The sequence below is a fragment of the Streptomyces sp. NPDC087422 genome, assembly GCF_044744145.1.
Taxonomy (GTDB): domain Bacteria; phylum Actinomycetota; class Actinomycetes; order Streptomycetales; family Streptomycetaceae; genus Actinacidiphila.
In genome coordinates, this window is sequence record NZ_JBIUXT010000006.1 from 346,030 (window position 1) to 403,700 (window position 57,671).

Sequence of the window (57,671 nt, forward strand, 5' to 3'; positions counted from 1 at the left end):
GCGGCGGCCGGGCTCGACGACGATCCCGTCGCCGTCGTCGCCATGACCTGCCGCTTCCCGGGCGGCGCCGATTCGCCCGAGCAGTTGTGGGACCTGGTGGCGTCGGGCACCGACGCGATCTCCGGGTTCCCCACCGACCGGGGCTGGGACCTCGCGGACCTGTACGACCCGGATCCGGCCAGGTCGGGCAAGAGCTACGCCCAGCAGGGCGGTTTCGTGCGCGGCGCGACGGACTTCGACGCCGAGCTGTTCGGCATCTCGCCGCGCGAGGCGCTGGCCATGGACCCGCAGCAGCGGCTCGTACTCGAGGCGGCCTGGGAGGCCGTGGAACGCGCCGGGATCGACGTGGCCACGCTGCGCGGCAGCCGTACCGGTGTGTTCATCGGCGCGGTCGGCACCGGCTACGGCCAGGACCCCGACCTTCAGCAGCGCGTCGAGGGGTACTCGGTCACCGGGAACGTGCTGAGCGTCATCTCCGGCCGCGTCTCGTACGTCCTCGGCCTCGAAGGACCGGCGATGACGGTGGACACGGCCTGCTCGTCGTCGCTGGTCGCCCTGCACCTGGCGGCTCAGGCGCTACGGGCGGGGGAGTGCTCGCTGGCCCTGGTCGGCGGGGTGACGGTGATGCCGAGCCCGTTCGGCTTCGTGGAGTTCAGCCGCCAGCGCGTGCTGTCGCCCGATGGCCGGTGCAGGGCGTTCGCCGCGGACGCCGACGGCACCGGCTTCTCGGAGGGCGTCGGCATGCTGGTGGTCGAGCGGCTGTCGGAGGCCCGCCGCAACGGCCACCGCGTCCTCGCCGTCATGCGCGGCTCCGCCGTCAACCAGGACGGCGCGAGCAACGGCCTCACCGCGCCGAACGGCCCCTCCCAGCAGCGCGTCATCCGCGCTGCTCTCGCCAATGCCGGTCTGACCGGCGACGAGGTCGACGCGGTCGAGGCGCACGGCACCGGCACCAACCTCGGGGACCCGATCGAGGCGCAGGCGCTGCTCGCCACCTACGGCAGGGACCACGCGCGGGACCAGCCGCTGTGGCTGGGCTCCATCAAGTCCAACATCGGCCACACGCAGGCCGCGGCCGGTGTCGCGGGTCTGATCAAGATGGTCATGGCGATGGGCCACGGCACGCTGCCCAGCACTCTGCACGCCGAGGAGCCCTCGCCCGAGGTGGACTGGTCCTCCGGCAGGCTCCGGCTGCTCAACGCGGCGACGCCGTGGCCCGACCGGGGCCGCCCGCGCCGCGCCGCGGTCTCCTCGTTCGGCATCAGCGGAACGAACGCGCACGTGATCCTGGAAGAGCCGCCCGCGGCGCCGGTCGAGGCGGTCGAACTGGCCGATCCTGGCTCCGAGTTCGGCGAGAGGGCCGAACCCGGTACGTCCGACGCGCCCGCCGTACCCGCCGCCCCGGCCCCGGCCGCCGTCGTGGGCGACCCGCCCGGCACCGTCGTCCCCTGGGTGCTCTCCGCCAAGTCCGCGGCGGCGCTGCGCGCGCAGGCCGGACGCCTCGCGGCCTTCGTGGCCGACCGGCCCGACACCACGGACGCCGAGATCGGACACGCGCTGGCGACCACCAGGACCGTCCTGGAACAGCGGGCCGTCGTCCTGGCGGGTGACCGCGCGCAGGCCGCCGCCGCGCTCGGCGGGCTCGCCGGCGGTACGCCGACCGCAGGGGCGGTCACCGGCGCCGCCGACGTACGCGGCAGGGTGGCCTTCGTCTTCCCCGGACAGGGCTCGCAGTGGAAGGGTATGGGCGCCGAACTCCTCGACACCTCAGCGGTGTTCGCCGAGCGGTTCGCCCAGTGCGACGCGGCGCTCCGCGTCCACCTGGACTGGTCGGTCACCGACGTCGTGCGCGGAATGCCCGGCGCGCCCTCGCCGGACCTCATCGAGGTTCTGCAACCCGTGCTGTTCGCCGTCAACGTCTCCCTGGTCGAACTGTGGCGGTCGGTCGGTGTCGAACCCGCCGCCGTCGTCGGCAGCAGCCAAGGCGAGATAGCCGCCGCGCTGGTGGCGGGCGCGCTCACCATGGAAGACGCCGCCGAGATCATCGCGCTGCGCAGCGCACTGTTCGCCGCCGAACTCGTCGGCAACGGCGCGGTCGCCTCGGTGGCGCTGCCCGTCGCCGAGGTCGAGGCGCGAACAGCCGCGTGGGGCGGGCGACTTGACATCGCCGGACGCAACGGCCCGACCGCCGTCACCGTGGCCGGCGACACCGAGGCGCTGACGGAATTCGTCGCGGCCTGCGAGGCCGACGGCGTCCGAGCCCGTGTCGTCGGGTCGACCGTGGCCTCCCACTGCGCCCAGGTCGAGCCGCTGCGCGAGCGGATCATGGAACTGTTCGCGCACATCACACCGCGTCGCGCCACCGTCCCGTTCTACTCGACCGTCACCGGCGGCCTCGTCGACACGACGACCCTCGACAACGCGTACTGGTACCTCAACGCCCGCCGCCCGGTGGACTTCCAGGCCGCGGTGCTGGCCATGGAGAGCGACGGCTTCCGGTTCTTCGTCGAGGCCAGCGCGCACCCGGTGCTCACCACCGCCATGGCCGCGACCTTCGAGGACGCCGAGCGCGACGGCGTCGCGGTCGGCACGCTGCGCCGTGACGAAGGCGGCATGGCGCGCTTCACCACCTCCGTGGCCGAGGGCTTCGTCCGCGGCCTGCCCGGCGTCGACTGGCGGCCCCTGGCCCCCGGTTCGGGCGGTACGCCGCTGGCCCTGCCGACGTACGCCTTCCAGCGCCGCCGCTTCTGGCTGGACGACCTGCGGGACCGAACCGCGCCCACCACCAGCGGCACGGGCGACCTCGCCGACGCCGGATTCTGGGCCGCCGTCGAACGCGGCGACCTGGAGCACCTGGCCGGGGAACTCGAACTCGACTCCGGAGAGGACGAGTTGGCGACGTTCCTGCCCGCGCTGTCGTCCTGGCGCCGCCGCAGCCTGGACCGTACGGCCCTGGACCGGTGGCGTTACGGCATCGCCTGGCGCGCCCTGGACACCGCGAACGCCCGTGCGCCGCGCGGGCGGTGGACGATCCTCAGCTTCCCGGACGAGCCGTGGGCCGCCGCGGCGGGCGACGCGCTCGCCGCCGCGGGCACCACGGTCACCCACATCGAGATCCCCGCCGACCGGACCGACCGGGCGGCCCTCGCCGAACTCCTCCGGACGGTCGAGGCCGACGGCGTGCTGTCTCTCCTCGCCCTCGGGGACTCCGAGACCGGCGGTCAGGGGGCGGACGGGTCCGAGACGGGTGTGCCGAAGGCGGGCGGTTCCGAGACGGTTGGCGCCGCCAATGGCGGTGCCGAGGAGGCTGCCGCGCACGAGGTGCCCGGAGCGTCCGCCGTCGACGGCACCGGCCCTGCGGTATCCGACGCCAGCGCGCCCGGCCACGCCCCCGCTGGCTCCGGGACGACCAGTCATGCCCCCGTCAGCTCCACCGCGCTCCGGGGCCACGACCCGGCACCGGCTGCCGCCGGTCTCTCCCCGGCCGCCCGCGTCACCCTCGCCCTCGCCCAGGCCGCCGCCGACGCCGAACTGACCGGGCGGCTGTGGGCGGCCACCGCGGAGGGCGTCAGGACGGCACCGGGCGACGCGGGGCCCCGCTCCGGCCAGGCCGAGGTCTGGGGCCTGGGCCGGGCCATCGCGCTGGAGCAGCCCCGCCAGTGGGGCGGCCTGGTCGACCTGCCGCCCGTGCCCGACGCGTCCGCCGCCGTCCGGCTCGCCGCCGTCCTCGGCGGACTGCCCGGCCCTGACGGGACCGCCGACCCGGCAGCCGCCGACGCCCTAACCGTGGACCCCGCGTCCGGCGGCTCCGCGTCCGCCGTCGAGGACCAGGTCGCCGTACGGGCCTCCGGAGTCCACGGGCGGCGGCTCATCCGTACGCCTCTCGGGTCCGCGCACTCCGCACGAGCCGCCGCGTGGCGACCCGACGGCACCGTTCTGATCACCGGGGGAACGGGCGGGATCGGCGCGCGCGTCGCCCGCAGACTCGCCGCCGAAGGCGCCCCGCACCTGCTGCTCGCGGGCCGCCGCGGCCCCGACGCGCCCGGCGCGGCCGAACTGCGCGCGGAGTTGGAGGCGGCGGGCGCCGCCGTCACGTTCGCCGCGTGCGACGTCGCCGACCGGTCCGAGGTGGCCGCGCTCCTCGCGGGCGTCCCCGCCGACCGGCCGCTGAGCGCGGTCTTCCACGCGGCCGGCGCCCCGCAGACCTACCTGGCCGCCACCGACACCACCGACGAGGACATCACCCGCATCGCCTCGGCCAAGATCGCCGGAGCCCGCCACCTGGACGACCTCCTCGGCGGCACACCGCTCGACGCCTTCGTGCTCTTCTCCTCCAACGCCGGGGTCTGGGGCAGCGGAGGGCAGGCCGTCTACGCCGCCGCCAACGCCCACCTCGACGCGCTCGCCGAGCGGCGCCGCGCTCTCGGCCGTACCGCGACCTCACTGGCCTGGGGCGCCTGGGACGGCGGCGGCATGATGGAGGCCGAGGGCGCCGCCGCCTACATGGAGAGCCGCGGCGTACTGGCCATGGACCCCGAACGAGCCGCCACCGCACTGCTCCAGGCCGTCGCGCACGACGAGACGTTCGTCGCCGTCGCCGATGTCGACTGGGAACGGTTCGTCCTCGGCTTCACCGCGCTGCGCCCCAGCCCGCTGCTCGCCGAACTCCCCGAGGTACAAGCGGCGTTGCGCACCGAGACCGATCAGGCCGACATTGCTGCCCCGACCACCGCGGGCGCCGAATTCGCCGCCCAGTTGGCGACGCTCTCCGAGCCCGACCAGCTCAAGAACGTCCTCGACCTGGTACGTGACCAAGCAGCCAGCGTCCTTCAGCACGCCGACAACTCCTCGGTACGGGCGGGCCGCACGTTCAAGGATCTCGGCTTCGACTCGCTGACCGCCGTCGAACTGCGCAACCGCCTGTCCACCGCGACCGGCCTGAAGCTGCCCGCGAGCCTGGTGTTCGACCACCCCACGCCCACCGCGCTCGCCCAGCACCTGCGGACCCGCTTCACCACCGGTGCCGCGTCCGCGGCGACCGGTCCCGTGAGCACCGGCGGGACCGGCACCGGATCCGTCCTGGACGAGCTGGACGCCCTCGCGGGCGCGGTCGCCGCTCTGCCCGCCGACGGTGAGGAGACCGCCGAAGTCGTCGGCCGCCTGGAGGAACTGCTGTGGCAGGTACGGCAACGACGCGACGGCCGGGGCGAGATCGAGTCGGCCACCGCGGAGGAGATGTTCGACCTGCTGGACCGCGAACTCGGCAACCCCTGATCCGCCGCACGCGGACGGGACATTCCTGAACCGGAGAGCCTGGAGTCGAAAAGGATGGCAATGGCGGAGAACGAGGCGAAACTGCTCGCGTACCTGAAGCGGGTGACCGGCGACCTGCGCGAGACCCAGCAGCGGCTCCGCGACGCCACCGCCGCCAGGAACGAGCCGATCGCGGTCGTCGGCATGGCCTGCCGCTACCCAGGCGGTGTCGAAACCCCCGACGACCTGTGGCAGTTGGTCGCCGAGGGCGGCGACGCCATCACCCCGTTCCCCAAGGACCGGGGCTGGGACATCGACGACCGCTACGACGAGGACGCCGCGCGGCCCGGCAGCAACTACGTGCGGGGCGGCGGATTCCTCACCGGAGCAACCGAGTTCGACGCGTCGTTCTTCGGCATCTCCCCCCGCGAAGCCCTCGGCATGGACCCGCAGCAACGGCTTCTCCTGCCCTGCACATGGGAACTCTTCGAACGGGCCGGCATCGACCCGCTGTCCGTCAAGGGCAGCCCCACCGGCACGTTCATCGGCTTCAGCTCCGCCGACTACGGCTGGGAACTCCCCGCCATCCCCGAGGAGGTCGAGGGCTACTACGCGACGGGCAACTTCGCCAGCGTGATGTCCGGCCGCGTCGCCTACACCTTCGGGCTCGAAGGCCCGGCGATCAGCGTCGACACGGCCTGCTCGTCGTCGCTGGTCGCCATGCACCTGGCCGCCGGGGCACTGCGCAGCCGCGAATGCTCTCTGGCCGTCGCCGGCGGAGTGACCGTCATGTCCACCGCCATCGGCTACCCCGAGTTCAGCCGCCAGCGCGCCCTGTCCCCTGACGGCCGCTGCCGCGCCTTCGCGGCCTCCGCCGACGGCTTCGGCCCCGCCGAGGGCCTGGGCCTGCTCCTGCTGGAACGGCTGTCGGACGCCCGGCGCAACGGCCACCGCGTCCTGGCCCTGATCCGCGGCTCCGCGGTCAACCAGGACGGTGCGAGCAACGGCCTCACCGCCCCTAACGGCCCCTCCCAGGAACGCGTCATCCGCGCCGCGCTGCGCAGCGCCAGGATCGCCGCCACCGACGTGGACGTGGTCGAGGCGCACGGCACCGGCACCTCCCTGGGCGACCCGATCGAGGCGACCGCCCTGCTCAACACCTACGGCGCGGGACGCGACGGCCAACGGCCGCTGTGGCTCGGCTCGGTGAAGTCCAACATCGGCCACACCTCGGCCGCGGCGGGCGTGGCGGGCGTGATCAAGATGGTGCAGGCCATGCGGCACGGAGTCCTGCCGAGGACCCTGCATGTCGACGAGCCGACACCGCACGTGGACTGGTCCGGCGGCGGGGTGCAACTGCTGACCGAGGAGCGGGAGTGGGTCAGGAGTGACGGACGTGCGCGGCGGGCGGGCGTGTCGGCGTTCGGCATCAGCGGGACGAACGCGCACCTGATCCTGGAGGAGGCCGGTGAGCCGACGGACGACGCGGGCGGCGTCGGCGGTGCGGCCGGCTCGGCGGACGCGCGCGATCCGGGAGACTCGGGCGACCGGGCCGATACGCCGGAGGCCCGGTCGGGACCCGCGAACGGGCCGCTCGGGCCGCTGGGGTCCACTGTTCCGTGGCCGGTGTCCGCGCGGTCCGCCGCCGCACTGCGCGACCAGGCCGAGCGGCTGCTGGAGTACACGTTGGCCGGCCACGGCCCGGCCGCGCCGGAAATCGGCCTCGCCCTGGCGACGACCCGCGCCGCGTGGGAGAACCGCGCGGTCGTGCTGGACCCGGACCACCCCTCGGCCCTCGGCGCCCTCGCCTCAGGCACCCCCACAGGTTCCACCGTCACGGGCCTGGCCACGGTGGACGACACCGACGGCCGACCGGCCGACCACGTGGTCTTCGTCTTTCCTGGTCAGGGGTCGCAGTGGGCGGGGATGGCGATGGAGTTGCTTGCTTCGTCTCCGGTGTTCGGGGCGCGGTTGGCGGAGTGTGACGCGGCGCTGCGTCCTCACGTCGGTTCGTCGGTGGTGGAGGCGATCCGCGAGGGCGTCCTGGATGACGTGGTGGTGGTTCAGGGTGCGTTGTGGGCGGTGATGGTGTCGCTGGCGGCGGTGTGGCGGTCGGTGGGCGTTGAGCCGGGTGCGGTGATCGGTCACAGTCAGGGTGAGATCGCGGCGGCGTGTGTGGCGGGTGCGTTGTCGGTGGAGGATGCGGCGCGCGTAGTGGCTCTGCGGGCGAAGGCGATTCGCGGGACCTTGTCGGGCCGAGGCGGGATGGTGTCGGTCGCGCTGCCCGCGCAGGACGTACGGGAGCTGATCGCGCGCTGGGACGGCCGGATTTCCGTCGCGTCGGTGAACGGTCCTTCGTCCACGGTCGTTTCGGGTGAACCCCTGGCGCTCGCTGAGCTGCTGACGGCGTGTGAGGCCGAGGGCGTACGGGCGCGCCGTATCGATGTGGACTACGCGTCGCACTCGGCACAGGTGGACGCGATACGTGATGAGGTCGTTGAGGCTCTGTCGGGCATCGAGCCGCAGTCGTCGCAGGTGCCGTTCTACTCCACGGTGACCGGCGCCCGTATCGACACGAGCACGCTGGACGCCGACTACTGGGTGACCAACCTCCGTCAGGAAGTCCGCTTCGACGAGACCGTCCGGGCCCTCCTCGCCGACGACTTCACGTACTTCGTGGAGTCCAGCCCGCACCCCGTCCTCGCGGTCGGTCTGGCCGAGACGTTCGAGGACGCGGGCTCCGACGCCGTCGCGCTCGGCACCCTCCGCCGTGACGAAGGCGGCCAGGAACGCTTCCTCACCTCCCTCGCCGAAGGATGGGTACGCGGCCTCCCCGTCGACTGGCGGTCCGTCTTCGCCGGAACCCCCGCCCACCACGTCGACCTGCCCACGTACGCCTTCCAACCGCGCCGCTACTGGCTGGACATCGACCGCTCCGGCCCCGCCGTCCGCACGACGGCGCGGACCGAGGTGCTGGACGACGGTCCCGACGTCGACCCGGACGCGCTGACCGTGCGGCTGGCGGGACTCGACCGCGAGGAGCGGGAGCGCGTACTGCTCGACCTGCTGCGCGTGGAGGTGGCGACGGTGCTGCGGCACGCCACTCCGGACGACGTCGCGGCCGAACGGGCCTTCAAGGAACTGGGCTTCGACTCGCTGACCGCCGTCGAACTGCGCAAGCGGCTGAGCGCGGCGACCGGATTGAAGCTACCGGCGACTGTCGTCTTCTCCTACCCGACGCCGATCAGCCTGGTCCGCTTCCTGCTGGACGAGATGGAAAGTGCGCCGGTCGACGGTGAACACGCCGAGGTCTTGAACGAGTTGGACGGGATCGCCACGCGGCTCGGCGGAATCTCGCCGGACGGCGAGACGCGTGAGCGGATCACCCGGCGTCTGGAGTCGCTGCTCTGGGCGTGGCGCGGAGACGCGGCGACCGGTGCGGAGGCGGGCGCCGACACCGGCGGAATCGCGCTGGACACCGCGTCGGACGACGAGATGTTCGCGCTGATCGACAAACAGTTGGGCACAGGCTGAGCCGCTCCGGTCACCGCTGTCGGACAAACGTCGCAGATCGTCGAAGGAGCGAGGGGAATGGCCACCGGTAACACGGAGGAGAGGCTTCGGGAGTACCTGAAGCGGGTGATGGCCGACTTGGGCGTCACGAAGCAGCGACTGCGGGAGGCCGAGGCCGCCGCCCAGGAGCCGGTCGCGATCGTCGGCATGGCCTGCCGCTACCCGGGCGGTGTGCGATCGCCCGAGGATCTGTGGCGGTTGGTGGACGGCGAGCGTGACGCCATCGGGCCGTTTCCCGACGACCGCGGCTGGGACCTGGCCGGACTCTTCGACCCCGACCCGGAGAGCCGTGGCACCAGTTACGTCACCGAGGGCGGATTCCTCGACGGCGCGGCCGACTTCGACCCCGCGTTCTTCGGCATCACCCCGCGCGAGGCGCTCGGCATGGACCCGCAGCAGCGGCTCATGCTGGAGATCTCCTGGGAGGCGTTCGAGCGTGCGGGCATCGACCCGCGCGCCGTGCGCGAGGAACGGGTCGGCGTCTACACCGGAATCGTCGCCAACGGATACGTGTCGCGGCTGCGGCGCACGCCCGAGCCGGTCGAGGGCTACGTCATCACCGGCACCATGTCGAGCGTCGCCGCCGGGCGGATCGCGTACACGTTCGGTCTCCAAGGGCCCGCGCTCAGCGTCGAGACGGCGTGCTCGTCGTCGCTGGTGGCCCTGCACCTGGCCGTGCAGGCGCTGCGTTCCGGCGACTGCACGATGGCGCTCGCGGGCGGCGTCGCGGTCATGCCGACTCCGGACGCCTTCGTGGAGTTCAGCCGCCAGCGCGGCCTGGCGCCCGACGGCCGGATCAAGGCGTTCGCCGCCGCCGCTGACGGCACCAACTGGGCAGAGGGCGCGGGCGCGTTGCTCGTCGAGCGGCTGTCGGACGCGCGCCGCAAAGGCCACCGTGTACTGGCCGTCGTCCGTGGCACCGCGCTCAACCAGGACGGCGCCAGCAACGGACTGTCCGCCCCCAACAACCTCGCTCAGGAACGGGTGATACGCGACGCGCTCGCCGACGCCCGCCTCAGCGCCGCGGACGTGGACGTGGTCGAGGCGCACGGCACTGGTACGACGCTCGGCGACCCGATCGAGGCGCAAGCGCTGCTCGCGACGTACGGGCGGGAGCGGACCGGCGAACGGCCTTTGTGGCTGGGCTCGGTGAAGTCCAACATCGGGCACTCAGGACCCGCGGCGGGCGTGGCGGGTGTGATCAAGATGGTGCAGGCCATGCGGCACGGAGTCCTGCCGAGGACCCTGCATGTCGACGAGCCGACGCCGCACGTGGAGTGGTCCGGCGGCGGGGTGGAGCTGCTGGCGGAGGCGCGCGAGTGGGTCCGGGGCGAGGGGGGTACGCAGCGGGCGGGCGTGTCGGCCTTCGGGATCAGCGGGACGAACGCGCACGTGATCCTGGAGGAGCCGCAGGCCGCGAGCGAGGACATCGCCGAACCCGGCCCCGCCGAGGGCCCGTTGGGATCGCTCAACGTCGTTCCGTGGCCGGTGTCCGCACGGTCGGCCGCAGGGCTGCGCGGGCAGGCGGACCGGTTGGCCGCCGACCTGGCCGCTACCGCCGCAGCCGCGGACATCGGCCTCTCGCTGGCCACCACCCGCTCCGCGATGGAGCACCGCGCGGTGGTCCTGGCCGCGAACAGCACACAGGCCCTGGACGTACTCGGCGCGCTCGCGGCGGACACGCCCGCCCCCGGCCTGGTGAGCGGAGCGGTTCGCTCCGACGCGGGTCGGGTGGTGTTCGTGTTCCCGGGTCAGGGGTCGCAGTGGGCGGGGATGGCGACTGAGCTTCTGGGGTCGTCTCCGGTGTTCGCGGCGCGGTTGGCGGAGTGTGATGCTGCCCTGATGCCTTACGTGGGGTCGTCGGTGGTGGAGGCGATTCGTAGCGGGGCTCTGGATGATGTGGTGGTCGTTCAGGGTGCGTTGTGGGCGGTGATGGTGTCGCTGGCGGCGGTGTGGCGGTCGGTGGGCGTTGAGCCGGGTGCGGTGATCGGTCACAGTCAGGGTGAGATTGCCGCCGCGTGCGTGGCGGGCGCGCTTTCCGTGGAGGACGCGGCGAAGGTCGTGGCGTTGCGGGCGAAGGCCATTCGGGGGACCTTGTCGGGCCGAGGCGGGATGGTGTCGGTCGCGCTCCCGGCGGATGCGGTACGGGAGCGGATCGCGCGGTGGGACGGTCGTATCTCCGTCGCGTCGGTGAACGGGCCCTCGTCCACGGTCGTTTCGGGCGAGCCGCAGGCGTTGGACGACCTTCTCGCCGCATGCGAGGTCGAGGGCGTACGGGCCCGTCGTATCGATGTGGATTACGCCTCGCACTCGGCACAGGTGGACGCGATCCGTGACGAGGTCGTCCAGGCCCTGTCCGGCATCGAGCCGCAGTCGTCGCAGGTGCCGTTCTACTCGACGGTGACCGGCGGCAGGCTCGACACCACCGCGCTGGACGCCGACTACTGGGTGACCAACCTCCGCCAGGAAGTCCGCTTCGACGAGACCGTCCGGGCCCTACTGGCGGACGGCTTCGGCTACTTCATCGAGTCCAGCCCGCACCCGGTCCTGGCGGTCGGTCTGGCCGAGACCTTCGAGGACGCGGGCTCCGACGCCGTCGCCCTCGGCACCCTCCGCCGTGACGAAGGCGGCCAGGAACGCTTCCTGGCCTCGCTGGCGGAGGGTTGGGTACGCGGTCTCCCCGTCGACTGGCGGTCCGTCTTCGCCGGAACCCCCGCCCACCACGTCGACCTGCCCACCTACGCCTTCCAGCGGCAGCGCTACTGGCTGGAGGACGACGATCCTGAGCGGGCAGCGGCGGGCGGCGCGGCGAACGCCGGGGTGCCCGATGCCGTGGAAGAGGCGTTCTGGGCGGCCGTGGACGGCGGAGACGCCGATACGGTGGCCGGTGAGCTGGGCGTCGTCACCGATCTGCCGCTGCGCGAGGCGCTGCCCGCGCTGTCCACGTGGCGCAGGCGCCGTCGTGAGGCGTCGGCGGTCGACGGCTGGCGGTACCGGATCGGCTGGCGGCCGGTCGTGTCCCCGGCGCGGGTACGGCTCACCGGCCGCTGGCTGCTGGTGCTGCCCCCGGCCGACCGGTGTCCCGCCGAATGGGCCGACCTCGCGGACGCGGCCCTGACCGGCCACGGCGCCCAGGTCGAACGGCTGCACCTCGATACGACCACCACAGCGGGAAGCGCCGACGCCCTCGCCGCGGAGCTGCGGTCCCGCACCGACGGCGACACGACCGAGCGGACCACCCCCCTCACCGGCGTCCTGTCCCTGCTCGCGCTGGACGAGACGCCCGATCCCGAGCGGCCGGCGGTCACGGAGGGCCTGGCCGCCACCGTTTCCCTGGTCCAGGCCCTGGTGGCGGTGGCCGAGGAGTCCGGGACGCATCCGACGCTGTGGTGCGCCACCCGTGGGGCGGTGTCGGTGGCGGCGGGGGACAGGACGGTCTCGGCGGCGCAGGCGCAGATCTGGGGCCTTGGCCGGGTGGTGGCGCTGGAGCACCCATTGCTGTGGGGCGGGCTGCTGGATCTTCCGGCCACGCCGCTCGCGGAGCTGTCCGATGAGGCGACGGTCCGGGTCGGCCGTACCCTCGCCGCCGCCCTCGCCGGGATCGCCGACGAGGACAGTGTGGCGCTGCGCCCGGACCTCGGCGGGCTGCTGGGCCGTCGCCTGCTGCGGGCCCCGGCCGCCGACTCGGCCGCCGTCCGCACATGGCTGCCCGAGGGCACCGTGCTGGTCACGGGCGGTACCGGCGGGATCGGCGCGCACATCGCCCGCTGGCTGGCCGCCGGGGGAGCGCCGCATCTGGTGCTGGTCAGCCGTCGCGGGGCGGACGCGCCGGGCGCCGCCGCCTTGGAGAAGGAGCTGGTGCAGGCCGGCGCACGGGTCACCTTCGCCGCCTGCGATGTCGCGGACCGCGACGCGCTCGCCGCCGTACTCGCCGCGATCCCGGCGGAGGAACCGCTGTCGGCCGTGTTCCACGCCGCGGCCGTTCTGGACGACAGCGTGGTGGCACATCTGACCCGTGATCAGATGGAACGGGTGCTGCGCGTCAAGGCCGGTGCGGCGGTGCATCTGCACGAGCTGACGCGGGACATGAACGTGTCGGCGTTCGTGCTCTGTTCGTCGTTCGGAGCGACCTTCGGCATGCCGGGACTCGGCAACTACGCGCCAGGCAACGCGTTCCTGGACGCGCTGGCCGAGCGCCGCCGCGCCGAGGGACTTCCCGCCACCTCCGTGGCATGGGGTACGTGGGCCGGTACCGGTATGGCCGCGGGGGACGTCGGTGCCCGGGGCCGCCTGGAGGGCATCCACGAGATGGCGCCCGCGCTGGCCGTGACCGCCCTCCAACAGGCGCTCGACCGCGACGAGACCGCCCCGGTGGTCATCGACCTGCGCTGGGAGCGGTTCGCGCCCGTCTTCCACGCCAAGCGCCCGACCGCGCTGTTCACGGAGATCCCCGAGGCGGTCGCCGCACTGCGGTCCGGTGCCGCGGGCGACACGGAAGCCGCGGGGACCGGTGCGGCCACGGCGGGGGAACTGCGGTCCCGGCTGGCGGGCCGCCCGGCGGCGGAACAGGAGCGCGAGCTGGTCGAGTTGGTGCGCGGGCACGCCGCCGCGGTCACCAGCCACGTGACCCTCGACGGCGCCACGGGGGAATCCGTCGACCAGGACCGGCCGTTCCGCGAGCTGGGCTTCGACTCCCTCATGGCGGTCGAACTGCGCAACCGGATCGGTACGGCGACCGGCCTGGCCCTGCCGTCGACGCTCGTCTTCGACCATCCGACGGTCGCGGTCCTCGCCCGCCACCTGCGCGAGGAACTGGGCCTCGGCGGCGAGGACACCGCAGGGACGCCGGGCCTGGCCGAACTCGACCGACTGGAAAGCGCGTTGGCGGCCGGGCTGCCCGAGGGATCGGCCCGCGCGAAATTCGCCAAGCGCCTTGAGCGCCTGCTGTGGAAGGTCGGCGACGACGAGGCCGCGGACGACGAGGCACCCGAAGGCCACGGCGGGAGCGCGACGGACGAGGACGCGCTGGGCGCCGCGAGCAACGAGGAGATCTTCGCCCTGATCGACCGTGAGCTGGGCACGTGATGACCCGCTCGTTCTCTGGAAACCCCGCCCGCAGGTCCCCACGATCCCCGGAGTGCACGCGATGACGAACCAGGCCCCGTCCACCGACGAGAAGAAGCTCCGCGACTACCTCAACAAGGTCATGACCGACCTGAGGCGCACGCAGCGGCGGCTCCGGACGGTCGAGGCGCAGAGCCACGAACCCGTCGCGGTCATCGGCATGGCCTGCCGCTATCCCGGCGGTGTCACCTCCCCCGAGGACCTGTGGGACCTCGTCGCGGGGGAGGGGGACGCGATGACCGGTTTCCCCGGTGACCGCGGCTGGGAGACCGACGACCTGAGGCTGTTCGACCCCGAGGGCGTCGAACTCGCCTGCGAGGGCGGCTTCGTGGACGGCGCGGCCGACTTCGACGCCGAGCTGTTCGGCATCTCGCCGCGCGAGGCGCTGGCCATGGACCCGCAGCAGCGGTTGGTCCTGGAGTCCGCGTACGAGGCGTTCGAGCGGGCCGGTATCGCGCCCGCCGACCTGCGCGGCAGCCGTACCGGCGTGTTCGTCGGCGCGTCCTACACCGGGTACGGCGCCGATGTCGCGCGGATACCCGAGGGCCTTGAGGGCTACACGATGACCGGGTCGGCCAACAGCGTGGTCTCCGGCCGTGTGTCCTACGCCTTCGGCCTGGAGGGCCCGGCGCTGACGGTGGACACCGCGTGCTCGTCGTCGCTGGTCGCCCTGCACCTGGCCGTGCGGTCGCTGCGCGACGGCGAGTCCGAACTCGCCCTGGCCGGGGGCGCGATGGTGATGCCGAGCCCGATGGAGTTCATCGAGTTCAGCCGCCAGCAGATGCTCGCGCCCAACGCCCGGTGCAAGGCGTTCGCCGCCGCCGCGGACGGCACCAGCTTCTCCGAGGGCGCGGGCCTGGTGCTGCTGGAGCGGCTGTCGGACGCCCGGCGCAACGGCCACCGCGTGCTGGCCGTGGTCCGCGGCACCGCGGTCAACCAGGACGGCGCGAGCAACGGCCTGACCGCCCCCAACGGCCCCTCGCAGCGCCGGGTGATCGAGGCCGCGCTCGCTGACGCCCGGCTGACCGGCGACGAGGTGGACGCGGTCGAGGCGCACGGCACCGGTACGACGCTCGGCGACCCGATCGAGGCGCAGGCACTGCTCGCCACCTACGGCAAGGACCGCCCCGCCGGCCGGCCGCTGTGGCTCGGTTCGGTCAAGTCGAACATCGGGCATGCGCAGGCCGCCGCGGGTGTCGCGGGCGTGATCAAGATGGTGCAGGCCATGCGGTACGGACTGCTCCCGCGCACCCTGCACGTGGACGCGCCGACCCCCCAGGTCGACTGGTCCAGCGGTACCGTCGAGCTGCTGACCGAGGCCAGGCAGTGGCCGACCCCCGATGACCGGCCGCGCCGCGCGGGCGTCTCCGCCTTCGGCATCAGCGGCACCAACGCGCATGTCGTCCTGGAAGCCGCCACCGACTTCGCCGAGCCCGACGAGGCCGAATCCGCGCCGCACGAAGGCCCGTTGGGCCCGCTGAACGCCGTCCCGTGGCCCGTGTCGGGCCGGTCCGCCGCCGCCCTGCGCGCACAGGCCCGCCGACTGAGCGGATACGCGGGCGACTCCGACGCCCCGGACTTCGCCTCCATCGGCCGGGCGCTCGCCCTCACCCGCGCCGAGCACGAGCACCGCGCCGTCACCGTCGCCACCGACACCAAGTCGGCGCTCAGCGCGCTCGGTTCGCTGTCGGAGGGCGTCCCGGCGCCGGGTGTGGTGTCCGGTGTGGTGCGTCCGGGTTCCGGCCGGGTGGTCTTCGTCTTTCCCGGTCAGGGGTCGCAGTGGGCAGGGATGGCGATGGAGTTGCTTGCCTCGTCTCCGGTGTTCGCGGAGCGGTTGGCTGAGTGTGACGCGGCCCTGCGACCTCACGTCGGCTCGTCGGTGGTGGAGGCGATCCGTGAGGGCGCTCTGGACGATGTGGTGGTGGTTCAGGGGGCGTTGTGGGCGGTGATGGTGTCGCTGGCCGAGGTGTGGCGTGCTGCCGGTGTCGAGCCGGGCGCGGTCATCGGTCACAGCCAGGGGGAGATTGCCGCCGCGTGCGTCGCGGGCGCGCTTTCCGTGGAGGACGCGGCGAAGGTCGTGGCGCTGCGGGCGAAGGCCATTCGCGGAACCTTGTCCGGCAACGGTGGGATGGTGTCGGTCGCGCTGCCCGCGCAGGACGTACGGGAGCTGATCGCGCGCTGGGACGGCCGGATCGGTGTGGCTTCGGTCAACGGACCTTCGTCCACGGTGGTTTCGGGCGAGCCGGAGACGCTGGACGACGTTCTCGCCGCATGTGAGGCCGGGGGCGTACGGGCGCGTCGTATCGATGTCGACTACGCCTCGCACTCGGCACAGGTGGACGCCATACGCGACGAAGTCGTCCAGGCCCTGTCCGGCATCGAGCCGCAGTCCTCGCAGATCCCGTTCTACTCGACGGTGACCGGCGGCCGTATCGACACGAGCACGCTGGACGCCGAGTACTGGGTGACCAACCTCCGTCAGGAGGTCCGTTTCGACGAGACCGTCGGGGCTCTGCTCTCCGACGGCTTCGGGTACTTCATCGAGTCCAGCCCCCACCCGGTTCTCGCAGTCGGTCTCGCGGAGACCTTCGAGGACGCGGCATCGGACGCCGTCGCCCTGGGCACCCTCCGCCGCGACGAGGGCGGCCAGGAACGCTTCCTGACGTCTCTCGCGGAGGGCTGGGTACGGGGTCTCCCCGTCGACTGGCGGTCCGTCTTCGCCGCAACCCCGGCCCACCCCGTGGACCTGCCGACCTACGCCTTCCAGCACCAGCGCTACTGGCTGGAGGGTGACGCCGCGCGCGCCGGGGACCCGAGCGGGCTCGGGCAGGAGTCCGTCGATCACCCGCTGCTGTCGGCCGCGGTCCGCGTCGCCGACGAGGACCGGATCGTGCTGACGGGCCGCCTCTCGCTGCGCACCCACCCGTGGCTGGCCGACCACAGTCTGCACGACCGTCCCGTGCTGCCCGGCACCGCCTTCGCCGAACTCGCCCTCTACGCGGGCGAGATGGCGGGCTGCGGCCGGATCGAGACGCTGGAGCTGACCGTGCCGCTCGCGCTGCGGGGAAAGGCCGCGGTGCACGTCCAGGTGTCCGTCGGCGCGCCCGACGAGGACGGTGGCCGCCCGCTGGCCGTGCACGCCCGCGCCGAGGACGCCGAGCCGGACGCGCCGTGGGTCAGGCACGCCACCGGCGTCCTCGTACCCGAGGAACCGGACGCGTCCGGCCCGGCCGACGAACCGGAAGGCTCCGTCTGGCCGCCCAGCGGCGCGCAGCCCGTCAGCCTCGCCTATTTCCACCGCCGGATGGCCGACCTGGGCCAGGTGTACGGCCCGGCGTTCGAGGGCCTGCGCAAGCTGTGGCGGGTCGGCCGCGAGTACTACGCCGAGATCCGGCTGCCCGAGGAACACGCCCGCGACGCGGCGCGGTTCTGCCTTCACCCGGCTCTGCTGGACGCGGCACTGCAACCCGCCCTGGTCAACCGGAACCAGAACGCCCAGTGGACGCGGTGGTCCGGCTTCTCGCTGCGCGCCGCCGGGGCGACCGCGCTCCGCGCCCACCTGCGTCCGACCGGCCAGCCCGACGAGTTCACCGCGACGTTCACCGATCCCGACGGCGGCCCGGTCGCCGTCCTGGACGCCGGGCTGCCGCAGCCGGTGACCGCCGACGAGGTGAACCACTCGGCCGCCGGCCGGCCGGACAGCCTCCACCGCGTGGAGTGGGCGCCGGTTCCCGTCTCCGGCCAGAGCGCCGACTGGTTGCTGCTCGGCCCGGTCGACGACCGGCTCACCGAAGCCCTGGAGGAGTCCGGGGCGTACCCGCAGGCGTACGACGATCTCGGCGCGCTCACCGAAGCTCTCGACGCGGGGCTTCCCGCGCCCGAACTCGTCGCCGTCAGCCATGGGGTCGGTCCGCACGAGCGGGATGACGCCTCGGCGGCCCGTGCCGCCACCGTCGACCTCCTCGCCACGGTCCAGAGCTGGCTCGCCGAGGACCGGCTGGCACCGTCCCGGCTGGTCGTCTTCACCCGGCACGCGGTCGCCGCCCGCGCCGAGGACCGGATCGGCGACCTCGTCGGCGCCGCGCTGTGGGGTCTGATCCGTTCGGCGCAGGCCGCGCACCCCGGCCGGTTCGTCCTGGTCGACGTGGACGACGACCCGGGCTCGCTGGCGCTCTTCCCCACCTCCGTACCCGCCGCTGTCGGCTCCGGTGAACCCCAACTCGCCCTGCGCGCGGGCACGGTCATGGTGCCCCGGCTCGCCCGTGCCACGTCGTCGGCGGCAGGCGGCACCCCGTGGCGGCCCGACGGCACCGTCCTGATCACCGGCGGCACCGGGGCCCTCGGCGGCCTGATTGCCCGTCACTTGGTCCAGCGGCACGGCGTACGTCATCTGCTGCTGGTCGGCCGCCGCGGCGAAGAGGCCCCCGGTGCGGCCGAATTGCGGGATGAGTTGACCGGGTCGGGTGCAGCGACCGTCACCGTCGCCGCGTGCGACGCCGCGGACCGCGACGCGCTCGCCGCCCTTCTCGCGGCCGTCCCCGAGGAACACCCGCTGACCGCCGTCCTGCACTGCGCGGGCGTGCTGTCCGACGCCTCGCTGGAACGGCTCACCGCGCAGGACATCGACCGGGTCTTCGCGCCCAAGGCCGCCGCCGCCCTCCATCTGCACGACCTGACGCGCGACGCCGACCTGTCCGCGTTCGTGCTGTTCTCCTCCGCCTCCGGCGTCCTCGGCAGCATCGCCCAGGCCAACTACGCCGCCGCGAACGCCTTCGTCGACGCCCTCGCCCGGCAGCGCCGCGACCTCGGACTGCCGGGCCAGTCACTCGCCTGGGGCCTGTGGGCGCAGAGCAGCGCGATGGGCGCCGACGCCGACGCGGCCAAGGTCGCGCGGGCCGGGGTCCTGCCGCTGTCCGCGCGCCAGGGCACCGACCTGTTCGACGCGGCCGTCACCGATGGCGAGAGCCTGCTCGTCCCCATCCGGCTCGACACCGACGCGCTGCGCGTACGGGCCGCGTCCGGCACGCTCCCCGACCTCCTGCGCGGCCTCGTCCAGGCCGCCGCACCGGCCAGGCGCAAGGTGGAGGCACCGCGCGCGGAGACCGCGGCGGCCGACTGGTCGGCCCGGCTCGCCGGGCTGTCGCAGGCCGAACAACTGCACAGGCTGGAGGAGTTGATTCGCGGCCACGTCGCCTCCGTGCTCGGCCACGGCTCGCCCGAGGCCATCGAGACCGACCGGGCCTTCAAGGAGCTGGGCTTCGACTCCCTGACCGCGCTGGAGCTGCGCAACCGGCTCCAGGCGTCCATCGGTGTCCAGTTGCCCGCCAGCATCGCCTTCGACCACCCGACCATGACCGCCGCGGCCCGCTTCATCCGCGGCCAACTCGCCCCGGGCGAAGCCGCCGAGACCGTCCCGGCCCTCGCCGAACTGGACCGCCTGGAATCGGTGCTGCTGGACCTGCCGGCCGCCGACGACGAGCTGCGGCGGAAGGTCACCGCGCGGCTGCACGCCCTGGCCTCCAAATTGCAGGACGCGCAGGACCCCGGCGCCGCCCGGTCCGCCGGCAACGCCGACGACGACCTCGATCTCGAAGCGGCCACCGATTCCGAACTGCTCGCCATGCTCGACGACGAACTCGACACCCCGTGACGGCGCGCACCGTACGGCTGTGACCTCACCGAACCCGAACACGAATAGGTGTGACTCCTGATGGACACCACGGTCAGCAGCGCCGGCGCCGGCCAGGTCGGCGAGGACAAGCTCCGCGAGTACCTCAAGCGCGCCACCGCCGACCTGCGCAAGGCGCGGCGCCGGGTCCGCGAGCTGGAGGACCCGCAGCCCATCGCGATCGTGGCGATGGCCTGCCGCTACCCGGGCGGCGTCGAAACCCCCGACGACCTGTGGCAGTTGGTCGCCGAGGACGGCGACGCCATCACCCCGTTCCCCGTCAACCGCGGCTGGGACCTGGACAGCCTCTACGACGCCGACCCCGACGCCGAGGGCAAGAACTACGTGCGCGAGGGCGGATTCCTGCACGACGCGGACCAGTTCGACGCCGACTTCTTCAGCGTCAACGCCCGCGAGGCCCTGATCATGGACCCGCAGCAGCGGCTCATGCTCGAGATCTCCTGGGAGGTGCTGGAGCGGGCGGGCATCGACCCGCTGTCCGTCAAGGGCAGCCGCGGCGGGGTGTTCGTCGGCGCCGCCACCGTCGACTACGTCACCGGCAACCACAAGGTGCCCGAGGGCCTCGAGGGCTACATCGGGGTCGGCTCCTTCGCCAGCGTCGTCTCCGGCCGCGTCTCCTACAGCCTCGGCCTGGAGGGCCCCGCGCTCACCGTCGACACCGCGTGCTCGTCGTCACTGGTCGCGATGCACCTGGCGGTGCAGGCGCTGCGGTCGGGAGAGTGCTCCTTCGCCCTCGCCGGCGGTGTCGCGGTGATGCCGACACCGCAGGGCTTCATCGCGTTCAGCAGGCAGCGCGCCCTCGCGCCCGACGGCCGCTGCAAGTCCTTCGCGGGGGCGGCCGACGGCTTCGGCCCGTCCGAGGGCGCGGGCGTGCTGCTGCTGGAGCGGCTGTCGGACGCGCGGCGCCAGGGCCACCACGTGCTCGCCGTGCTCCGCGGCTCCGCCCTCAACCAGGACGGCGCCAGCAACGGGCTCACCGCCCCCAACGGCCCGTCCCAGGAGCGCGTCATCCGCGACGCCCTCGCCGACGCACGCCTGTCCGCCGACCAGGTGGACGCGGTCGAGGCCCACGGCACGGGCACTCGGCTCGGCGACCCCATCGAGGCCCAGGCCCTGCTCGCGACCTACGGGCGGAACCGCGCCGACAGCGACACCCTCAAGCTCGGCTCCATCAAGTCCAACATCGGCCACACCGCCCACGCGGCAGGCGTGGCGGGCGTCATCAAGATGGTCCAGGCGATGCGCAACGGACTGCTGCCGCGCACCCTCCACGTCGATGAGCCGTCCCCCTTCATCGACTGGTCCGGCGGCGGAGTCGAACTTCTCACCGAGCCGCTCGAATGGAAGCGCGCCGACCGGCCGCGCCGGGCCGCCGTGTCCTCCTTCGGGATCAGCGGGACGAACGCGCACGTGATCCTGGAGGAGCCGGAGCACGACGGTGCGCAGGCCGTCGCGGAACCCGAAGTCGGCCCGGACAGGAGCCCGTTGGGGCCGCTGAGGGTCGTCCCGTGGCTCGTGTCCGGGCGGTCGGCGGACGCGCTGCGCGAGCAGGCCGAACGGCTCGCGCACCACGTCGGCGACAGCTCCTGCCCGGCCGACGTCGGGCTGTCGCTCGCCACGTCACGGGCCGCCCTGGAACACCGCGGCGTGGCGCTCGCCACGGAGGCGCACCAGGCGCGGGGCCTGCTGGGGTCTGTCGCGGAGGGTGTCGCGGCCTCGGGTGTGGTGTCCGGTGTGGTGCGTCCGGGTGCGGGTCGGGTGGCGTTCGTCTTTCCTGGTCAGGGGTCGCAGTGGTCGGGGATGGCGACTGAGCTTCTGGGGTCGTCTCCGGTGTTCGCGGCGCGGTTGGCTGAGTGTGACGCGGCGCTGCGTCCTCACGTCGGGTCGTCGGTGGTGGAGGCGATCCGCGAGGGCGTCCTGGATGACGTGGTGGTCGTTCAGGGCGCGTTGTGGGCGGTGATGGTGTCGCTCGCCGAGGTGTGGCGTGCCGCGGGTGTCGAGCCGGGTGCGGTGATCGGTCACAGCCAGGGGGAGATCGCCGCCGCGTGCGTCGCTGGCGCGTTGTCGGTGGAGGACGCGGCGAAGGTCGTGGCGCTGCGGGCGAAGGCCATTCGCGGGACGTTGTCGGGGCATGGCGGAATGGTCTCCGTCGCCCTCCCTGCGGAAGCGGTGCGGGAGCAGGTCGCGCGCTTCGAGGGGCGGATATCCGTCGCCTCAGTGAACGGCCCGTCGTCCACGGTCGTCTCCGGTGAGCCGGAGGCGTTGGACGACCTCCTCGCCGGATGCGAGGCCGGGGGCGTACGGGCGCGTCGTATCGATGTCGACTACGCCTCGCACTCGGCACAGGTCGATGCCATACGCGGGGAGGTAGTTGAGGCACTGGACGGCATCGAGCCCCAGCCGTCGCAGATCCCGTTCTACTCCACGGTCACCGGCGGAAAGCTCGACACCACCGCGCTGGACGCCGACTACTGGGTGACCAACCTCCGTCAGGAAGTCCGTTTCGACGAGACCGTCCGGGCCCTGCTCTCGGACGGCTTCGGCTACTTCATCGAGTCCAGCCCCCACCCCGTGCTGGCCGTCGGCTTGGCGGAGACGTTCGAGGACGCGGGATCGGACGCCGTCGCCCTGGGCACCCTCCGCCGCGAAGAGGGCGGCCAGGAAAGGTTCCTGACCTCTCTCGCGGAGGGCTGGGTACGCGGCCTCCCCGTCGACTGGCGGTCCGTCTTCGCCGCAACCCCCGCCCGCCCCGTGGACCTGCCCACCTACGCCTTCCAGCACCAGCACTACTGGCTCGCCGAGGGCTACAAGAACTCCGGCGACGCCTCCGACCTCGGGCTCGAAGCCGCCGGACACCCCTTGCTGGGCGCCGCGTTGCCGGTCGCGGGCGCGGACCGGCTGCTGCTGACCGGGCGGCTGTCGACCGCCACCCACCCCTGGCTGGCCGACCACCGGGTGGGCGGCCGGCTGCTGCTGCCCGGTACCGCTTTCGTGGAGCTGGCGCTGCACGCCGCCGACTTCGCGGGCTGCGGCACGGTGGCGGAGCTGACCCTCGGCAGCCCGCTGGTGCTGCCCGAACGGGGCAACGTCCAGGTGCAGTTGTCCGTCGCCGCGCCCGACGCGCGGGGCCGCCGCGAACTGGAGGTGCACGCCCGGCCCGAGGGCGGTGAGACCCCCGCGGAGTGGACGCGGCACGCCACCGCCACGCTCGCGCCCGCCGCCGACGCGGCGGACGGCGGTGCCGACGCCGCGCTGGGCGGGACGGCGTGGCCGCCGCCGGGCGCCGTGGCCGCCGACACCGAGGGGATGTACGAGCGGGCGCAGGAGACCGTCTACGCCTTCGGCCCGGCCTTCCAGGGGCTGCGGTCCGCTTGGCGGCTCGGCGACGCCGTCTACGCCGAGGCCGCGCTGCCGGTCGAACTCCACCAGGACGCGGGCAGGTTCGGCGTCCACCCGGCGCTGTTGGACGCGGCGCTGCACGCCACCGGCTTCGGCGACTTCCTCGATTCCTCGGCCACCTATCTGCCGTTCGCCTGGCGTGACGTGACGCTGCACGCGGTCGGTGCCGGGGCCGTGCGGGTGCGGGTCACGGCGGCCGAGGGGCAGGACAGCCTGCGGCTGACGCTCGCCGACGCGGACGGCGCCCCGGTGCTGTCCGTCGGCTCGCTGGTGATGCGGCCGGTCAGCGCGGCTCAGTTGGACGCGGCGGGTCCGGACGCCGACGCGGACATCAAGGACGCGCTGTTCCAACTCGACTGGCAGCGGCTCCCGTTGGACGCGGGCGCGCCGACCGGCGCGGGCTGGGCCGTACTCGGCGACGACGTCCACGGTCTGCTGCCCGCGCTGCGCGCGGTGGACGCCGTGGACGAAGTCCGCACCGGTCCAGTCGAATTGGCCGCCGCGATCGCCGAGGGCGCGCCCGCGCCCGGCCTGGCCCTGCTGTCGTTCGGTACGCCGAAGCCCGGCGGCGACCTCGCGGCCACCACCCGTGACGTCGTCACCGACGCGCTCGCCCTGCTCCAGGAGTGGCTGGCCGACGACCGGCTGCGCGGCACCCGCCTGGCGCTGGTGACCCGGCGGGCGGTCGCCGCGGCCGAGGACGAGGACGTCGAGGACCTGGCGCACGCCGCGCTCTGGGGGCTGCTGCGGTCGGCGCAGGCCGAGAACCCGGGCCGGTTCCTGCTGCTCGACCTCGACGGCCGCGACGAGTCCCGGCTGCGCGTCGGCGCCGCCCTCAACAGCGCGATCGCCGCCGACGAGCAGCAGATCGCGCTGCGCGTCGGGGTGGCCACCGTGCCGCGCCTCGCCCCGGCCGACACCACCCGCCTGCTGCGCCCGCCGGCCGGCGCCGCGGCCTGGCGGCTCGACACCACCGCGCCCGGCACCCTGGACGCACTCGCGCTGATTCCGCACCCCGAGGCGCTGGCACCGCTGGAGGAGGGGCAGGTGCGCGTATCGGTCCGCGCGGCCGGTGTGAACTTCCGTGACGTGCTGGTGAGCCTCGGCATGGTGCCGGGCCAGGCCCGGCTCGGCAGCGAGGGCGCGGGCCTGATCACCGAGGTCGGGCCCGGCGTCACCGAGTTGGCCGTCGGAGACCGGGTGATGGGCCTGCTGCACGACCCGTTCGGACCGTACTCGGTCACCGACCAGCGGCTGGTGGTGCGGATACCGCGCGGCCTGTCCTTCGAGCAGGCGGCGGGCGTGCCCGCGGTGTTCCTGACCGCCTGGTTCGGGCTCGCGGACCTCGCGGGCCTCGCCGAGGGACAGCGGCTGCTTGTGCACGCCGCGACCGGCGGCGTCGGCATGGCCGCAGCCCAACTCGCCCGCTACTGGGGCGCGGAGGTCTTCGCCACGGCCAGCGAGGGCAAGTGGGACACGCTCCACCGGATGGGCTTCGAGGAGTCCCGGATCGCCTCCAGCCGCACCCTGGAGTTCGAGGAGAAGTTCCTCGCGGCCACCCACGGGCACGGCATGGACGTCGTACTCAACTCGCTGGCGCAGGAGTTCATCGACGCCTCACTGCGGCTGCTGCCCGAGGGCGGCACATTCCTGGAACTGGGCAAGACCGATCCGCGCGACGCGGACACGGTCGCCGCCGACCACCCCGGGGTGGCGTACTGCCGCTACGACCTGATCGACGCGGGCGCCGACCGGATCGCGGAGATCCTCGGCAAGCTCGTCGCGCTCTTCGAACGCCGGATCCTGCGCCCGCTGCCCGTCCGCACCTGGGACGTGCGCCGCGCGCCCGAGGCGTTCCGGCTGATGAGCCAGGCCAAGCACACCGGCAAGCTGGTGCTGACCGTGCCCAAGCCGCTCGACCCGGACGGCACGGTGCTGGTCACCGGAGGCACCGGCACCCTCGGCTCGATCGCCGCCCGGCACCTGGTCACCGCATGGGGCGTACGGCACCTGCTGCTGACCAGCCGACGCGGTCCCGACGCCCCCGGCGCCGTACAACTGCGCGCGGAACTCCTGGAGTCGGGCGCCGAGAGCGTCACCGTCACCGCGTGCGACGCGGCGGACCGCGACGCGCTCGCCGCCGTACTGAACGCCGTCCCGGCCGACCGCCCGCTGACCGCCGTCGTGCACACCGCCGGTGTCCTGGACGACGGGATGGTCGGCTCGCTGACCTCCGAACAGGTCGACCGGGTGCTGCGGCCCAAGGTGGACGCGGTGGTCAACCTCGCCGACCTGACGAGGGAGTCGGACCTGGCCGAGGTCGTGCTGTACTCGGCGGGCGCCGGTGTGCTCGGCAACCCCGGACAGGCCAACTACGCCGCCGCGAACGCGTTCCTGGACGCGTACGCGCACCATCGCCGCGCCCACGGGCAGCCCGCGCTCTCCCTGGCCTGGGGTTACTGGTCGGAGGTCAGCGAGCTGACCGGACGGCTGGACGAGCAGCAGGTCGCCCGGATGACCGGCTCCGGTGTGCTGCCGATCGACGCCCGGCGCGGCATGGCCCTGCTCGACGCGGCGCGCGGTACGGGCACGGCCCTGGCCGTCCCGACCCGGCTGCACCTGCCGACGCTGCGCGACCAGGCCGGGCAGGCGCCGGTGCCCGGCATGCTGCGCGCACTGGTCGCGGGCGGCAGGCCCGCGGGACGCCGGGCCGCCGCCCGCTCCACCGCCCAGGTGGAGGCGCGCTCGCTCGCCGCGAAACTGGCCGGACGGCCCGCGGCCGAGCAGCGCGAGCACCTGCTCGATCTGGTCCGCTCGCACGCCTCCGCGGTGCTCGGGCTCAGCGGCACCGACCCGGTGGGGCCGTCGCGGGCCTTCAAGGACCTGGGCGTCGACTCGCTCACCGCGGTGGAGCTGCGCAACCGGCTCAACGCCGCGACCGGCCTGACACTCCCCAGCACCCTGGTCTTCGACTGCCCGTCCCCGTCCGCGCTCGCCGCCCGGCTCCACGAAGAGCTGGTGGAGGGCTCCGCCGATGTCGCGGGACCCCCTTCGGCCGACTCCGAGGAGGCCAGGATCCGCGGACTGCTGGCCACCGTCCCGTTCGCCCGGCTCCGCGCCGCCGGCGTCCTGGACACGCTGCTGCGGCTGGCCGACACACCCGACGCGCCCGAGGAGCCCGAGGCGCGGGAGGAGCGGCGCGAGGCCATCGCCGACATGGACGTCGACGACCTGGTGCGCGCCGCGCTGGGCGAGCGGTGACGGCGTGCGCCCGGTACGTACGGCAGCGGTCGGTACGGCAACGGTTCGTAGAGCAGCGGTCGGTACGGCACCGGACCGTACGGACCGGGCTCGCCCCTCGACCCGCGGTACGGAGCCGGACCGCGGGGCACCGGGGGCCGTGGCAGGAGCGGTACCGGTTCTGAACGCCCGAGCAGCCGCCCGGAGGCGGCCGACGCGAGAGCCGAGCCCGGGGCCCCGGCCCACCGGAGATCACGACACGCGGCGCGAGCGGCGCCGGGCCCCACGGAAGTCCCAGCAGAAACGGAGTCACTGATGGCCATGGAGACCGGACGCATCGTCGAGGCGCTGCGCGCGGCCCTCACCGAGACGGAACGGCTGCGCGAGGAGAACCAGCGGCTGCTGTCGGCGGCCACCGAGCCCCTGGCCGTCGTCGGGATGGCCTGTCGCTTCCCCGGCGGCGCGGACACCCCGGAGAAGCTGTGGGAGGCGCTGGAGTCCGGCCGGGACATGATGACCGACATCCCGGACGACCGCGGGTGGGACCTGGGCATGCTGCTCGGCGACGGCGACACCCCCGGCGCCTCGATCGCCCGCCAGGGCGGCTTCCTCACCGACCTGCCGCGCTTCGACGCCGAGTTCTTCGGCATCTCGCCGCGCGAGGCGCTGGCCATGGACCCGCAGCAGCGGCTCGCCCTGGAGGTGTCCTGGGCGGCGGTCGAGAACGCCAGGATCGACCCGCACTCCCTGAAGGGCAGTGCGACCGGCGTCTTCCTCGGCGTCTCCTACGCGGGCTACGGCACCGACGCCGAGGAGCTGCCGCCGCAGATCATGGGCTACCAGCTCACCGGTAACGCCAGCAGCGTGGCGTCCGGCCGGATCGCGTACGTCATGGGCCTGGAGGGGCCCGCGGTCTCCATCGACACCGCCTGCTCCTCGTCGCTGGTCGCGCTGCACCAGGCGTCGCAGGCGCTGCGCTCGGGCGACTGCGCCATGGCCCTGGTCGGCGGCGCCAGCGTGATGCCCACCCCCACCCTCTTCATCGAGTTCACCCACCAGCGCGGACTCGCCGCCGACGGCCGCATCAAGGCGTTCGCCGCCGCCGCCGACGGATTCGCCTGGGCCGAGGGCGCCGGCGCGATCGTCGTGGAACGCCTGTCGGACGCGCGCCGCAACGGCCACCGGGTGCACGCGGTGATCCGCGGCTCCGCGATCAACCAGGACGGTGCCAGCAACGGCCTGGCCGCGCCCAGCAGCCGCGCGCAGGCCAAGGTGATCCGCGCCGCGCTGCGCAACGCCGGGCTGTCCGCGCACGAGGTCGACGTCGTGGAGGCGCACGGCTCCGGCACGACGCTCGGCGACCCCATCGAGGCCAGCGCGCTGCTGGCCACGTACGGTCAGGAGCGGCCCGCCGACCAGCCGCTGCGGCTCGGTTCCATCAAGTCCAACTTCGGGCACACCGGGGCCGCCGCGGGCATCGCCGGGGTGCTCAAGATGGTGCTGGCGATCAGCAACGGCGCGATGCCGAAGTCCCTGCACATCGATGCCCCGACGCCCGCCGTCGACTGGGACTCCGGTGCGGTGCGGCTGCTCACCGAGACCATCGCGTGGCCCGAGGCCAAGCCCGCCGACGAGTCGGGGCACCAGCCGCGACCGCGCCGCGGCGCCGTGTCCGGCTTCGGCATCAGCGGCACCAATGTGCACGCGATCTTCGAACAGGCCCCCGCGGAACTCGCGGATCCCGCCCCGCCGACCGGCGTACGCGCTCCTGCGGCGGCCGGTGAAGGGACCGTCGGAGCAGGGGCCGCCGATGCCGACGCCGTAGCCGCCCCCGCCGTGCCCGTCCTGCTGCCCGTCTCGGGCGACGGCAGCCGCGCGCTGCGCGCCCAGGCCGCCCGGCTCGCGGACCACCTCGCCGACCGGCCCGAGCTCGCGGTGGCCGACGTCGGCTACTCCCTCGCCACCACCCGCGCGGAACTCACCGCCCGCGGCACGGTCCTGGCCGCCGACCGCGAGGAGGCGCTGCGCGGACTGCGGGCGCTCGCCGACGGCGTGCCCGACCCGGACGCGGCCGTCGGGCCGCCGTCCGTGAGCGGTCGCCCGGCCTTCCTCTTCACCGGCCAGGGCGCACAGCGCGCGGGCGCGGGACAGGAGCTGTACGCCACCTTCCCGGCGTACGCGGCGGCCTTCGACGCCGCCTGCGCGGCGCTGGACCCGCACCTCGAACGCCCCTTGCGCGAGCTGGCGTTCGCGGCGCCCGGATCGACGGACGCGGCCCTGCTGGACGAGACCCGGTACACCCAGCCGGTGACCTTCGCCGTCCAGGTCGCGCTGTACCGGCTGCTGGAATCGTGGGGCGTGCGGCCCGGCCACCTCATCGGCCACTCGGTCGGCGAGCTGTCCGCCGCGCACCTGGCCGGGGTGCTGTCGCTGCCCGAGGCGGCCGAACTGGTCGCCGCGCGCGGGCGGTTGATGGGCGACCTGCCGCCCGGCGGCGCGATGGCCGCGATCCAGGCGTCCGAGGCCGAACTGGCGCCGATGCTCGCCGGACGCGACCACGAGGTGTCGCTCGGCGCGGTCAACGGGCCCCGAGCCGTGGTCGTCTCCGGGGACGAGGCCGCGGTGGACGAACTCGTCGCGCACTGGGCCGAGCGGGGCCGCAAGACCCGGCGGCTGGCGATCAGCATCGCCTCCCACTCCACGCGGATGGACCCGATTCTGGACGCCTTCAGGGACCTGGCCGCGACGATGACCTTCGCCGAACCGGAGATCCCCGTGCTCTCCAACGTCACCGGCACGATCGCCGGGCCCGGCGAGCTGACCTCACGGGACTACTGGGCCCGCCACATCCGTTCGGCCGTCCGGTTCCTCGACGGCATGCGGACGATGGCGGCCGCCGGTGTGACCACCTACGTCGAGCTGGGCCCCGACTCCGCGCTCAGCTCCATGGCGCGCGACAGCCTGGGGGAGGCCGCCGCGGGCGCCGTCGTCGTCCCGGCGCTGCGCCGCGACCGGCCGGAGGCCCGCACGCTGCTCGCCGCGGTCGCCGCGGTGCAGACCCGCGGCGTCCGGCCCGACTGGGAGGCGGTGTTCGCGGGCACCGGCGCCCGCGTCGTCGACCTGCCCACCTACGCGTTCCAAGGCGCCGGTTACTGGCTCGGCGCTACGGGCGCGACGGGCGCGACGCGCCGGACCGCCACCTTCCCGGCCCCTTCCGTCAGCCCCGCGCCCGCCGCGGAACCGGCGGCGCCGCAGGAGTCCGGCACCTTCCGGGAACGGCTCGCCGGGCTCGGCCCCGACGAGCGGCCGGCCGAACTGCTGGGCGTGGTACGCCTCCAGGTCGCCCGAGTGCTCGGTCACCCGTCGGGCGAGCACGTCGACCCGGACCGCGAACTGTCCACCCTCGGCTTCGACTCGCTGTCCGCCGTCGAACTGTCCACCACGCTCAGCGCCGTCACCGGCATCGCGCTGCCCAGCACCCTGGTCTTCGACCACGCCAGCGTCGACGCGCTCGCCGCCCACCTCGACCGCGAACTCGGCGACACCGCCACGGGATCCGCCGCACCGGCCGCGCCCGCCGTGCGCTCGGCCGAGGGCCTGAGCGGCCTGTTCGAACGCGCCGTGGAACTCGGCCGGGGCGAGGAGGCGCACGACCTGCTCGCCCGGTTCGCCGACTACCGCGCCCAGTTCACCACCACCGCCGAACTGACCCGCCCCCTGCGGACGGTGAAACTCGCCGACGGCCCGGACGAGCCGCTGCTGATCTGCTTCCCGACCTTCATCTGGCGGCAGAACTTCCACCAGTACGCGCGGTTCGCCGCCGGCCTCGGCGGACGGCGCGCCACCACCGTCGTGGGCCTGCCCGGCTTCGTGTCCGGCGAGGAACTGCCCTGCTCCGTAGACTCGTTGACCGAGGCGCTGGCACAGGCGGCCCAACAGGCCGCCGGGGGACGGCGGTTCGCGGTCCTCGGCTACTCCGGCGGCGGCAACATCGCCGCCGTCACCGCGGCCCGACTGGCGGCGGACGGACACGCCCCGGCCGGACTCGTACTCATCGACACGCCGACCTGGGGCGGCGGGCACGGGCTCGGCGCCGACTGGACGGACACCTTGCAGAATTCGCTGCGCGAGCGCCGGGAGGTCGTGGAGACCTCCGCCGACGACGCGGGCGAGGCATGGCTCACCGCCCGCGCCCGCTACGCCGGGTTCGACTACGGCCTCGACGCCCTCACCGCGCCCACGCTGCTGGTACGGGCGAGCGAACCGATCGGCGGCCACCAGGGCGGTGCGGCCGAGGGCTGGCGGGTCGACTGGGCGCTGCCGCACGACACCGTCGACGTGCCGGGAGACCACTTCTCGATGATCGAGGCCGAGCACGCCGCGGCCACCGCGGCGGCCGTGGACGGCTGGCTGTCCGCCCTCGACCCCGACTGACGCGCCCGCGGCGCCGGCCGGAAGGACCTCCGGCCGACGCCGTGCCCGGACCCCGATCCGGCGCGGCGGCCCCGCGCGGGCGCGACGGCAGACCCGGCATCCCGTGGCCCCGCGCGGGTGCCACAGGAGACCTGGCCGCCACCGGCGTCCACCCCCGTACGCCCACCGCTCCATCCGTCGTCGCCGAACCGGCCCGGCGGCGCTGAGGAGGAAACCATGACCGCCTGGGACCTGAAGACCGGTCCGTGGATCACCCGTTACACGCCCGCGGCGCCCGGTCCCGGCGCGGTGCAGCTCGTCTGCCTGCCGCACGCCGGGGGATCGGCGACCTTCTTCAAGCCGCTGAGCGCGCACATGCCGCCCGGCGTGGAGGTGCTGGCCGCCCAGTACCCCGGTCGGCAGGAGCGGCGCAACGAGCCCTGCACCGAGGACATCGGACGCCTCGCCGACGCCGTCGCCGACGCGCTCGGGCACCTGCCCGACACCGTTCCGCTGGCGCTCTTCGGACACAGCATGGGCGCCCTGGTCGGCTGGGAGGTGGCCCGCCGCCTGGAGGCGGGCGGCAGGACCCGCCCCGTGGCGCTGATCGCCTCCGGGCGGGGAGCGCCCGCCGTGCACCGCAACGCGCACCTGGGCCGCCGCAGCGACGCCGAACTCGTCGCCGATCTCACCGCGTTGAGCGGCACCGCGGGCGCGCTGCTCGCGGACCCGGGCATCCTCGCCATGGTCCTGCCGGTGCTGCGCGGCGACTACCGCGCGCTGGACGCCTTCGCCTACCGTCCCGGCGTGCCGCTGCGCTGCCCGATCAGCGTGTTCCTCGGCGAGGACGACCCCTGGGCGCGCGGTGCGGACGCCGAGGGATGGCGCCGGGAGACCACGGGCGGGACGTCCTTCCGGCGCTTCCCCGGCGGCCACTTCTACCTGGCCGAGCAGTGGCCCGCCGTGGCCACGGCCGTCGCCGCCTGCCTCGGCCGGGTCCCCGCGTCATGAGCCGGCCGTCTGCCGGGAGACGCCGGGCCGCCCAGGACCCGCCGCCGGGCCCGGCTACGGACCCCGACCGCCGCCCGTACGCGCGACGACCGGCCGAGGCCGAAGCCCCGGCATGAGTCCCGGCCGAGGCCCCCGCCCCGAGGCGCACCCCAGGGCATCCATCAGGAAAGGAACGTGAGAGGACACCATGGTCGGAACATCCACGGGGCCCACGGGACCCACCGGACCCGTCGCCGGAGGCCGCGCCGTCGTGCTCGGCGCGGGCATGGCCGGAATGCTGGCGGCCGTCGCGCTGCTGCGCCACGTCGACACCGTCACGGTCCTTGACCGGGACCGGCTGCCCGAGGGGCCCGACCCGCGCCGCGGAGTCCCGCAGGCCAAGCACACGCACGTCCTGTGGTCCGGCGGCGCGCGGCTCATGGAATCGCTGCTGCCCGGCACCGTCGACCGGCTGCTCGCCGACGGCGCCCACCGGATCCGGCTGCCCGAGGACCTGGTCTCGCTCACCGCCTACGGCTGGCAACAGCGCATGCCCGAGACGCAGTTCATGATCGCGGCCAGCCGGCCGCTGCTCGACTGGACCGTGCGGGACCAGGCGCTGCGCGACAAGCGGATCACCGTGCTCGCCGACACCGACATCATCGGCCTGCGCGGCGACGCCGACCGGATCACCGGCGTCACCTACAAGCCGCGTACGGGCGGCGGGATGTCGGTCGTCGAGGCGGACATCGTCGTGGACGCCACCGGCCGCGGCTCCCCGATGAAGCGCTGGCTCGGCGTGCTGGGCCTGCCGCCCGTCCAGGAGGACGTCATCGACTCGGGCATGGCCTACGCCACCCGGATCTTCGCCGCACCCGAGGGCGCCCGCGGTCCTTTCCCGCTGGTCAGCGTCTACGCCGACCACCGCGCCGGGGTGCCGGGCCGCAACGGCATCCTGCTGCCGATCGAGCGGGGACGCTGGATGGTCACCCTCTCCGGCACCCGCGGCGCAGAACCGCCCGGCGACGAGGACGGGTTCCGCGACTACCTGGACTCCCTGCGCCACCCGCTGATCTCGCAACTGCTGCGCCACGCAGAGCCGTTGACCCCCGTGCAGGCATCCCGCTCGACGGCCAACCGCCGGCTCTTCTACGAGCGCCTGGTGCGCTGGCCCGACGGGCTCGCGGTCGTCGGCGACGCCGTCGCCGCCTTCAACCCGGTCTACGGACACGGCATGAGCAGCGCCGCGCTGGCCGCCGCCGCCCTCGACCGGACGCTGTCCGAGTGCGGCGGCCTGGTCCCCGGCGCGGCGCAGGCCGTGCAGCGCGCGGTCGGCGCGGTCGTCGACACGCCCTGGATCCTCGCCACGTCGCAGGACGTCTGCTACCCCGACGTGCAGACCAGGTCCGAGGACCCGCGGCTGACCCGCTACGCCGCCGAACGCCGCCGCCAGGCCGACACGATCGGCGAGGCGGCGCTGCTCGACCCCGTCGTCTGCTCCGCCGCGCTGCTGGTCAACACGCTGTCGGGCGAGGCCGACGCGCTCGGCGCACCGGACGTCCAGGCCGCGCTCGCCGCCGTCGTCGGCACGGTCGCGCCCGCGGAACCCACCCTGACCGCCGCCGAGTGGCGCGCCGTGACCGCCGACGACCGTGCGGAAGCCGTATCTTGACGTTACATTGATGACTGAAACGAGTAGCGGGTACAGCAACAACGAGAAGGTTCCGTACGATGGCAGACATGACCGGTCCGGGTCCTGACCCCACACCCCAACCCCTCGGCCAGGGCGGGGAGTCGAGGCCGGGCCCGGACGTCGAGGCGTGGATGGAGCGCGTCACGTCCTGGTTCATGAGCCAGGCCGGGTGGCCGCCGATCATGGGGCGGACGGTGGCCTGGCTCATGGTCAGCGAGCCGCCGGCCCAGACCCCCGCGCAGATCGCGCAGGCGGTCCAGGCCAGCCGGGCGTCCCTGACCACCACGCTGAAACTGCTGACCGAGGCGCGGATGGTGCAGGCCGTCACCCGGGCCGGTCAGCGCTCGACCTACTACCAGATCACCGAGGACGCGTGGTCGGGCGTGCTCAAACGACGGCTGGAGAGTCTGACGTCCTTCGTGGACATCACCGGCGAGGGGCTGGCGCTGTTCCCGGAGGACTCGGAACGGGCCGGGCGCGTGCGGGCGGCCCACCGGCTGTTCGCCTGGCTCGACTCCGAGGCCGACCCCATGTGGAAGCGCTGGGACGCGGTGAACACCGACGGCCCGGCCGATCTCCCCGAGACCTAGGAGCGGCGGAATGAGCAGCACGGAGACCAGGAAATGGTGGGCACTCGGGGCGATCGGGTTAAGCCTGCTGGCCGTCGGCGTCGACTCGACCATCCTCAACGTCGCCGTCCCCACGATCAGCGGTGACCTCGGCGCCTCGACCAGCCAACTCCAGTGGATCGTCGACAGTTTCACGCTGGTCCTGGCCGCGGTCCTGCTGCCTGCGGGCCTGATGGGCGACAAATACGGCCGCAAGAAATTCCTGCTCGCCTCGCTGATCCTGTTCGGCGTGGCCTCGCTCGCCTGCGCCTACTCCAACACGGCGACCGAACTGATCGCCTCCCGCGCGCTGTTGGGCCTGGCGGGCGCCTTCCTCGTGCCGCTGAGCACATCGGTGCTGCTCAACATCTTCGAGAGCGAGGAGGAGCGCACCAAGGCCATCACGGTCGTGGCGATCTCCACCATGCTCGGCCTGCCGCTCGGCCCGATCGTCGGCGGCGCGCTGCTCAACCACTTCTGGTGGGGCTCGGTCTTCCTGGTCAACGTGCCGCTCGTGGCGCTCGGCAGCTTCGCGGTCGCGAAGCTGGTCCCCGAGTCCCGCGGCAGCGCGGGCATCGGCATCGACTACGTCGGCGTCCTCATCTCCAGCCTCGGCCTGACCGCCATCACGTACGGCACGATCGAGGCCGGTGTACGCGGCTGGGGCGACGCCGTGGTGGTGCTGGCGATCGTCGGCGGCGCGCTGGCCCTGGTGCTGTTCACCTTCTGGGAGCGCCGGGTCACCGCCGCGGGCGGCAGCCCGCTGGTGGACCTCGAACTGTTCCGCAGCCGCGGCTTCGTGTGGGGCTCGGTCCTCGCCACCGTCGTCAGCTTCGCGATGTTCGGCCTGATCTTCGCCCTCCCGCAGTACTACCAGGCGGTGCTCGGGACCGACGCGCTCGGCACCGGCCTGCGGCTGCTGCCGCTGATCGGCGGCCTGCTGGTCGGCGCCAGCGTCGTCAACAAGCTCCCCGCGCAGCTCGGTCCGCGCGCCGTACCGGCGCTCGGCTTCGTGCTGATGGGCGTCGGCCTGTTCATCGGCATGGCCACCTCGACCACCTCGGGCTACGGGTTCATCGCCATCTGGCTCACGATCATCGGCGCCGGACTCGGCATGTCCCTGACCCGGACGATGGCGGCGGCCCTCAACTCGCTGTCCAAGGAACGCAGCGGCGTCGGGTCGGCGTTCACCCAGGCGGTACGGCAGGTCGGCGGTGCGATCGGCGTGGCCGTGCTCGGCTCCGCGGCCAACTCCACGTACCGCGGCCACCTGGACCTCGGGAAGTCGCCCCAGCAGATCCAGGACGCCGCCGGTCGCAGCCCCGCGGCGGGCGTCGCCGTGGCGGCCAAGCTCAAGAGCCAGGCCGTTCTCGACGCCGTCCGCGACGCGTTCGTCGTCGCGATGCACACCGTGCTGCTGGCCTGCGGCGTCATCGTCGTCGTCGCGGCCGTCCTGGCCCTGGTGTTCCTGCCCAAGCGCGCCGCCCTGCCGCAGGACAGCGACGACACGGCGGCGTCCGCCGCCTCCGAGGGCGGAGACCCGGGCGGCCCGCCGCCCGGCCGCGCCTCCGGCTCCCTCGCCTGACGCCTGACGCCTGACGCCTGACGCCTGACGCCTGACGCCCGTCGTCCGTCGCCCGCCGGAACGGCCCGCCGCCGAGCCCTCAAGGGGCGGCGGCCGGGCCCCGGCTCCGGGGTCAGTTCAGCGACGACCGCGCGACGGGGAAGTCGAAGTAGGTGTCCGGGTAGGGCTCGTGGTCGAGGGTGTAGTGCCACCACTCGACCGGCAGGTTGGTGAAACCGGCGGCGTCCATCGCGTTCTTGAGGGTCAGCCGGTTGGCCAGTTGGACGCCGGTGATCCGCGGGTCCAGCGTGTTCGCGAGGGTGTCGAAGCAGTCGAAGCCGGTCCCCATGTCGATCGAGTTGTCGGGGAAGCGGTCGGCGCGGGCGCCGTAGCACGGGGTCAGCGGCTCGCCGGGGACGTAGGCGCGGGTCTTGGCGGCCGGAAGTCTGACGATGGTGAGGTCCATCGTGCTGCCCCGGCTGTGGCCGGACTTCGCCGCGATGTAGCCGTCGGTGAACAGATCGGCCTTGTTCTCGTCCGGGTAGAACTCGCCTTTCATCTTCTGGTCGTTCAGATCCTCCGCCCAGCGGACGAAGTGGTCGACGGCGCGCTGGGGGCGGTAGCAGTCGTAGACCTTCAGCGAATACCCGGTCTTCAGCAGTGCGCGCTGCACCTTGTGGAGTGCCAGTGCCGCCGGGCGGGTGAGGAGGCACATCGGCTGGACGTAACCGTCCACCGGCGCTCCGACGAAGTCGTGCGCAGTGGCGTAACGCATTTCCTGGATGATCGAGCGGTCGACCGAACCGAGGGCGACGAATCCGGGCGGTGCCTTCACGTCGTCCGCGACCGCCGCGGGGGCGGAGAGGGCCAGGGTCGACGCTAAGCTGACCAGCGCGAGGAAAAGCGCGCGCGGCGTCGTGGAATGCGCGGTGCGTGACATGCGTGCAGGTATACCAGCCTGGATACGAGCCGATCAACGATGCGAGATTCTTCGGCAATTGCGTGAGGTATGTCGAGATATCGGGTCGTGACTTTCGCATTCGTCACGGAGGAGGACTTCTCATGCGCAAGGTGACCTATTCGATGAACGTCTCACTCGACGGTTACATCGTCGGGCCGGACGGCGACTTCAACTGGACGGAGCCGGACCCGGACGTCTTTCGCTCCTGGATCGACGAGATCCGGCAGATCGACGTCCATCTGCTGGGGCGGCGGTTGTACGAGACGATGCTGTACTGGGAGACCGCCGACCACGATCCGCCGATGGACGCCGCCCAACTCGAATGGGCCGCGCTCTGGAAGCCGCTGCCCAAGGTGGTGTTCTCCACCACGCTGTCGGAGGTGGAGGGTCGCGCCCGGCTGGCCTCCGGCGACCTGACGGGGGAGATCGAGCGGCTGCGGGCCGAGCCGGGGGACGGCGACATCGCGATCGGCGGCGCGACGCTCGCCGCCCAGGCCGCCGCCGCGGGCCTGATCGACGAGTACCGGGCACGCGTCTACCCGGTACTCGTCGGCGGCGGCGTCCCGTTCTTCCCCCGGGACGAGCACCGGGTGGACCTCGACCTCGTCGAGACCCGCGCGTTCAGCTCCAGCGTGCTCTACCTGCGCTACCGCGTGGCGCGCCGGGCGTGAGCCGCGTCCCGCGTGCGGGAGCGCACCGCGCGGCTCAGCGAGCGGCGTCCCCGGCGAGGGCGCGGTCCGCACCGTGACCCCGCTCCGGTAGCGGGACGCTCATCTCCCGCAGTCCGTCCAGGAGTCCCGCGAGCGCGTCCAGGTCACGCGCGACCCACGACGACACCGACATCACCGCGAGGTTGTCGACCAGCGAGGTCACCGCCACGACCGGCACACCGGCCGAGAACGCGGCCTGCATCTCCATGGCGGTGCCCATGCTGAGCGTGCGGCCCGGCAGGAAGGCGATGCACAGGTCGCAGTCGGCCGCCTCCCGGGTCATCTCGTTGAACGTGGCCCGCAGCGCGGCCAGTTCCGCGGGCAGCGACCCGAGGTCGAGCACCGGGGGAACGTCGCCGATCAGCTTGCCGATCACCGAAATCGTCGTCGGGTCGGCGAGCTGACGGGTGACCCCGGTGCTCGGGTCGAAGCACTCCGCCTCGGGGAAACGCGCCCGCACCAGAGCCGCGATCTGCTCGCGATAGCCCTGGTCGTCGATCCGCAGATCGGCGTTGGCCCCCTGGATCGTGCCGGCGATGAAAACGCGCCGAAGCTCCATGCGCTCCCGATTCGTCATGCGTCCTGCAAGGAGTAGCCCGGCAGGTCCGTCCGGTGATCGGCGATCTTCTGATACACCTGCGCGGCCGACACCAGATGCTCCTCGATGTCCGCGCGCCCCAGGCCCGTACTGCGCTCCAGGTCCGCCCAGACCGCCGAGGCGTGCGCGCCGTCGCCGTTGCGGGACGCCACGCCCTGGCCGGACCGCAGCCAGATGTCGGCGGCCGAGAACTCGCGGTCGGCGAAGCCCTTGAGCGGGATGATCGCCTCGGCGGTCACCTCCGCCCCGGCCACCAGCGCCCGGATCGACACGCTGTTCTGCTCGGGGTGGGTGAGCAGCCCCAGCATGTCGGACGAGAAGTCGGCGTACACGAACTCGTTCTCCGAACGCAGCGTGAAATGCCTGCTCAGGATGTACGTGTCCTTCTCCACGCTGTACTTGGAGTAGCTCAGCCGGATCCGGTAGCCGTGGTCGGAGGACCGGTACACCGCCGCGAGCCGGCCGGGGTGCCGCCCGCCCCGGGCGTCCAGCCTGACCGGCGCGGCGTCGACCTCGACCGACGAGTGCCCGGCCGCGACCTCCCGCGCGGGGAACCGGATCGGCGTCAGGTGCAGGAGGTACGGGTCGAGCACCACGACGTCGCCGCCGGTCTCGAAGACCGCCGCTATGTGCCGGAGATCCTGGAGGATCTTCGCCTCGGGCGCGCCGAGCGCCGTCGCGCGCTCCGCCACGTAGAGCGTCTGGTAGATGCACGCCAGCCCGTGCCGCGGATCGGGCGCGCTCTTGTGGTACCAGTGCAGGTATTCCGTCCCGCTGTTGTACGGGACGGTCCGCAGCACCGACTCCAGGGCGGTGCCGTACGGATCGCGCGTCGCTGTCACGTGAATCGCTCCTCCAATACGGTGTCGTCGGCGCTTTCCTCGAACACCATCGAGCGCAGTTCCTTACGGCGCACCTTCCACGTGGACGTCCGCGGAAGGCGGTCCCAGGGGATGAACACCGGGGCCGCGAGCGGTGCCAGACCGCGCGTCACCTCGGCCCACTCCTCGGCGGTGAGGTCCGGTCCGTCGAGGCTGACGACGGGGACGGGGCTCTGGTCGCCGCGGGTCAGGACGATCACCTCGACGGCGTTGTCGATCCGGTCCAGCAGCTCGCTCTCCAGCTCCGTGGCGCTCCCGCCCGGAATGGCGTCCACCGCGCGGTCCACGAAGTGGATCCGGCCGAGGGCGTCCCGGTGGCCGACGTCACCGGTGTTCCACCAGGCGCCCTTCCACTTCTCCGCGTAGCGGTCGGACTCGCCGACGTAGTCGACGCAGATCGACTTGGCCTTGGCGAACAGCACGCCGACCTCGCCGCGCTTGACCGGCTCGCCGGTCTCGGGGTCCGCGGCCTTGACGCTCACCAGCCCCGGCCAGGGGTTGCCCATCATGTTCATGTTCCCGCCGGAGGCCGCACGGCGGTTGATCTGACCGCGGGTGTAGCCGAAGCCGGCCATCGGGCCGACCTCGCTCTGGCCCCAACTGTGCCCCCACAGCACGAACCGGCGCTCGGAGGCGTTCACGAACGGCCGGGCGATGGAGGGGTGCATCAGGTCGAAGGTGTTCATGTAGTAGCGGACCCGCGCGAACAGCTCCGGCCTGCGCCGTGCCAGCGGCACCCAGCGCTGGAAGACGTTCGGGGTGGCCTCGATCGTCGTCGGCCGGGCCCGGTCGAGCACCCGCTCGACGTCGTCGGCCTCGTGGCTGCTGGCGATGACCAGCGCCTTCGGCGCCCACCGGAGCTGCGCCATGGCCCAGGCGTAGGCGCGCGAGTGCGCGAACGATATGGAGCTGAGCGCGATGTCCTTCTGGCCGTTGACGGCGAGCGGCATCGGCAGCAGCTCCAGGCGGGTGCCGGCCCGGCAGGAGTCCGCGGTGTGCGCGACGAGCTTCGGCGTGTTCGTGGTGCCCGAGGTGTGCGTGATCATCATCGGCTCGCTGTCGGCCCGTAGATCGAGGGCCGGAGCGGCGCTGCCCCGCAGCCCGTCGATCGTGAGCAGACCGGCTCCCGCGTCGGCGCCGTCGATCAGGACGGTGGTGCCGAACGACCGCAGGTCCACCCCGACGCGGTCGGCCGCCTCCAGCACGTACGAGGCGATCACGGTGACCGAGGGGTCGAGCCGCTTGAGCATCACCGCCAGGTGCTCGGGGTAGTTGGCCCCCGAGATCGTCGCCGCGGTGGCGCCGATCCGCGCGGCCGCGGCGGCCAGCAGGATCATGTCGAAGTGATTGCGCTTGACGACGGCGATCCGGTCGCCCTTGCGCGCGCCGGCCTCGTACAGCCAGGCCGACGCCTCCCGCACCAGTTCGGCCAGCGCGGCGGCGTCGTAGTCCGCGCCGCCGTCGGGGGCGATGTCGAACGGCCGGTCCAGGATCAGCTCGGTGGTGCGGGACTGCTCGACGTGCCAGTCGAACAGCAGCCCCAGGTTCTTCGGCGGCTTCTTCATCCGACGCCTCCTCAGACCGCGAACGAGACGATGAAGGCGGCGACGGCGATGGCCAGGAACCCGAGGCAGTTGACCCAGAACTCCTGCTTCAGGAAGCGCGCCCGGATGTGCGCGAACGACGCGCACAGGAAGTAGACGATCACGCCGACGTTCGCGGCGAAGCCGATGCCGTCGTGCTTGATGCCCACCAACAGGCCCACGATGGCGAGGGTCTTGACGACGATCAGCACCCACCACCAGTCCCGCGGCAGGTTGACTCCGTCGAGGCAGACCTGGATGAACTTCGGCGGGCGCAGCGACATCAGGACATCGGAGGCCAGCAGTACCGCGAGCACGATCTGCGGCCACGACGGGCTGGGGCTGAGGTGCATTCTCGTTTTCCTTTGGTTCGGTCGGCATCTGCGGGGGAGGGGGGACCCTCCGGGCCGGAGCGTCCGGCGGTCGGAAGGCGGGGGTTCGAGCGGATGACGGCTGGTGTGCGGGCGGACGACGGCTGGTGCGGGCGGACGGCCGCCGGGGCCGGGCGGAAGGTCGCCGGGTTCGCGTGGGCGGTGGCCGGTGTGTTCCGTCAGGCCGGTTCCGACCGCGGCCCGAGTGCGTCGAGCAGGTACGCCACGAGCGCGTCCACGGTCCTGTGGTCCCACGCCACCGTGGGCTCGACGACCAGGTCGAACTCGTCCTCGATGTCACCGCAGAGGCTGAGCGCCGCCACGGAGTCGAGGCCGTAGTCGGTCAGCGGCGCCGTCGGATCGATCTCGTCGGCGGACAGCCGGGTGTAGGCGGCGACGTGGCCGACCAGCCACCCGGCCAGCGACTCGGCCGTGTGCGGCCGCGGTGTGCTGTCGGGGCGGGGCGCCGAACTGCCGGTAGTCGTGTCGGTCACGGGTTCCTCCAGATCCGAGTAGGGGTTCTTGGTACGGGGCGGCGGGCGCCGTCAACCGGCCAGGGCGGTGTCGTAGAGATCGAAACCGCGGCGCTCGGTGTGGCGGCGCAGCAACTCCTCCCACACCCGCCCGGCGCAGTCGGGGGGCAGCCCGGCGGGACGGCGGCCCAGTCGCCGGACGAGGCGGTCCAGGGCCGCGGCGGCCCACGCCGGGTCGGCGAGGAAGGAATCCCCGCCCCGCGCCCGTGCCCGGCGCCACACGCCGAGCACCGCGGCACCCGCCAGCACCACCGCGTAGCGGTCCGACAGCGCGAAACTCGCGGGCGAGGCCAGCGCCGTACGGTCCAGCGGCGCGAGCGCGAGGCTCTCCGCCTGGATCAGGCGCAGTTCGTCGGTGAGGTGCAGCGCCAGCGCGCGCACGGCCGCCTCGTGCGGGGTGCCGTCCGGCGCCGTGTCCGCGGCCGCGACCAGCGACGCGCTCAGGCCGTCCCGGTCGCCGGTCAGGGCGAGCCGGTCGAACGGAATCCCCGGCAGATCGGCGCGCGGGTCGAACAGGGCGTCGGGGGCAGGTTCCGTCCTGAACCAGGAACGCCGGGCCAGCCGCGGCAACTGCGGGATGATCGTCGCCTGGCACGCCGCCGCGCCCGCGTGGCCCAGGCTGAGCACCGGCAGGTCCCTCAGGTGCTTCTGGAAGACGCCGAACTCCCCGTCGCGCAGGTAGAACCGGGCGCCCAGCACGACCGAGAGACCGTGGACGGCCTCGCCCAGCAGTGTCGGCACCAGATACTTCACCGCCGAGGCGTAGACGCTCGCCTCGTCCGGCAGCAGGTGCACGGCGCGGGTTCCGACCAGGCAGAGGCAGTCGCTGATGAGCAGGTCCAGGAACGCGCCGCCGAGCGTGGCCCGCGCCTGCGGTATCTCGGCCACCGTCCGCTTGTAGAGGTGCCGTCCCCGCGCGAAGGACACCACCGTGCGCAGCGCCGTGTCCGCCGCGCCCAGCGCCATTCCCGGCAGCGCGCCGCGGGTGAGCTGGAAGGAGCGCAGGGCCACGTCGGCGCCGTGCCCCAACTGCCCGACGAGCGCGTGCTCCTTGACCGGTGCCCGGTCGAAGTCCAGGCCGGACAGCAGGCAGCCGCGTACGCCGACGGTGCCGTAGCGGGGCAGTACGGTCAGCCGCTCGGGCGCCACCTCGGCGCGCTCGACCATCAGCACCGAGTGGCTGCGCGGCCCCGGCGCCGGGTCGGTGCGGCTGAACAGCAGCCATGCCTGGGCCCGTTCGGCGTTGTTGATGACCTGCTTGGCGCCGTGCAGGACGAATGAGCCGTCGGGCCGCACCCGCGCCTCGAACTCGTTGCGCAGGAAGTCGTTGCCGTGCGCGAGTTCGTGGTAGGCCACGGAGACCCGGCCGCCGCCCAGCAGGATCTCCGCCAGCCGGGCCCGCTGCCGTGCGTCGCCCTCGGTCCACACGTTGACCGCGGCCATGAACGACGTGACGCCGTAGCCGAGTCCGAGCGCCACGTCCCGCCGGAACACCTCGCGCAGGACCCGTGCCAGCGAGTCGATCCGCTCCAGCCGGCCGCCGAGCGCCGTGGGCACGAACTCGGCGTTGAGGCCGAACGCGTCCAGCAGCTTCTCGCCGTCCGCGGACAGCTCACCGGCCTCGTCGGCCTCCAACAGCCGGGCGTTGCCGACCGGGTTGGCGGGGTCGGCGGGATCGCCGAAGGCGGCGTTGAGTTCGGCGACCCGGGCCGCCACGCGCGCTTCCTGACCGTCCGTCATGTCGCGCTCCCCACCGCCGCCGCCGAAGGGGGTGCCGGTGTCGGCGCGTGGCCGGTCGCGGCGGTCCGGTCGGCCTCCCGCGCGGGGCCGTCCGGGCGCAGCGACAGCGGCAGCAGCGAGACCAGCCGTCCCTGCGCGTGCAGGGCGCCCGCGGCGTCGAGCACGTCGTCCAGCGCCTCGGGGTCCGCCGCGTCGGGCACGCCGAGCGCGGTGAGCAGCCGGGCGAGGGCGGCCCGCAGCCACAGGGCGTCCCGCCACAGGGGCGCCGTCGCGCCCGTCTCCGCCTCGACGTGGCTGTGCGTCCACAGGCCGACGCAGGCCGCCGCGGCGAAGCACAGTGCGAAGCGGCGGGCGGCCTCGAAGGCCGCCTGCGGCGTCTCGGTCTGCGCGTCCTGGAACCCGGCCATCTCCGCGTGCACCTCGTCCACGACGGTCAGCAGCCGCCGCGCGGCGCGCAGGGCGGGCTCGACCGCGCGATCGCGCGCGGCGAGGCCGCGCAACTCCTCGACGCAGTCGGGCAGCGCGGCCAGGACACCGCTGCCGTGGCGGGCGATCAGCGAGAGCCGGTCGACGTCGACGGCGGGCAGCGGCGCGGACAGGCGGAAAGCGGTGACCGCTCCCGGCACGTCCCCGGTACCGCGCTCGTGGGCCCGCACCAGCAAACGGAACTGGCTGATCAGCGAGTTGAGGTTGACCAGGGTGTTGCCGTCGAAGAGGCCGACGATCCGGTGGTCCCTGTCCACCTTCTGGAACCGGCCGCCCGCGTAGACGTCCTTGAGGAAGGCGCGGGCGCCGAGCAGTCGGGTCAGCGCGGTGACGACCGCCTCGGTACGGGTCGGCACCAGGTACTTGGTGACCGCCGAGACGACCGAGAGCTCCGCCGGGAGGGTCTGCACCGCGCGGGCCACGACCAGCGTCAGCGCCTCGTCGGCCAGCACGTCGGCGGCGCTCTCCGCCAGGGTCCTGCGCGCCTGCGGCAGTTCGATCAACGACCGGCCGTACAGGCCGCGTTCGGCGGCGAAGTCGAGACCGAGCGCGAGCGCGTGGTCGGCGGCGCCCAGGGAGAGCGCCGCGCACATGGTGCGCGTCAACTGAAGCGCCTTGAGCACCGTCTCCAGGCCGCCCCCCACCTCGCCGACCACGGCGTCGGCGGGGACCCGGGCCCGGTCGAAGGCGATCCCGGAGATGTCCGCGCCGCGGATGCCGTGCGTACGCACCTTATCCAGGTGCCGGTAGGCGTCGGCGGGCATGTCGCGCTTGTCCACCAGCAGGACGGAGTAGCCACGGGGGCCGCCCGCCGGATCGGTACGGCAGAGCACGGACAGCAGGGCGCCGCGCGTGGCGTTGTTGATCAGCCACTTCTCGCCGCTGAGCAGATAGTCCGCGGCCGGCGTCCCGGTGGGCGAACCGGTGGACGCGGTACCGGCGGCCGGTGTCCCGGTGGGCGCGGTACCGGTGGGCGCGGTACCGGCGGCCGGTGTCCCGGTGGATGCGGTCCCGGTGGCCGGTGTCCCGGTGGACGGCTCCGCGACGACCTCGCCCGCCAGCAGGTCACTGCCGTGGGCGCGCTCGGTCAGCGCGAGAGCGACCGGCAGCCGGGAGGCGATGGCCGCACCGAGCCGACGGGACTGCTCCGCCGAGCCGTTCACCCAGACGCACACCGCGCCCAGATACGTCTTGCCGTGCGCGATCGCCACCGTCAGGTCGCGGCGCGCCACCGTCCGCATGAGCTGCACCAACTGCTCGTAGTCCGTCAGCCGGCCGCCGTGGGCGGCGGGGACGTAGAACTCGTGCAGGCCGAGCCCGTCCAGCAGGTCGCAGAGCGCGGCGGGGAACTCCTCGCGCTCGTCCAGCTCCAGGCTGCGGGCATGGCTGAAGAGCGTGCCCGGCTCCCTCGGATCGCCGAGATCCCATTCCAGCCGCTCGGCGAGGCGGTGAGGTGTGTGGTCCACGGCTCAGCCCGCCGAGGTGACCAGTGGCCCGGCCACGAGGTTGGCCACCTGTTTGTCGAGATCCTGGTGGACCGCGCCCAGCCGGCCCTCCAGCAGCAGCGACCGCATCAAAGTGCGCTGGATCTTGCCGCTGGTGGTCTTGCGCACCGTGGCCGGGCGGACCAGCAGCACACTGCAACTGGCCTGGAATTCGCGGCGGACGTGGGCGCGTACCTCGGCGCACAGCTCCGCCGGGTCCTGCGCGGCGCCGCGGCGGAACTCCTGCACCAGCACGAGGTGTTCCTCGCCGTCGTCCACCGAGAACGCCGCCCCGGCGCCGCCGCGGAAGGCCGGGTGCAGGGACTGCACCTCGCGCTCGACGTCGTGCGGGTAGATGTTCCGCCCGTTGATCAGGATCATTTCCTTCAGGCGGCCGGTCACGTAGAGCTGCCCCGCGTCCAGGACGCCGAGGTCGCCGGTGCGCAGCCAGCCCGGGTCTGAGCCCGCCGCCGACACGATCGCGGCGTCGAAGATCTCGGCGTTGGTGTCGGGACGCTTCCAGTACCCGGAGGACACGCTGGCGCCCTTGACCCAGATCTCGCCGACGCCGCCCTCGGGCTGCTCGCAGCGTTCGTCCGGATCGACGATCTTCACACTGAAGTCGGCCGGGTCGACCACGCCGCTGCCGACCAGGTCGCGGGTGCCGCCGCCCCGCGGTGCGTCGCGCAGCCGCCCCTGCTCCAGGGCCGCCGCGTCCACGGTACGGAAGACGGGATTCTGGTCCGCCCGCACGCCGGAGATCAGCAGTGTGGTCTCGGCCATGCCGTAGCAGGGGCTGACGGACTCGGGCCGGAAGCCCGCGGGCGCGAAGCGCTCGGTGAACGCGCGCACCGTCTCCGCCCTGATCGGCTCGGCCCCGTTGGAGGCGTGCTGCCACTTGCTCAGGTCCAAGGTGGCCAACTGCTCGTCGGTGACCCGGCGCAGGCACAGGTCGTAGCCGAAGTTGGGGCTGCCGCTCACGGCGACGCCGTACTCGCTGATCATCTGCAACCAGCGCACCGGCCGCATGAGGAAGGAGACCGGGGACATCAGCGCGGTCGAGCCGCCGACGTACAGCGAGTGGAGTATGTGCCCGATCAGGCCCATGTCGTGGTACGCGGGCAGCCAGCACCCCATGCGGCTGTCCTGGTGGGTGCCGAGGACGTGCTGGATGGCGAGTTGATTGGCCATCAGGTTCCCGTGGGAGACCATCACACCCTTGGGCTCGCTGGTGGAGCCGGAGGTGTACTGGAGGAACGCCAGCGAATCAGCGGTGAGTTGAGGACTGGTCCACGCGCGTGCGTCGCCCTGGGCGGGGTCGTCACTGGCCAGGACGGCGACGCCGGTCACGCCCGACTCGCGCAGCCAGGCGCTGACGGCGGGTTCGTTGGCGGAGTCGGTGAGCACCGCGCGGACCTCGGCGTCGCGCACGATGCCGGTGAGCCGGGCGGCCTGGTTGCCCTGGTCGCCGGGAAGCGGCGCCGGCACCGCGACCGAACCCGCGTAGAGGCAGCCGACGAAGGCCGCGACGAAGTCCAGGCCCGAGGGGTAGAGCAGGAGCACTTGTCCTGCGACGGCGCCGTGCTCCTGTAACCAGGAGGCGATCCGCTTGGCCTCGGCGTCCAGCGCCGCGTAGGTCAGCCGCTGCGCCTCGGTGCCCGGCGTGCTGCCGGGCAGGAAGAAGTACGCGTCCTTGTCCGGCAGTTCAGCGGCATGACGCAGCACAAGCTCGGTGAAATGATTCGGCCTTCGCAAGATCGCCCCCGATCTCAATCTCGCCCACGGCTGAACCTCCAGCCGGCAGCGACCAATAGACGTTGTCGCGATCGGACGGCGCACCCCCGTATTCGGGCGCGGTCGATCGCGGCAACGACACTCAAAAATCTATTGCGAATTCACATCGCTCGGCCCGTGGATCCCCGGGAAGCACTGCGCCGAGCTCTGATTCCTACCCCGTGTCATCAGTCAGATCCGTCGTTGAAGACCGACCTATGGCTGACTGGCGGTCGTGACAGTACCAGACGCCCGAGGCGTGCGCGCCGGTAACGACCAAGCTCTCAACGGGACTTCGTCCATAATGTGCGGTTACCTGCGGGGGAGTCGGCGTCGGGTCGCGGCGGAAGTGAGGCGTGGGGTTCCGGAGTCGGCGGCCGGGCGGGACATTCGAAGCCCGGCGCCGCGAAAACCGGTCGAACGCGTGGTCGGCGCGCTGTTACGGTCTGTGTGTGGCGAAACTCAATCAGATCATCGCGGTCGAGAAGGGCGTCAAGTCCAAGGCGCAGCAGGAACTGACGACCGCTCATCACGACTTGCAGAAGCCCGCGTTGCTTTCCGGGATCTCGCGGAGCTATCAGCCGAAGGACGAGGAGGGCGAGCAATTGCCGCCCGAGTCCACCCGGGTGCAGGTCAAGGCCGAGAATGTGCTGCGGGACACCGCCGCGGCGCTCACTCGGCTCTTCGACGTGACCGCCACCAAGGACTGGGCCAACTGCGAGGCGCGCGCCGATGTCACGGTCGACGGCCGCACCGTCGTCAGCGACGTGCCCGTGTCGTATCTGCTCTTCCTGGAGAAGCAGCTCACCGACCTCAACACCTTCGTGCGCAAGCTGCCGGTGCTGGACGCGGCCGAGGGCTGGAATCTGGACGCCTCCACGGACGCCTGGAAGACCGAGCCGGTACGGACGATCCGCACCAAGAAGGTCCCGCGCAACCACGTGAAGGCCGAGGCCACCGAGAAGCACCCGGCCCAGGTCGAGGTGTACTACGAGGACGTGGCGGTCGGTTACTGGACCACGGTGAAGTTCTCCGGCGCGCTCCCCGCCCGCCGGGTGAACGAACTGCTGGACCGGGTCGAGAAGTTGCAGCAGGCGGTGAAGTTCGCCCGCGAGGAGGCCAACGGCACGGAGGTCACCGACCGGCGCGTCGGCGAGGCCGTGTTCGGGTTCCTGTTCGCGCAGTGACCCCCCTAGATCCCCTCCGCCGGAGCGCGGAGGGTGCGCCAGGAGCGCAAAGCTGAAGCTGAAGTTCGTCGTGAACGACGCGGTTCCAGTGGGGGTTCGAGTCCCTCGCCCCGCACCACTCGCGGGGGTAGCCCAAATGGCAGAGGCAGACCGCGATCAATCTCAGACTCTCGCTCCAGACTCAGCAGTCGCCGCCGATCACCGGATCGATCGGCCGCGGGCAAGGTCGTCAGGTGCAGGTTCGAATCCTGTCTGGTCCTCTTTCGCGGGCCGGTAGTTCAACGGTAGAACGAGTCGACATCAGATTGACCCGCGGCCTCAAGTGCGCCGGTGTGTGCACGGGGCGGCACTTCGAGGGGCCCGGGGGCTGGACATGCCTCCGGGTCCCGCTCCTTGCCCGCGTGGAGCCCAGCGCCCGGCCCGCGGCAGTGAAGGAGCCGCGCCCCGCCACCTCGGTGAAACCCCCGCGGAAGCGGCTCCGAGGGGGGTCTGAAGGGGGTCCCGAGGGGGCTGAAGGGGGCCCCGAGGGGGGTGGCCCAACCCCCGTCCGACGCCTGACGGCCACCGGTCGACCGCTCAGTGGTGGCGTAGCGGTTAGCCTGTGAGCACCATGATCCGATTCACGACGCCCTGGGGTGACCTCGACCTCACTCGCTTCCCGCAGGACCCGCGCGACCAACTGCGGGCCTGGGACGCCGCCGACGCGTACGCGCTCCGGCATCTCGCGGACACCCGAGCCGACACGAGAGCCGACGCTCGGGCGGACCCGCGGGCCGACGCGCGAGGCGACAACCGCACCGGTCAGCGGGCCGATCCGCCGGGCGACGCCCGCGCCGGCTCCCGTCCCGCCGCGCAGGCGGACGGCGCGGCCGGCGGGCGTACGGCGGCCGGGTCCGTGGACCTGTCGGGGACCGTCGTCGTGGTCGGTGACCGCTGGGGCGCGCTGACCACCGCGCTGGCCGCGCACCGCCCCACCCAGATCTCGGACTCCTTCCTGGCCCAGGAGGCGACCCGCGCGAATCTGCTGCGCAACGCCCCGGAGGAGGCCGACGGCGTCCGGCTGCTGTCCACCCGCGACACCCCGCCGGACCGCGTGGACGTCCTGCTGATCAGGGTCCCCAAGAGCCTCGCGCTGCTGGAGGACCAGCTCCACCGCCTCGCGCCCGCCGTGCACGAGGGCACCGTCGTGGTCGGCACCGGCATGACCACCGAGATCCACACCTCGACGCTCAACCTCTTCGAGCGGATCCTCGGACCGACGCGTACGTCACTGGCCGAGAAGAAGGCGCGGCTGATCTTCTGCGCCCCGGCCGCGGGCCGGACCCGTACCGCCAGCCCCTGGCCGATCACCTACGCGCTGCCGGACGGCATCGGCGCGGTCTCCGGCCGTACGGTCACCAACCACGCGGGCATCTTCTGCGCGGAACGGCTCGACATCGGCACCCGCTTCCTGCTCCAGCACCTCCCCGTCCGGCACGGCCCGGACCGCGTGGTCGACCTCGGCTGCGGAAACGGCGTCGTCGGGACGGCCGCCGCGCTCGCCAACCCCGAGTCCGCCGTGCTGTTCGCCGACGAGTCGCACCAGGCGGTCGCCTCGGCCGAGGCCACCTTCCGCGCCAATGCCGACCCCGCGACCAAGGCGGAGTTCCTGGTCGCCGACGGCCTGACCGGGGTCCCGGCCGAGAGCGCCGACCTCGTCCTCCTCAACCCGCCCTTCCACTCCCACCAGGCCACCACCGACATCACGGCCCGCCGGATGTTCACCGCCGCCCGTACCGTCCTGCGCCCCGGCGGCGAACTCTGGGTGATCGGCAACCGCCACCTCGGCTACCACCTCCGCCTGCGCCGCCTCTTCGGCACCTGCGACATCGTCGCCTCCGACCCCAAATTCGTGATCCTCCGCGCCACCAAGTCCTGACCGCGCCGCGCTCAGAACAGCTCGAAGGTGGAAGGGGTACGGGATGTGCTCGGTGTCGCCGTCGCTCACGGCGCACTCCCGCCGCGCGGTGAACATCGCGTTCGTCCTGCGCGTGCGGTCCAGCAACGGGCTCGATCCACGGGGGTGGAAGACGACGAGTTCGCCGGAGACGACTCCGCTGCCGTAGGCGTCGAGGAACGCGGTGAAGTCGCCGGGCAGCGCGGAGCCCACGTACTGCTCGATGTCGCGCCAGCCCTCCGGATCCGGCCGCCGGTACGGGGGTTCGCCCGGCAGGGACCGCAACTCGTCCAACGACGACATGCGCTGCTCCAAGGCCGGTGCGGCGGTGAGATGACGCCGCCAACCCAGCGGCGACCGCCGTCAGTCGCTGCCGCTGCCGGACCGGTTCAGGCGTCGGCGCTCCCGCTGTCGCCGGTTGCGCTCGGAGCCGCGCACCAGTTCACCGGCGGCGAGGGTCACCGACGCCACCGCGCGCACCCAGCGGGGCCCGCCGCGACTCGCCCACACCACGCACGCGCACCCGCCGACGACGATCACCAGCACGCCGATCAGCACCAGAGCGATCATGTCTCCCCCATCTCCACGTCGGCCGGCCGGAGTCGGCCGGGCGACACCTCAAAGATCTCACGCGGGAGGCTACTTGGGACGACGGCACGACGGCTCGACGGCACGACGGCACGACGGCACGACGGCGCTTACGGCACACGGTTCGACGGTCTGACGGCTCGATGCCCCGATGCCCCGATGCCCCGACGACCCCGACCGCGCAACGCCGGTGCCCTCAGTGCGAGTTGTCGCCGGAGCTCCGGACGATCTCCTTCATCTTGGCGACGGCGAAGCCCCAGCCCTGCTCGACGGTGGGCTTGGCGGGAACGGCGATCTCGTCCGGGTTGGTGAGGACGTCCAGGAGCACCGGGCCCGGCGCGGCCAGCGCGGTGCGGACGGCGTCGTCCAACTCGTCGGGGTCGGTGACCCGGATACCCGTCAGGCCCAAGGCGTTTGCGACCGCCGCGAAGTCGGGGTTGTCCAGGACGGTGCCGAACTCCGGCAGCCCCGACTGCTCCTGCTCCAGTTTGACCATGCCGAGCCGGCGGTTGTCGAAGACGACGAGGGTGACCGGCAGGTCGTACGTCTTGAGCGTCATGAGGTCGCCGAGCAGCATGCTCAGGCCGCCGTCGCCGCAGAACGCCACGACCTGCCTGCCCCGGTCCAGCATCTGCGCGCCCAGCGCGTGCGGCATGGCGTTGGCCATCGAGCCGAGGTTGTACGAGCCCAGGAGGCGGCGGTCGCCGCGCATCTCCACGAAACGCGACAGCCACACGGTGGCCATGCCCGTGTCGGAGGTGAACACCGCGTCGTCGGCGGCGTGGCGGTCGACCGCCGCCGCGAGCGCCTCGGGACGGATGCCGTGCTCGCGGTTGTCCAGGGCGGAGCGGACGCGGCCGATCAGTCCCTTGTCGTGGTCGGGGGCCGCCAGCCGGGCCTGCCCCTCCCGCCAGGACGCGAAGCGCTCCACGGCCTGGTCCAGATGCTTGCGGTCACGGGCCTTCGCCGACGCGGACGGTGCGGCGTCCAACTGGACCAGCAGGTCCCGTACGGTCGCGCCGACCTCGCCGACGAGGCCGATCTCGACCGGGACGCGGCGGCCGATGTGGGTGGGCTCGGTGTCGACCTGGACCACGGTGCGGCCCTCGGGATACCAGTCGCGGTAAGGGAAGTCGGTGCCCAGCAGAAGAAGGGTGTCGGCGTCCTGGAGTGCGGAGGCCGCCGCGGGGTTGCCGATCAGACCGGTCTGTCCGACCTGGAACGGGTTGTCGCCCTCGAAGCCCTCCTTGGCCTTCAACGTGAGCACCATCGGTGCCGCCAGCCGGTCGGCGAGGGCCATGACCTGGTCGCGGGCGCCCCGGGCGCCGCGGCCGACCAGCAGGGTGACGCGCTCGGCCCGGTCCAGCAGATCGGCGGCGGCGCGGACGGCGTCCTCGTCCGGCCGGGTGCTCGGCGTGGTCAGCGAGAAACGGGCCGGCCGGTCCGTGGACAGTTCCTTCTCCCCGATGTCGCCGGGGACCGACAGCACGGCGACGCCCTTGCGTCCCAGGGCGGTGCGGACCGCGGTCTCCAGCAGCAGCGGCATCTGCTCCGGCGAGGTGACGGTGGCCCGGAAGACCGCCACATCGCTGAAGAGCGCGTCGTTGTCGACTTCCTGGAAGTAGTCGCTGCCCAGCTCGGACAGCGGCACTTGACCGGCGATGGCCAGCACCGGGGTGTGGCTCTTGGCCGCGTCATACAGGCCGTTGAGCAGGTGCACCGAGCCGGGGCCGACCGTGCCCATGCAGACGCCGAGGCCGCCGGTGAGCTGGGACTGCGCGCTCGCGGCGAAGGCCGCCGCCTCCTCGTGCCGACAGCCCACCCACTCCACGCCGTCGGTGGTGCGGATCGCGTCGGTCAGAGGGTTGAGGGCGTCGCCGACGACGCCGAAGACCTGGCGTACGTTCAGTTCGGCCAGGGCGTCCACGATGACGCGGGCAACGGTACGGGCCATGATTCCTCCAGCTCAGACGGTGTGGCGGTGTGGCGGTGTGGCGGTGCGCGCTTCGGGGTGCGGCGCGGTGCGCGGCAGCCGGTGCGCACAGCGGGACGGCTCAGACGGTGAAGCGGTCGGGGTCGGCGGCGGCCCAGTCGGCGGCCCACGAGGCGGGCGGTTCGGCGAGCAGCTGACCGGGAGCCAGCCACTCGTACAGTTCGTCATAGGAGCGGACGGTGTAGGGGTCGACACGCTGGCGCAGCATGTGCGGGCGCAGCTGCGACGGATCGGTGACACCCATCGACGCCATGATCTGAAGAGCGCTGGCGACGGTGGACTCCTGGAGCCTGCGCACCCGGACGGACTTGTCGCCGACGTCCAGCGCGCGGGCCCGCCGCGGGTCCTGGGTCGTGACGCCGACGGGGCAGGTGTTGGTGTGGCAGCGCTGCGCCTGGATGCACCCGACGGCGAACATCATGGCGCGGGCGGCGTTGCCGTAGTCCGCGCCCTGGACCATGCGCTTGACGAGGTCGCTGCCGGTGGCGATCTTGCCGCTCGCGCCGATCCTGACCCGGTCCCGCAGACCGGCGCCGACCAGCGCGTTGTGCACGGTGGTCAGGCCCTCGGTGAGCGGGGTGCCGACGTGGTCGGCGAATTCCAGCGGCGCCGCGCCGGTACCGCCCTCGGCGCCGTCCACGATGATGAAGTCCGGCGCGGTGCCCTCCTCGACCATCGCCTTGCAGACGGCCAGGAACTGGCGGCGCGAACCGACGCACAGCTTGAAGCCCGCGGGCTTGCCCCCCGACAGCTCCCGCATCCGGGCGATGAACCGGATCAGCTCACGGGGCGTGTCGAAGACCCGGTGGTACGGCGGGGACACGACGGTCTCGCCCTGCGGGACGTCCCGCACCCGGGCGATCTCGGCGTTGACCTTGGCCCCCGGCAGGACGCCGCCGATACCGGGCTTGGCGCCCTGGGACAGCTTCAGCGACACGCACTTGACGCTGTCGTGGGCGGCCTTGTCGGCGAACTCCCCGGCGTCGAAGTCGCCGTCGTCGGTGCGGCAGCCGAAGTAGCCGGTGCCGATCTCCCAGACCAGGTCGCCGCCGTGCCGCAGGTGGTACTCCGACAGGCCCCCTTCACCGGTGTCGTGCGCGAAACCACCGTCCGCCGCGCCCTTGTTGAGCGCCAGGACCGCCTGGGCCGACAGCGAGCCGAAACTCATCGCCGACACGTTCAGCAGCGCCATGTCGTACGGCTTGGCGCAGTCGGGACCGCCGATCCGCACCCGCGGCGGATCGTCCGGTACGGGCCGCGGCGCCATCGACGGCACCAGGAACTCGTGGCCCGAGCGGTAGACGTCGAGTTCGGTGCCGTACGGCTCCTCGGCCGCGGTGCCCTTGGCGCGTTCGTAGACGATGCTGCGGGTGTCGCGGTCGAAGGGGCGGCCGTCGAAATTCCGCTCGACGAAGTACTGCTGGAGCTCCGGGCGGATCTTCTCCAGCAGGTAGCGGGCATGGCCGATCACCGGGTAGTTGCGCAGCACCGAGTGGCGGCGCTGCGTCAGGTCGTAGAGGCCGAGCAGCCCCAGCAGGGCCAAGACGGCGGCGGCCGTCCACCACCAGGGGCCGACCGCCACGGCGGCGACCGCCGCCGCGACGGCCACGAGCAGGGTCAGGGCCACGGCACCGGTTCTCATCACGTCGGGCTCCTTGCCCGCCCCGATCCCTCCATGCTGGCCGCCGGGTCAAGCTCCGGTCATCCCCGGCCCATGGTCGCGTCGGGCCGCCTTCGCCGCCTTGCGTCAGGGGTGGAGCAGGACCTTCGTCCAGCCGTCGTCGCGCTTGTCGAAGTGCCGGTAGGCGTCGGGGGCTTCGTCCAGCGGGAGTTCGTGGGAGACCAGGAAGGACGGGTCGGCCCGGCCGGTGACGATCAGATCGCGCAGGGCGCGGTTGTAGCGCAGGACGGGGCACTGGCCGGTGCCCATGTGCTGCCCCTTGGTGAAGAAGGTGCCGTAGTCGAAGGCGATCCGGCCGTGCTTGGCACCCTCCTCCGCGGCTTCCGGGTCCTCGGGCATGTAGACGCCGACCACACCGATGCCGCCGGTGGTACGGACGGCCTTGACCAGGTTGTCCAGCACGAGTTCGGGGTGCTCCTGGCCGGACGGGTCGTGCGCCTGGTAGCCGACGGCTTCGACGCCGCAGTCCGTGCCGCGCCCGTCGGTGGCGTCCAGGATCTGCTCCACGGGGTCGGCCTCGGAGAAGTCGACGGGGGTGGCGCCGATGGACTCGGCCAGGGCGAGGCGGTCGGCCTGCCGGTCGACGACGAAGACCTGGGACGCGCCGCGGATCAGGGCGCTGTGCGCGGCGAGCAGTCCGACGGGTCCCGCGCCGAAGACGGCGACGCTGTCCCCGGCGCGCTGGCCGGCGAGTTCGGTGCCGTGCCAGCCGGTGGGGAAGATGTCGGAGAGCATCGTGAACTTGGCCTCGTGCTCGTCACCCGCGGGCAGTTCGAGCAGGTTGAAGTCGGCGTACGGCACGCGGAGCAGTTCGGCCTGGCCGCCGTCGTACGGGCCCATGTTGGCGTAGCCGTACGCGGCCCCGTCCATGCCCTCGGTGGGGTTGACGCGCTGACAGAAGGCGGTCCAGCCGTTCACGCAGTTGCGACAGCTTCCGCAGGCGATGTTGAACGGCACCGACACCCGGTCGCCGGGCTTGATCCGGGTCACCGCGGGCCCGGTGTCCTCGACGATGCCCATGTTCTCGTGGCCGAGGATCTTGCCCCGCTCGACGGTCGTGCGGCCCTCGTACATGTGCAGGTCGGAGCCGCAGATGTTGGTGGTGGTGATCCGGATCAGCGCGTCGTTGGGCTGCTCGATCCGCGCGTCCGGCGCATCCTCGACGGAGACGTCGTAAGGGCCGTTGTAGACCAGCGCTTTCATGTCGTCGTTCCTTTCGGGAGCGGTCGAAACGGAACAATCACCTACAGAAGTGACAATTCCCTACTGTCCGCGTACCCGCGTCACGTGATTGACACGTGTGACGGGGGCCCGAGAGCGGGAAACTTTCCGCGACGGCGTCGTGACGCCACGCGTACGCCGGCCCGGCGGCCGGTCATCGGGGTGGCGTGGCGAGGACGCTGTCGTCCAGGTGGGTGAGCAGGTCCGCGACGGATTCGTAGACGGTTTCGGCTCCCGCTTCGCTCAGTTCCTGGCGCGTCCAGCCGCCGGTGAGCACGCCGAGGCAGCGCACGCCCGCCTTGGAGGCCGCCTGCGCGTCCCAGGCGGCGTCGCCGACGAAGACCGCGCGCCCGGCCGGGACCCCCGCCTTCTCCAGCGCCTGCCGTACGAGGTCGGGGGCGGGTTTGCTGGAGGACACGTCGTCGGAGGTGGTCACGGCGGTGATCGCCTCATCGGCGTCGAGGGCGCGGAGCATCACGTCGGCCTCCTCGCCCTTCGCGGACGAGGCGAGCACGACCTGCCAGCCGCGCGCCGCGCAGGCCCTGAGCAGGTCGGAAGCCCCGGGCAGCGGCACCAGCCGGGACCAGTACTGGGCGTAGAGGCTGTCGTGAGCGGCGCTGATCGTGTCGTCCTCGCCGTGGTCGCGGTCCTCGCCGAGCAGCGCGTCCAGCAAATGGTCACTGCCCATCCCGATCAGCCGGTGGATCCGGGCCGTGCCGACCCGGTGGCCGTGCTGGCTCAGGGCCTCCCACCAGGCGACGGTGTGCAGATAGACCGTGTCCATCAGGGTGCCGTCGACATCGAACAGCACCGCTCCGTCGGCGCGCCGCGTCTCACTGCCGGTGGGCTCTGACTCTGTCATGTCTCGCTTCTTTCCGTGTCCTGCTCCCCTGCGGGAACGTCGAGGTCAGTCGGACCCGTCCGCCGACAGGGCGCGGTGTCGCGCCACCGCGGGGAGGACGAGCCAGGCGAGGCCGAACCATACGACCATTCCCGCCACTATCGGGATCGCGACCGTCGCGCCACCGGCGACACGCAGGACGAGGAGCAGGGCCGTGGCCATGGTGCACACGAGCAGGACGAGACCCACCACGGTCAGACGCGACGCCCACGCGACCGTCTCGGGCTTCAGCCGCTGTCCCGTCAGCATCCGGTGCAGCGAGACGGGCCCCACCAGGGCGCCCGTCGTCGCCGCGCCCAGCATCACCGTCACGATGTACAGCGTGCGCTCGCCGTCGGACAGGTGCGCGAAGCGCTGCTGGAACGGGACCGTCAGCAGGAAGCCGAAGAGGATCTGCACACCGGTCTGGACGACCCGCAGTTCCTGGAGCAGCTCGCCCCACTGCCGGTCGGCGCGCTGCTCCGGTGTCTCGTCCCTGCCGGGTGCGGCACTGCCGCCGGTCCCGCTTGTCATCCTGAAGCCACCTGCCCGTGTGCGATCGCGACGTGTCCTGACCGGGGGACCGGTCCCCCCTCTGCCCGTCCGTTACGCCTACCCCCGCACCGCCTCCTCAGCCGAGCGGGAGGTTTCCCGGCCGCGAAGATCGGCTAAACGCCTCGCATGGTGCAATTCGGATACACGATGATGACGGAGCAGGCGGGCCCTCGCGCGCTCGTGGACCATGTGGTCGGCGCCGAGCGGGCCGGATTCGACTTCTCCGTGACCTCGGACCACTACTTCCCCTGGCTCGATTCCCAGGGGCACTCCCCGTACGCCTGGAGCGTGCTGGGAGCCGCGGCCCAGGCCACGTACCGCATCCCGCTCATGACCTACGTGACCTGCCCGACCAAGCGGTACCACCCGGCGGTGATCGCGCAGAAGGCCGCGACGATGCAGTTGCTGTCCGAGGGGCGCTTCCGGCTCGGGCTGGGCTCGGGTGAGCAGCTCAACGAGCACGTGGTCGGCGGTGGGTGGCCCTCCGCGCGGACCAGGGTCGAGATGCTGGAAGAGGCGGTCGGGATCATCCGCGCCCTGCTCGCGGGCGATGTCGTGAACCATCGGGGCGCCCACTTCGAGGTGGACAACGCCAAGCTGTGGGACCTCCCGGACACCCCGCCGCCCCTCGGCATCGCGGTCTCGGGCGAGCGCTCCTGCTCGCTCGCGGGCCGGCTGGCCGATCTGGTGATCGCCACGGAGCCGAAGAGCGAACTGCTCGACGCCTTCGACGCGCACGGCGGTACGGGAAAGCCGAGGGTCGGCCAGCTCCCGGTCTGCTACGACCCGGACACCGACGCCGCCGTCGCCCGGGCCCACGAGCAGTTCCGCTGGTCCGTGGGCCCCTGGCCGGTGAATGCGGAACTGCCGAATCCGGCGGCCTTCGCCGGAGCCAACGAGCACGTGCGCCCCGAGGACATCGCCGAGGCCATTCCCTGCGGCAGCGACCCCGACGTGTTCGCCG

Annotated in this window: 27 protein-coding genes and 2 pseudogenes (2 of these 29 only partly in view); 14 read left to right on the forward strand and 15 right to left on the reverse strand. The window is 72.9% G+C overall.

Features of this window, described 5'->3' with window-relative positions; genetic code table 11:
• The 10 genes and pseudogenes from ACIO6U_RS21555 to ACIO6U_RS21600 all read left to right on the forward strand — a co-directional run.
• A pseudogene (locus tag ACIO6U_RS21555) lies at positions 1-5,274 on the forward strand (SDR family NAD(P)-dependent oxidoreductase); its annotated part reaches 11,712 nt to the left of the window's first position; the annotation flags it as partial.
• A gap of 21 nt (positions 5,275-5,295) precedes the next feature.
• Complete coding sequence (locus tag ACIO6U_RS21560; protein ID WP_401721616.1) at positions 5,296-8,787, forward strand: type I polyketide synthase; 3,492 nt, start codon at positions 5,296-5,298, stop codon at positions 8,785-8,787.
• Positions 8,788-8,892: 105 nt separating this feature from the next.
• Complete coding sequence (locus ACIO6U_RS21565) at positions 8,893-13,911, forward strand: type I polyketide synthase (protein WP_401721619.1); 5,019 nt, start codon at positions 8,893-8,895, stop codon at positions 13,909-13,911.
• Between the two features lie 61 nt (positions 13,912-13,972).
• The gene (locus ACIO6U_RS21570; RefSeq protein WP_401721346.1) at positions 13,973-19,600 is read left to right on the forward strand and encodes a type I polyketide synthase; all 5,628 of its coding nucleotides are present in this window, start codon (positions 13,973-13,975) and stop codon (positions 19,598-19,600) included.
• Positions 19,601-19,711: 111 nt separating this feature from the next.
• Positions 19,712-26,299, forward strand: a pseudogene (locus tag ACIO6U_RS21575) (SDR family NAD(P)-dependent oxidoreductase); the annotation flags it as partial.
• A gap of 294 nt (positions 26,300-26,593) precedes the next feature.
• Positions 26,594-30,712, forward strand: coding sequence for a type I polyketide synthase (locus ACIO6U_RS21580; protein WP_401721349.1), 4,119 nt, complete (start codon positions 26,594-26,596; stop codon positions 30,710-30,712).
• A 216-nt stretch (positions 30,713-30,928) separates the two neighbouring features.
• Positions 30,929-31,702, forward strand: coding sequence for a thioesterase II family protein (locus tag ACIO6U_RS21585; protein ID WP_401721351.1), 774 nt, complete (start codon positions 30,929-30,931; stop codon positions 31,700-31,702).
• Between the two features lie 187 nt (positions 31,703-31,889).
• Entirely contained in the window at positions 31,890-33,353 is a 1,464-nt protein-coding gene (locus ACIO6U_RS21590; protein ID WP_355332709.1) for an FAD-dependent oxidoreductase, read from the forward strand.
• 59 nt (positions 33,354-33,412) lie between these two features.
• On the forward strand, positions 33,413-33,964 hold the full coding sequence (locus tag ACIO6U_RS21595; protein WP_355332707.1) for a transcriptional regulator: 552 nt from the start codon (positions 33,413-33,415) through the stop codon (positions 33,962-33,964).
• A 10-nt stretch (positions 33,965-33,974) separates the two neighbouring features.
• A complete protein-coding gene (locus ACIO6U_RS21600) occupies positions 33,975-35,567 on the forward strand; it encodes a DHA2 family efflux MFS transporter permease subunit (protein WP_401721354.1) in 1,593 nt (530 codons plus the stop codon).
• Between the two features lie 112 nt (positions 35,568-35,679).
• Here the strand turns inward: ACIO6U_RS21600 and ACIO6U_RS21605 are convergent, their stop codons facing one another.
• On the reverse strand, positions 35,680-36,486 hold the full coding sequence (locus tag ACIO6U_RS21605; RefSeq protein ID WP_401721357.1) for a M15 family metallopeptidase: 807 nt from the start codon (positions 36,484-36,486) through the stop codon (positions 35,680-35,682).
• Between the two features lie 122 nt (positions 36,487-36,608).
• On the opposite strand from ACIO6U_RS21605, the gene ACIO6U_RS21610 reads away from it, so the two are divergent.
• Complete coding sequence (locus ACIO6U_RS21610) at positions 36,609-37,178, forward strand: dihydrofolate reductase family protein (RefSeq protein ID WP_401721360.1); 570 nt, start codon at positions 36,609-36,611, stop codon at positions 37,176-37,178.
• A 34-nt stretch (positions 37,179-37,212) separates the two neighbouring features.
• On the opposite strand, the gene ACIO6U_RS21615 is transcribed toward ACIO6U_RS21610, so the two are convergent.
• The 8 genes from ACIO6U_RS21615 to ACIO6U_RS21650 form a co-directional block, all read right to left on the reverse strand.
• Complete coding sequence (locus tag ACIO6U_RS21615; RefSeq protein ID WP_401721362.1) at positions 37,213-37,794, reverse strand: hypothetical protein; 582 nt, start codon at positions 37,792-37,794, stop codon at positions 37,213-37,215.
• On the reverse strand, positions 37,791-38,657 hold the full coding sequence (locus ACIO6U_RS21620) for a hypothetical protein (protein ID WP_355332693.1): 867 nt from the start codon (positions 38,655-38,657) through the stop codon (positions 37,791-37,793). Before ACIO6U_RS21620 ends, ACIO6U_RS21615 begins: the two co-directional genes overlap by 4 nt.
• Positions 38,654-40,261 carry an AMP-binding protein gene (locus tag ACIO6U_RS21625; RefSeq protein WP_401721364.1) on the reverse strand — a complete coding sequence of 536 codons (1,608 nt, stop codon included), beginning with the start codon at positions 40,259-40,261 and terminating at the stop codon, positions 38,654-38,656. Before ACIO6U_RS21625 ends, ACIO6U_RS21620 begins: the two co-directional genes overlap by 4 nt.
• Positions 40,262-40,272: 11 nt before the next feature.
• Positions 40,273-40,632 (reverse strand): DoxX family protein, encoded by a 360-nt coding sequence (locus ACIO6U_RS21630; RefSeq protein WP_188280096.1) that lies wholly within the window; start codon positions 40,630-40,632, stop codon positions 40,273-40,275.
• Between the two features lie 197 nt (positions 40,633-40,829).
• Positions 40,830-41,144, reverse strand: a complete 315-nt coding sequence (locus ACIO6U_RS21635; RefSeq protein WP_188280097.1) for an acyl carrier protein — start codon at positions 41,142-41,144, stop codon at positions 40,830-40,832.
• 51 nt (positions 41,145-41,195) lie between these two features.
• The gene (locus tag ACIO6U_RS21640) at positions 41,196-42,923 is read right to left on the reverse strand and encodes an acyl-CoA dehydrogenase family protein (protein WP_401721367.1); all 1,728 of its coding nucleotides are present in this window, start codon (positions 42,921-42,923) and stop codon (positions 41,196-41,198) included.
• On the reverse strand, positions 42,920-44,875 hold the full coding sequence (locus ACIO6U_RS21645) for an acyl-CoA dehydrogenase family protein (RefSeq protein WP_401721368.1): 1,956 nt from the start codon (positions 44,873-44,875) through the stop codon (positions 42,920-42,922). Before ACIO6U_RS21645 ends, ACIO6U_RS21640 begins: the two co-directional genes overlap by 4 nt.
• A gap of 3 nt (positions 44,876-44,878) precedes the next feature.
• Complete coding sequence (locus ACIO6U_RS21650) at positions 44,879-46,618, reverse strand: fatty acyl-AMP ligase (RefSeq protein ID WP_401721371.1); 1,740 nt, start codon at positions 46,616-46,618, stop codon at positions 44,879-44,881.
• Positions 46,619-47,118: 500 nt separating this feature from the next.
• Between ACIO6U_RS21650 and ACIO6U_RS21655 the strand changes: the two genes are divergently transcribed.
• Positions 47,119-47,853 (forward strand): hypothetical protein, encoded by a 735-nt coding sequence (locus ACIO6U_RS21655; protein ID WP_355332681.1) that lies wholly within the window; start codon positions 47,119-47,121, stop codon positions 47,851-47,853.
• 610 nt (positions 47,854-48,463) lie between these two features.
• Positions 48,464-49,771 carry a methyltransferase gene (locus tag ACIO6U_RS21660; RefSeq protein ID WP_401721374.1) on the forward strand — a complete coding sequence of 436 codons (1,308 nt, stop codon included), beginning with the start codon at positions 48,464-48,466 and terminating at the stop codon, positions 49,769-49,771.
• A gap of 381 nt (positions 49,772-50,152) precedes the next feature.
• On the opposite strand, the gene ACIO6U_RS21665 is transcribed toward ACIO6U_RS21660, so the two are convergent.
• The 6 genes from ACIO6U_RS21665 to ACIO6U_RS21690 form a co-directional block, all read right to left on the reverse strand.
• The gene (locus ACIO6U_RS21665; protein WP_401721377.1) at positions 50,153-50,359 is read right to left on the reverse strand and encodes a hypothetical protein; all 207 of its coding nucleotides are present in this window, start codon (positions 50,357-50,359) and stop codon (positions 50,153-50,155) included.
• 214 nt (positions 50,360-50,573) lie between these two features.
• Positions 50,574-52,331 (reverse strand): thiamine pyrophosphate-dependent enzyme, encoded by a 1,758-nt coding sequence (locus tag ACIO6U_RS21670; protein WP_401721379.1) that lies wholly within the window; start codon positions 52,329-52,331, stop codon positions 50,574-50,576.
• Positions 52,332-52,431: 100 nt separating this feature from the next.
• On the reverse strand, positions 52,432-54,012 hold the full coding sequence (locus tag ACIO6U_RS21675; RefSeq protein ID WP_401721382.1) for an FMN-binding glutamate synthase family protein: 1,581 nt from the start codon (positions 54,010-54,012) through the stop codon (positions 52,432-52,434).
• Between the two features lie 105 nt (positions 54,013-54,117).
• The gene (locus tag ACIO6U_RS21680) at positions 54,118-55,254 is read right to left on the reverse strand and encodes a glutathione-independent formaldehyde dehydrogenase (RefSeq protein WP_401721385.1); all 1,137 of its coding nucleotides are present in this window, start codon (positions 55,252-55,254) and stop codon (positions 54,118-54,120) included.
• A 172-nt stretch (positions 55,255-55,426) separates the two neighbouring features.
• Positions 55,427-56,134 (reverse strand): HAD family hydrolase, encoded by a 708-nt coding sequence (locus tag ACIO6U_RS21685; RefSeq protein ID WP_401721388.1) that lies wholly within the window; start codon positions 56,132-56,134, stop codon positions 55,427-55,429.
• A gap of 45 nt (positions 56,135-56,179) precedes the next feature.
• Positions 56,180-56,686, reverse strand: coding sequence for a DUF6328 family protein (locus tag ACIO6U_RS21690; RefSeq protein WP_355332664.1), 507 nt, complete (start codon positions 56,684-56,686; stop codon positions 56,180-56,182).
• 147 nt (positions 56,687-56,833) lie between these two features.
• On the opposite strand from ACIO6U_RS21690, the gene ACIO6U_RS21695 reads away from it, so the two are divergent.
• Positions 56,834-57,671, forward strand: partial view of an LLM class F420-dependent oxidoreductase gene (locus ACIO6U_RS21695; RefSeq protein ID WP_401721391.1) — the 5' portion only. The gene runs 128 nt beyond the window's last position; 838 of the gene's 966 nt are visible here — the first part of the coding sequence; its start codon is at positions 56,834-56,836; its stop codon lies off the right edge, out of view.

Bases quoted from the DNA above. Each gene is read 5' to 3' on its own strand.
- ACIO6U_RS21570 (WP_401721346.1), top strand. From the start codon at position 13,973: ATGACGAACCAGGCCCCGTCCACCGACGAGAAGAAGCTCCGCGACTAC.
- ACIO6U_RS21580 (WP_401721349.1), top strand. From the start codon at position 26,594: ATGGCCATGGAGACCGGACGCATCGTCGAGGCGCTGCGCGCGGCCCTC.
- ACIO6U_RS21585 (WP_401721351.1), top strand. From the start codon at position 30,929: ATGACCGCCTGGGACCTGAAGACCGGTCCGTGGATCACCCGTTACACG.
- ACIO6U_RS21590 (WP_355332709.1), top strand. From the start codon at position 31,890: ATGGTCGGAACATCCACGGGGCCCACGGGACCCACCGGACCCGTCGCC.
- ACIO6U_RS21595 (WP_355332707.1), top strand. From the start codon at position 33,413: ATGGCAGACATGACCGGTCCGGGTCCTGACCCCACACCCCAACCCCTC.
- ACIO6U_RS21600 (WP_401721354.1), top strand. From the start codon at position 33,975: ATGAGCAGCACGGAGACCAGGAAATGGTGGGCACTCGGGGCGATCGGG.
- ACIO6U_RS21605 (WP_401721357.1), bottom strand. From the start codon at position 36,486: ATGTCACGCACCGCGCATTCCACGACGCCGCGCGCGCTTTTCCTCGCG.
- ACIO6U_RS21610 (WP_401721360.1), top strand. From the start codon at position 36,609: ATGCGCAAGGTGACCTATTCGATGAACGTCTCACTCGACGGTTACATC.
- ACIO6U_RS21615 (WP_401721362.1), bottom strand. From the start codon at position 37,794: ATGACGAATCGGGAGCGCATGGAGCTTCGGCGCGTTTTCATCGCCGGC.
- ACIO6U_RS21625 (WP_401721364.1), bottom strand. From the start codon at position 40,261: ATGAAGAAGCCGCCGAAGAACCTGGGGCTGCTGTTCGACTGGCACGTC.
- ACIO6U_RS21630 (WP_188280096.1), bottom strand. From the start codon at position 40,632: ATGCACCTCAGCCCCAGCCCGTCGTGGCCGCAGATCGTGCTCGCGGTA.
- ACIO6U_RS21640 (WP_401721367.1), bottom strand. From the start codon at position 42,923: ATGACGGACGGTCAGGAAGCGCGCGTGGCGGCCCGGGTCGCCGAACTC.
- ACIO6U_RS21660 (WP_401721374.1), top strand. From the start codon at position 48,464: ATGATCCGATTCACGACGCCCTGGGGTGACCTCGACCTCACTCGCTTC.
- ACIO6U_RS21665 (WP_401721377.1), bottom strand. From the start codon at position 50,359: ATGATCGCTCTGGTGCTGATCGGCGTGCTGGTGATCGTCGTCGGCGGG.
- ACIO6U_RS21670 (WP_401721379.1), bottom strand. From the start codon at position 52,331: ATGGCCCGTACCGTTGCCCGCGTCATCGTGGACGCCCTGGCCGAACTG.
- ACIO6U_RS21675 (WP_401721382.1), bottom strand. From the start codon at position 54,012: ATGAGAACCGGTGCCGTGGCCCTGACCCTGCTCGTGGCCGTCGCGGCG.
- ACIO6U_RS21680 (WP_401721385.1), bottom strand. From the start codon at position 55,254: ATGAAAGCGCTGGTCTACAACGGCCCTTACGACGTCTCCGTCGAGGAT.
- ACIO6U_RS21685 (WP_401721388.1), bottom strand. From the start codon at position 56,134: ATGACAGAGTCAGAGCCCACCGGCAGTGAGACGCGGCGCGCCGACGGA.
- ACIO6U_RS21690 (WP_355332664.1), bottom strand. From the start codon at position 56,686: ATGACAAGCGGGACCGGCGGCAGTGCCGCACCCGGCAGGGACGAGACA.